This is a genomic window from Methylophilus flavus (assembly GCF_042678905.1).
GTDB classification, from domain to species: Bacteria; Pseudomonadota; Gammaproteobacteria; order Burkholderiales; family Methylophilaceae; genus Methylophilus; species Methylophilus flavus.
The window spans coordinates 1-57671 of record NZ_JBHTLN010000007.1; the positions used below are offsets into that span (position 1 = coordinate 1).

Sequence of the window (57671 nt, forward strand, 5' to 3'; positions counted from 1 at the left end):
TAAAACATTTAATAGACTGCCATGAAATCTGTATTGGGGAACTGCTTGCTACCAATGATTCACGCCGCTGGGTCAGTATTGGTCTGCGTTGTACGGCTGTTGTTTGAGTCTTCTCCCTCGTTTACAAGCATCATATAAAAACTAACCACAACTGTCATTGGCCCAAGTGGGCTAATCAGAGGACAAGTAGCTAAGCGTGGCATGTTAAAATGGATGGATGGCTAAATATCATGTCTTAATTCCCAGTGCTGGGCATGGCGCTCGCATGCAATCAGAAACTCCCAAGCAGTATTTAACGCTTAATGGCAAACCATTATTGCGGCACGCAGTTGATGTTTTTGAGGACATGCCTGAAATCGCCAGTATCACCATTGTGATTGCGGATAAAGATGCATATTGGAAACCAGCACTGCTGAACGATTGTCATAAAACACGCGTAATGTCAGTGGGTGGTGAAACGCGTGCCGCCAGTGTACTTAATGGTTTGAAGGCGATAGCGGCTTCGATAGAGGCTGACGATTGGATACTGGTACATGATGCGGCTAGACCAGGTATTGATCAGGTATTGATCAATCGCCTGATTAATGCGATATCAGATAAGGAAGTTGGTGCCATTCTCGCGTTACCGCTAGCTGATACTCTGAAGCGCTCAGATGCTGATGCTTTGATCAGTGAAACGATACCTCGCGAAAAATTATGGCAGGCACAAACTCCGCAAATGTTCCGTCATGGTCAGTTAAAACAGGCCTTAACCACCTACTTGCAGCGGCATCCGACAGATGAAGCACAAGCGATGGAGTGGATGGGGCATCAGCCTAAATTGGTTCTGGGCGATTTAAAAAATATGAAAATCACCTACCCACAAGATTTAACCGTTGTTACTGCATTAATCCAGGCTGCACAGATCGAAACAGCAACTTTAAGTTTGAGTGATACAGGAAATTTATGACGCCTTTTAGAATTGGCCACGGCTTTGATGTGCATGCGCTGGTCAGTGGTCGCGATTGCATCATTGGTGGCGTCAATATTCCTCACCCACTGGGTTTGGACGGGCATTCGGACGCCGATGTACTCCTGCATGCTATTTGCGATGCTTTATTAGGGGCAGCGGCGCTGGGTGATATAGGTAAGCATTTTCCCCCTTCGGATATGCGTTATAAAGGGATAGATTCACGTGAGCTATTAAAGCACGTAGTTGCGCTGCTGACTGACAAAGGGTTTCATATCGGCAATGTAGATGCCACTGTGATCTGTGAAGCGCCAAGACTAGGGCCTTATATCAATAGCATCAGAGAGAATATTGCCAGCGACTGTCAGGTCGATACCGATTTTATTAACGTTAAAGCTACAACTACCGAAAAATTGGGCTTTACCGGTCGTGGTGAGGGCATTGCTGCCGAAGCCGTTGTTCTGATCTACACACACCTTTAATCATGCGATTGTTTTCCAAATTTGAGGGATTGATTTCTCCTTTCCCGCGCGACATTATTCAAAAGCTGCCCACTCGATTTTGGCCATTTATGTGGGCCTGCTCATATGGCATGCGTAAGTACATCTTATTCATGACCATACTGACGGCCTGTATTGGCGCATTTGAGGCATTACTCTTCGCATTGATGGGCAAGGTGGTGGATAAGCTGACTGCGATTGCTCCACAACAATTGTGGGATACACACCAGCAAACGTTGACCTGGGTGGTCGCTATACTCGTCGGTAGTACGGTCATTATTTTGCTGCAAACGCTGATCAAACATCAAACGTTGGCCGGCAACTTCCCTATGCGCATGCGCTGGCAATTTCATCAGCATATGTTGAATCAAAGCATGTCCTTCTATCAGGACGAGTTTGCCGGAAGGGTTTCTGCCAAGGTCATGCAAACTGCACTGGCAGTCAGAGACGTTTGGTTTATTCTGGCTGACATCATGGTGTACGTGCTGATCTATTTCACCACCATCGTGACAGTTGTAGGTAATTTTCATCCATGGATGGTGCTGCCATTTCTAGGTTGGCTGGTTTTATATGGCTGTGCCCTTTTTTACTTTATTCCACGGTTGGCCAAAGTTTCAATTAAACAAGCTGATGCCCGTGCACTGATGGCTGGCCGTATTACTGACGCCTACACCAATATCCCTACGGTCAAATTATTCTCGCATGCAGGAAGAGAAGCGGGTTATGCACAATCTGCCATGCAGGAGTTTTTGGAGACTGTGCATGGCCAGATGCGCATGGTCAGTTGCGTAGAGAGTATCAATCACTTTCTGAATATGTGCCTGATCATTGCCAGTGGCGGCATGGTGCTATGGCTCTGGTCGCAAGGATTAGTGGCGGCGGGTGCCGTGGCTGCTGTGATGGCGATGAGCCTGAGACTCAATGGGATTTCTCATTGGGTGATGTGGGAACTCACTTCACTGTACGAGCAAATTGGCACGGTGCAGGATGGTGTAAATACTTTATCCGTGATTAATGACGTTGTTGATCAGCCTGATGCACCGGCACTTTCAGTACCTAAAGGCGAAGTGAGGTTTGATCAGGTAGATTTTGCCTATGCTCAACAATTACCTTTGTTGCAAAGTTTTGATTTGAATATACGACCAGGTGAACGTGTAGGTTTAGTAGGGCGTTCTGGTGCCGGGAAATCAACCATTGTTAATCTGTTAATGCGCTTTTATGATATTCAGTCTGGCCAAATACGCATTGATGGCCAGTCGATAGCTGGCGTTAAACAGAATTCTTTACGGCAGCAGATTGGTATGGTGACGCAGGATACCTCCTTGTTGCACCGCTCAGTTCGCGAGAACATTCTATATGGACGTCCTGACGCGACTGAGGAAGATATGGTGGCCGCTGCCAGGCAGGCAGAAGCGCACGACTTTATCCAGACACTGCGAGATGCCAAGGGCCGTACTGGCTATGATGCCCATGTGGGTGAACGTGGTGTGAAACTATCCGGTGGTCAGCGCCAGCGTATCGCCATTGCGCGCGTCATGCTCAAGAATGCGCCTATCCTGGTGCTGGACGAAGCCACCAGCGCGCTGGACTCAGAAGTTGAACAAGCCATTCAGCACCATCTTTCCCAGCTGATGGAAGGCAAAACCGTGATTGCGATTGCGCACCGGCTTTCAACAATTGCAGCCATGGATAAACTGGTGGTGCTGGATAAAGGGCGCATCGTCGAAACTGGCACTCATCATGAACTGCTGAAGGAGAATGGCATTTATGCCAAGCTCTGGGCGCACCAGAGTGGTGGTTTTCTGGGTGAATAGTGTGCATCTAAACATCTTGTTGTTGCAACCTAGCTAGCCAACTTTAAAGTTAGCAACTCTTCAAATTACGCATCGCCATCATTGTTAATATAAATTTACAATTGTGGCGATTTGTCACATTGCTGCCACTTTTCTGCAATCTGAACTGCTTAGTATTGTCATCAAATTTTCATGGAGAAATATTGGATGACGCAGCGTTCGGTCAGAAGCAGTGCCGGTTTTACCTTACTAGAGTTATTAGTGGTGATGGTGATTATCGGCTTACTGGCAGGCTATGTCGGTCCCAAGTATTTCCAGCAGATTGGCAAGTCTGAAGTGAAGACGACTAAAGCGCAAATTGCTGCGCTTGAGCAGTCATTGGACCAGTTCCGCCTGGATGTCGGCCATTACCCATCTACCGAGCAAGGCCTGAATGCGCTGATGGCCAACACCGACAATGACACCCGCTGGAGCGGACCTTACCTGAAGAAGGGAGTGCCGAATGACCCGTGGGGTAAGCCTTACCAGTATCGTTTCCCGGGCCAGCATGGCGAGTATGATTTATTCAGCTATGGCAAAGATGGCCAGGTGGGCGGCACTGATGAGTCGCAGGATATTACCAGCTGGTAATTGACATGCGCTATCAAGCCAAAGTCTTAAACGGCTCTTTACTGACCATGGTCGAGTTACAGGCCAACGATGAGCAGGATGCCTATGCGCAGTTAAAGTCTAAAGGCTTGCTGCCGGTTTCCCTGCAACTGGATAAATCCGGCAAAAAACGTTTAAAAAAAGAGGCCTTCCCGCTTGCTTTGTTCAGCCAGGAGTTACTGGCTTTATTGCAGTCAGGATTGAATCTGGTCGAAGCGATTGAAGCACTTTCCTTACGCCAGGACCATACCCGTACCGTATTGCAAGGCATCTTGCAGTCTTTGCAACAAGGCAAGTCCTTCTCTGCCGCGCTTGAGCGCCAGCCGGAAGTATTTCCTCCGCTTTATTTCGCCACCGTTAAAGCGGCTGAGCGTACCGGTGATTTGGGTAATGCCTTATCCCGCTACATCGCTTACGACAACCAGGTATCGCTGTTAAAGAAAAAGATCATCAGCGCATCGATTTATCCCATGCTGCTGATTATCGTCGGTGGCCTGGTGATCGCATTCCTGATGGGCTTTGTGGTGCCCAAATTTAGCAGCGTGTATGAAGGTACAGGCGCAGATTTGCCTTGGATGTCGCAAATGATGTTGCAGTGGGGCACCCTGATTTCACAACATGGTGAAACCATGCTCGCCATATTGGTCGGCAGCATCATCGGGCTGATCCTGGTATTTAAAACACCCAGCATGCGGCAAGCCATGGTTAGGGCTATCTGGCGTATTCCGGCTGTGGGAGCCAAATTACAGCTATATCAACTGGCACGGTTTTACCGCACCTTGGGTATGTTGCTGGCGGGCGGTACGCCCATCATGACAGCGATTGATTCGCTGGGCGGCTTGCTGGACAGCAGCATGGCACTCAGCCTGCAACAGGCGCAAACCATGATCAGCCAGGGGCAACCATTGTCGCATGCATTCAAGACGGCTGGCATGACCACTCCGATTGGCGAACGCATGCTGCTGGTAGGCGAACGTGGCGGCAACGTGGCGCAGATGATGGATAGTATTGCCGGTTTTTATGACGAAGAGCTGGCGCGCTGGATAGACTGGTTTACCAAGTTATTTGAGCCCCTGCTGATGCTGTTTATTGGCCTGGTGATTGGTGTCGTCGTACTTCTACTGTATATGCCTATCTTTGAACTGGCAGGGCAGATCCAATGAACCAGCCTTTACCAACCACGCTACAAGCGGATGTGTTTGCGCAGGCACAAACGCTGGCGCAACAGCAACAACGGCGTGTCATCGAAGTGCTGGAAGAGTTACTGTCTTTAGATAGCGAGGCACTGGTCAATCAGCTGGCTAGCCTGCTGCATTACCAGGTAGCCAGCATGCGTGAAATGCGCGAATGGCAGGTCGCATTCGATGTGATCAGTTATAACCAGGCGCAACAAAAAGAATGCCTGGCTTTTTATGATGAAAATCAGGCATTGATACTGATATTTGCTGACCCGTTCGACAAGCAATTACCTTTATGGGCACAGCATGCGGTGCAGCAGTCCTTTACATGGCGATTGGCACACCGGCTGGATATCAGCGCTTACCTGGCCGGTGAAGAAGAAACCATGCGTGCCATGGATGGCATGGGGCTGCACGAAGACCAGACAAAGGAGGGCGAAGAGGAGGTTGTGATGCAACTTTCGCTCAAGTCCATCCATGAAGATGCCAACCCCATCATCAAGCTGATCAACTCTACTTTATATGACGCCTTGAAAACCGGTGCCAGCGATATCCACCTGGAATCGCATCCTGGCGGCCTGGCCGTGAAATACCGTATTGATGGCGTGATGGCCAGTATTGCCAATAGCCCGGGTCTGGATAGCGCCGAGCAGGCGATTTCACGGATCAAGGTGATGGCGCAACTGGATATTGCCGAGCGACGGATTCCGCAAGATGGACGTTTCAAGGTCCATGCGATGAATCGCCTGATCGATTTTCGTGTGTCCATTATGCCGAGTGCGTTTGGCGAAGATGCGGTATTAAGGGTACTGGACCGTAAAGCCCTGACCGAGCAGGCGCAGGGATTGAGCCTGAAAGCGCTGGGTTTTGATGACGATGTGATTGCCAGGTTCAGGAAGCTGGCCAGTGAACCTTACGGCATGGTACTGGTGACCGGCCCGACTGGTAGCGGTAAAACCACCTCTTTGTATGCAGCGATCTCGGAAGTGAATACCGGTTTTGACAAGATAGTCACCATTGAAGACCCGGTGGAATATCAATTACCAGGCGTATTGCAAATCCCGGTCAACGAAAAAAAAGGCCTGACCTTTGCGCGCGGGCTGCGTTCTATCCTGCGTCACGACCCCGACAAAATCATGGTCGGTGAAATCCGTGATGCGGAAACCGCACAAATTGCGGTACAGGCAGCATTGACTGGTCACCTGGTGTTCTCCACCGTGCACGCCAACAGTGTATTGGATGTGATAGGCCGCTTTATGCATATGGGGGTAGACCCGTATCACTTCGTGTCTGCCGTCAATGGCATTATTGCCCAGCGGCTGGTACGCAGCTTGTGTACCCAATGTGCCGAACCGTTGGTGCCGGATGCCGAGCTACTGGAAGCCTCAGGCCTGACGCCGGAACAGGTCGTGGGAATGACCTTTAAACATGCCAAAGGCTGCGGACATTGTCGCGGTACCGGCTATAAAGGCCGTAAAGCGGTGGCGGAAGTCTTGGTACTGAACGACGAGCTGCGTGAAATGATCATTGCCCGCGAACCTATCCGTCAGCTCAAAGAAGCCGCTGCAAAAAATGGCATGCGTACCATACGCGAAGCGGCAGTCAGCGCTGCGGGTGCGGGCATGACCAGCTTGCAGGAGATCAACCGTGTCACGTTTATTGCCTGATATGCTCAGCCAAATACGATGGTGCGGCCTGACGCGGATGCTGGTGACGGCTGACAACATATTGGCTGAATACTGGGCTGCCGGTTTGCAACCGCGCAGAGTGACCGCACAAGCAACCCTGGAAGGCACTGAGTCTCTGGCGTTACAGGCAGCCATGACTGCCGTCATAGCACAACTGCCAGCGACTAATTGGCAGCGTATCGAAATTTACCTGGCAGACCAGCATGTGCATTTGATGTTATTACCGGCGATTCAACAATCCGGCCAGGCGAGTGCGTTATCAGGCACTGAGCTGCAAGCGTATGCACGCGCCATGCTGCTCAAAACCTATGGTGAGACAGCGGTGCAATGGCCGTTGCGTATGCAGGATGTGCTGCAAAGCCATGCTTCTTTACTCGCCACCACGCCGGTCTTGCAAAATATGGCCGCACAAACCCTGATTGCGCCACGCAAATATCTGCACATGTCAGTGCAACCTTATACCTGCGCACTGTGGGCGCATTCCAGTCTGCCAGCAGATGGTACGGTAGTGAGTGCAGAGCCTCATATGCTGCGATTACTCCATTTGCAACAAGGCGAAGTCACCCATGTTGCCAGCCTGGTCAGTGATCTGGCCGAAGTAGATAGCATGGCGGCATGGCTGCTCCGCGAGCGGACTTTACTGGGTGTGCAGGCCTCTGCCTGCTACTGGTTGAGTGAACCCGGATGCGAGCCTGTGGCTGCGGTTGGGCGCAGGTTGTCGCAACACCTGGCAGGCCGGTTGACCTGGAAAAACCTGTATTCCGCTGAGGCGATCACCTCGCTGTGGCAAGAGGTCGCACATGTGGCCTAACCCGAATTACCATTTTGAATTTGCCCAGCCAGCGTTTGCCTGGCAAAAGGTGCGCTGGCCGGGTGTCTTACTGTTAGTCGTGTGTGCCTTGCTGGTATTGACTGCCTGGCATGCAGATGACGATGTCAGTGCGCAATTGCTGGCAATGGAGCAACGCAAGGCAGAACTGATTCAAGCGAATAACGCAGCCAGTCAGTTACAAAAAACAATCGTCGCACAAGCGCCACCTGAACGAACACCGGAAGAGGCAAAACAGAATGCCCGTGCAACTGCGCAAAAGAAGGCAGCCATCGCACTGACCCAGGCGCAGGAAAAAGAAGCAGAAACCATTACGCAGCAATTGAATATCCGCTGGTTCGATCTACTACAGGCACTGGAATCCAGGCAGATCAAGGACGTTGCCTTGTTACAGTTGTTACCTGATGCCGCGCGTGGGCAATTCACCTTGTCCGGTGAAGCCAAAGATTACAACACCTTGTTGAGATACGTGGGTCATTTGCAGGAAGAAGCAGTGCTGACGCAAGTGCATCTGCAAAAACACCAGGTGATTGAAACGCATCCACAACGCCCGGTGAGCTTTGAGATTCAGGGCGGGTGGCAGCCATGAACCGTTTGCGCCTGCCTTCCATGACAGGGCTGGTCTGGTTAGCCAGACGCAGCGCCTGGTACCTGGGCTGGTTGCCTATGTTAGCCAGCAGCGTGCTCATCGTCGTCTGGCTATATTTGATACAGCAACAACCTGAAAAAACTGCCCGGCTTGCTTCACTGGAGCAGGAAATCGCCCATCTGAAATTGCAGCCCGCCACGTCTGTTGAAACCACGCCGCTTGCTGCAAAAAAGGTAAAGACAGCAGCAACGCCCGAAGAGGCAATTGAGCCTGTCACCCTGTCGGAGTTGTGGCAGCAACTGCCTGCCAGTAGCGAGTTATCACCGCGTATGTTGCAGGTCGCCGCGCTGGCACAGAAGCATCATATACCGTTGAATGTGGGCGATTATCAGTGGCAGGCACATCAGGCCGCTGTCGGCCCGCAGCCAATACAGCAGTTTGATATGCGTTTCACCATCCAGTCGGACTATGTCACTTGTCGCCGTTTTATCAGTGAAGTGCTGCGTCGTTACCCGACCATGGCGCTGACCGGGCTGGAACTGCGCAAGAACGAAACGGTACAGTCGGTGATTGAAACGACGCTGACATTCTCCATGTTTATCCGCGGAGGGCGTGAGCATGCGACTTGAGGCGGCTAATGCACAAACATCCCGGCGGCCGCTGTTATGGATCAGCTTGCTGCTGACAATTGCATTGGTGTACTGGCAATGGTCAGCCGAACAGGAGGCGGCTGATGAGGTCGTCGTTGCAGATAGCACATTGACCACTGCTGCCCCTGTAAAGAGTAGTGCTCTGGTAGCCGCTACGCCAGCAACAGTGACAGTCTCCGAACCACAATTGGATAGCGGTCATGATCAAGCCGCGCAGCCTGTCGCCGTAGAAGCCCTCACTCCTGTTGTACTGCCGCGAAAGTTACCCGCCAAAGTCAGTCATGCATTGTTTACCGCGCACGAGTGGTTGCCACCGCCAGTCAAACCACAACCGCCGCCACCGCCGCAAGCACCGCCCTTACCTTACACCTACGTTGGCAGTATGCAGGATGTACCGGAAGGCAGTACGGTGATCCTGATGCAGCAGAAAAAAGTACTGATGCCCAGGCTGAAAAGCCAGGTGACCCCGCAATGGCGGCTGGATAGTGAAGATGCGCAATCTGTGTATTTCACTTACCTGCCGCTTAGTCAGGCAGTGGTATTGAGCAAGGCCAAAACCGCCGCAGCAGGGCAACGCCAGTCTGTGGCGGATACTGAAGACAATATTCCTTTAGAACAATAATTCATGAGTCATTCTTATATTCAATCTCATCGCTCAACCGCGCTGCCAACCCGTTTACGGAGCACGCTATTCCTGGTGTGTGTCGCCGTTGGTCTGGCTGCCTGCAGTTTGTTCCCGCCTAAACTCACGGCCACCACCCCTGAGGGCAAAGTGCACGAGTTAGCTAAACTGGTGGCTGAAAAACCAGGTGATGTGGAATTACGCAATCGCTGGTACCGCGAACGGGAACAGGCGATTAATGCCCTTTCTTTCGAAGCCGAAGCGGCCAATGCCAAAGGCAATATTGCTGAAGCAAAACAGATCTACACACGGATACTGACGCTGGATGCCAATCATCCCAAGGCCCTGGATTATGAGAGAGCGGGCGAGCGCGAGATTATATTACGCAAGCAACTGGAAGAGGCGAAACAGAAGATAGATCAGCCCAAAGAAGCGCTGAAGCTGGTACGCGATATCCTGCTGGAACAACCGACCAACGAGCAGGCATTAGCATTGGAAAGACAGCTGATTGCGCTGGAAACCCGTTCACGTGCGGCATTGCCGCAGTTGCAAACCAGCTTAAGCAAACCGGTGACGCTGGAACTGCGTGATGCCAATATCAAAGTGGTGTTCGAGGCATTATCCCGTGCCACTGGCGTCAACTTTATCCTGGATAAAGATATCAAGCCGGAAATGAAGGCGTCGGTGTTTCTTAAAAAAATGCCCATTGAAGATGCGATCGATATGGTGCTGACCAGTAACGGCTTGCAGAAAAAAGTGCTGTCACCCAACAGCCTGCTGGTGTATCCCGCCACCCAGCAAAAAAACAAGGATTACCAGGATCTGCTGATCCGTAACTTTTACTTTGCCAATACCAGTGCCAAACAGTGCGCGGACATGTTGCGTACCATCCTTAAAATCCGCGATGTCTATGTCGATGAGCGCCTGAACATGCTGGTATTGCGGGACAGGCCGGAAGTACTGGCCCTGGCAGAGAAAATGATCAAGGCGCAGGACATTGCCGACCCGGAAGTGATGCTGGAAATTGAAGTGATGGAAATCACACGCGGCAAGCTGCAAGACCTGGGGATTATCTATCCTAGCTCACTGACAGTACTGAATAGCCCGCTAACGCTGGAAGCCTTGAAGAACCTTAAGTCATCCAATATCGGTGTCAGCCCTAACCCCAGCATACAATTCAAGACCACTGATACGGATCTGAACCTGCTGTCCAACCCGCGTATCCGTGTTAAAAATAACGAGAAAGCCAAAGTGCTGGTTGGTAACAAAGTGCCGGTGATCACCACCAATACCACCGCTAACGTCGGTACCTCCGAAAGTGTGTCTTATGTAGATGTCGGGTTGAAGCTGGAGGTGGAGCCGCGCATCATGCTCGACGATTTCGTCAGTATCAAAGTCAACCTGGAGGTCAGCTCATTAGGCGAGGCGGTGACCCTGAGCAATAACTCCAGGGTGTTTAACATCGGCACGCGTAATGCCAGCACGATACTGCGGCTGAAACATGGCGAGACGCAAATCCTGGCGGGCCTGATCCAGGATTCCGAGCGCAAGAATGCTGACAAAGTGCCGTTTCTGGGAGAGATTCCGATTTTGGGCAGGCTGTTCTCCCGCCATAATGACGAGAAACAAAAGACCGAGATCGTACTGGCGATCACGCCTAAAGTGATCAGCAATGTCACCTTGCCGGAAGCGACTTTCTCCGAGTACTGGAGTGGTACCGACACCGTGATTTCTGATAAACCATTGTTGAATACCACGCCACTGACGCCGGCGTTGACGCGCGGCCAGCAGATACGTGAGCAACAGTTACAGCGCCAGCGGGAACTGAATGAGCCGATTGACCCGCCTGTGGTTGAGTCACCTGATACACCGGTGCCTCCTGAGGCCAGCATACCATCGCCGGATGCGCTTCCGCCGCCGCCTGAACCTGCCAGCACATTTCCTTCTTCAAACATCACGCCGACGGTGCCGGGCATGTCTAACAACGTGAATGGCGGCAGCGTACAGGAGCAATCACCGACCACCTTGCCATCGCCCAAGGTGATTCCGTAATGTGGCTGGTGTATCCCTACGCAAGTGTGCGTGCTCATGCAAGGCGCTTGAACCGTGGCAGCGGATTTACCCTGATCGAACTGATGGTTTCGCTGACGATAGTTGCGATCATGGCCAGTGTCGCTACGCCTATGGTGCAGCTCACTTTGCAGCGGCAAAAAGAGCAGCAACTACGTGAGCAGTTGCGCGAGATACGCCGCGCGATTGATAGCTATAAAAAAGCGGCGGATGACGGGCGCATCAAGAAAAATGCCGATGCCAGCGGTTACCCGCCGAATTTGCAGATACTGGCTGAGGGTGTGCAGGATATTAAAGACCCCAAACGCAAGGTATTGCGCTTCCTGCGCCGGGTGCCCCAGGACCCCATGCTCAAAGTCCAGCAAACTGCCGGTGTAAGCCCTGCAATAGGCTGGGGCTTGCGCAGTTATGATAGCCCGCCGGAATCGCCTCGCTATGGCCAGGATGTTTATGATGTGTATTCCCTGAGTACGCAAACCGGGATTAACGGAGTACCGTATGCGCAATGGTAGACATCGTATGATCAAGCGTATTGCCGGTTTCACATTGGTAGAGTTGCTGGTGGTGTTGTCGATTCTGGCCTTATTATTGTCGCTGGCAGTGCCACGTTATTTTTCCGGCGTGCAACGTGCCAAGGAGCAGGCGCTCAAGCAACAGCTGGTGACTACCCGCAAGGCGCTGGATGAATTTTTTTCTGATCAGGGCCAGTACCCTGATACCTTGCAGGAGCTGGTAGACAAGCATTACCTGGACAAATTACCCTGGGATGCCATTGTTGAAAATAATGATACCTGGATCGTGACACCACCGGAGTTGCCACTGGTAGGCGGAGTCTATACCTTGCACAGCAGTGCTGCCGGTCAGGCGACAGATGGCAGCCTCTACACGGACTGGTAGCTGTGACAGCTAGACGCCTGGCAGGCTTTTCCTATATTGGTGTCATGGTGACGCTAGTGATCGCTGCAATCGGCATGCAGGGTGCGGCCGTGATGTGGCAACAACAGACACAGCGTGCCAACGAAGCCTTATTACTGGAGGTGGGTGAAGCTTATCGGCTGGCGATCGGGCGTTATTACGAATCCACGCCGCAACCGGTCAAGCAGTTTCCCATGACCTTGAATGAACTTGTCGAAGACAAACGTTTTCCTGTACTCAAAAGGCATCTGCGCAAACTCTATACTGATCCCTTTTTTGCCAGGCAAGGCATGACGCTGATGTTTCGTAACGGACGCATTGTGGGTGTGCACAGCCAGTCATTGCTGCAACCTATCCGTAGTGCGGGTTACCAGGAGTTTGAATCCGGCTTTAATGGCGCCAAGCACTACCGGGAGTGGCAGTTTATCTATGAGCCCAATACACTGGCAGACCTGGAACTGGCGTGGAGTAACCGTTAACTTTTCACTGTTATTCCAAAGGTGATGTTTCGTGCGGCAAGCGGATTTTGAATGCGCGATAGTAACTTAATACTTTAGGCACATACTGCCGCGTTTCAGCAAATGGCGGCAGCGTGTTTTGCCGCATTTTGACGGCGTTCGGCCCGGCATTGTAGGCGGCGAGTGCCAGTGTCACATCCCCGCCGAACAACTCCAGCATGCTCTTAAGATAGCGTGAGCCCCATAAAATCTGCTGGCGTACAGACCATTGCCTGACCGGGATGGCGGACAGGGATTTTGCCGTCGCCGGTAATACCTGCATCAGGCCATAGGCACCTTTTTTCGATTGTGCCTGCGGATTATAGCCAGACTCAGTCGCGATCACCGCGTGTATCAATGCCGGGTCTACTTGCGTTGCCAGTGCGACGGCCTGCACTTCAGCCTGGTAAGGAATGCTTCCGGTTTGCCAGCGTAAATTCTTTGCTTTTAACTGGGAAAGGGTGGTGCCTGACTCAGGCAAGCTTTCATCCTGGTCGGTATTGCTGATGACCAGCTCAGTCTCACTGGAATCATCAAGCAAAATCTGGTTCGCAAGATGCTGTACTTCCAGGGCAGGCTCAGCATGGGTCACACCCGCACTGACTAGCAGCGAGAGCGTAATAAAGTGCCTGAGAAGCGTTGGATTCGTGAATACCATGTGTTGAAAATAATGCCATCTCCATATGACATGGAAAAGACAGTCTGTTTCTCTTAAATACAATCAAGCAGCCGTAGGCGCAACATTTCATCATTATTCCTGCCTGCGAATGCAGGCCTTTTTTTGTCAACAAAACTGTGATTTGCAAGCCTAGTCCCCTGCAGTAATCCACTGTCATGAATTTATCAATCAACTGACACACCGCAATCATTTTTCTGTCACAAATTCTGCGCAAACTATGCTGCATTTATACCAATGTGAACAACACATGAGCACAATAACAGGGACGGATCAGGCCAATGACCAGTGGGGATTGGCGCTGAATGAGGAACAGCGCTCGCTATTTATGGAGGTGATTGAGGAGTCATTGCGTTTGCAGCACAGGTCCCACTTCTTTAACTGGCTGCAACGTGGCTTTCAATGTCTGATGGCACATGAAGTGGTGATCGTCGGTGTACGCGGCACTGAGCGGCCTACTTATGACTACGAATATTTAACCTCCAGCCGCTATTTTGGCGATACACAATTTGATCAGGTATTGCATGAGGCAGATGGCCTGGTCAGCCAGGCATTCGAGCAGTGGAGCAAACTCAGCATGCCGGTGTTTTACCATACCGACATACCGAGCCAGCAAAACAGCCATTTTGCCATTGAGCAGATAGAGGCCGGCAGGATGAGTGCTTCCGAACTCAAACGCTTTGTCGTACATGGCTTTGGTAACGAACACAGCCGCATTGCCACGCTGGTGATGTTTGGCCGCTTGAGCTCACCCGTAAATGCGCAAACTGCGCATCTGCTGGAATTGCTGATGCCTCACCTGCACTGTGCCATCGAAAAAGTCACTGCCAACAAATGTCCCTCGGTGCTCTCCACTACCACCCGCAACAGCCGGGTCAAACCTTTAAGCCGGCGTGAGCTCGAAGTGCTCGAGTGGTTACAGGCGGGCAAAACCAATTGGGAAATCGGCAGCATCATGGAAATCAGTCCACTGACGATCAAAAACCATGTGCAAAACATCCTCAGGAAAATGGATGTCGAAAACCGCAGTCAGGCTGCCAGCAAGGCACTCAAGCTGGGCTTGATTACACGTAAACAGTAATGTTCCCGCTTCTGCTGCAATGTCACCAAAACTTATTCTGCAACAGCCTTCTTTTAGTCCGTTAGGACTAGTCCTGAATTCAAAACTGTCATCTTCGCTTTCTACAATAAACAGGATTTTTATGTGGATGCCAGCAACGATTTGATTAGCCCGATTGGGCTAGTCCAGACGGACTAGATTTTCGAATCCTACCGTCACGCTGGCAATCCATAATTTTTCAGGTCGAGATTTACTGCTTTATTGAAGCAAGTTTGTAGTTTGTTCTTTTTATTATTTTTGTTAGAAATCTGAGGAGAAGTTTATGAAATTCCAAGTGAAGGCTTTAATCGCTGCTTTGGCTTTGACAGCATCTGGCGTAGCTAGCGCTACTAACGTTCCATCTACAGGTAACGGTTCTTTGTTCCTGACTATTTTTGATCGCACATCTAATTCTGCTTTAGTTGTTGATACCGGTTATTTCTACAGCACATTGAACGAAATCGGTACTGATAATGCTGATTCAAATTTTGACAGCTCTAACAGCTCATTCTCATTTGACCTGAGTGCAAACGCAGCATTCCAGTCATTTATCGGTGGTGCAAACTTAAGCACAACTTACTACAACGTATTTGCCGGTGATCAATTAGGTGCAGGTTCTGCTGCAGGTGCACGTGGCATGATCACTTCTTACGATCTGGTTAACTATCCAAATGCACCAGAATCAGTTGCAATTTCCAAAGCGCCGCTGGTAACAGCAGTTGGTGCTTTTAACCAACTGGTATACCAGAACAACGACCCATTCACTTATTTTGCCAATGATAACAATGGTAACCAGGGTCCAACTTCTATCGCCTTGCTGGGTGGTGAAATGAGCCTGTATCAAACCGTGCAAAAGCAATCAAACGGTGCTGGTGATAACTTCTTCTTCAACAACACCAAAGTGACATTCACTAATGCCGGTCTGCTGACTATCTCTTCTGTACAGACAACACTGCCAGTACCAGAGCCAGAAAGCTATGCTTTGTTGGCATTGGGCCTAGGCGTGGTAGCTGCTGCTGCACGTCGCCGCAAATCTGCAAAATAATAAAAAAGGGGCTCTGCAGGAGCCCCTCTGCTCTTTCAAGATTGCTGATTCAAAAAATTTAAGGGAAATATGATGATGAACATCAAAAAAATCGCATTTGCACTGGCAGCTTTGTCTGTAAGTTCATTGGCTGCAGCAGGTGTTACGCCAGCTCAAATCGAAGCTGCACGTGGTGCAGGTACTTTGGATCAAGCCTGGATTGCTGGTGCATCAGCACCAACTAAATCCATCTATGAAGGCTGGGTCAAAGGTTGCCAGGCGGGTACAGGCTCTATTTTCACGGCACAAGCTTCTTCCAGCACAGCTGTAACACCAGGCTCACTGGGTAACTTCTTTGCTTACGCATGTACACGTGGTACACGTATCTCTGTGTTGTACCACACTGTAGATGGCGGTTCACTGAATGCATTCACACCATTTACGAATGGTACAAAACCAGCACGTGTATCTTATGTTGGTAACGCAAGCTGCACAAAACTGGCAACTGGCTACACTGATGCAACCAATGCTGCAAACAATGCTGATGTATACAAAGGTTGTGCACAATCTGGCGCTTCAATCGCTTTGGATGCATCTGGTGTGCAAACTGCTGCAAACAAATCAGCTAACGCTGCAGCACTGGCAGCCAACCCACTGGCCCCACAACAAATCGTTGGTGGTTTCTCTGACGTAGAACCAACATTATTCTCCAATACTATTGGTGGCGGTAATGTATCTAGCTTTGGTGTAGTTAGCAACGCGTTTCTGGGTCAGGCTTTTGGTGTAGCAGTTTCTACTCCGCTGTACCGCAAGCTGCAAGAAGTTCAAGGTATTTCTGAGTCTGGTTCTTCATACTCACCAGCATTGGCTCCTTCATTGACCAAAGGCCAGATCGCTTCTATCCTTCAAGAAGGTGGTGCTGTACAGACTGCTGAATCCTGGTTCCCTATCCTGGGTGAAGATGATGGCGAGAAAGTGATTATCCAGCGCCGTGTAGATACTTCCGGTTCACAAGCATCTTCCAACGCGTTCTTCCTGGGTAACCCATGCCTGGGTGGTAACCTGCTGTTGCCAACGACTTCTACAACTGGTAACTACCAAGTGATCCAGAACTCCGGTTCAGGTAACGTGAAAACTAACATTACCACAGCAAGCAACGCTGCTGCTGGTTCACGTTATGCCATCGGCGTATTGTCACTGGAAAATGACCCAACTGTAGAAAACAATGCTAACAATGGCTATCGTTACATCAAGATCGACGGTTCACATCCAGAAACTGGTGACGTAGTGAATGCACGTGCCGCTGCCGCTGCAGGTACCTATCCTTTCCATATGGAAATGAAGGCATTCGTTGCTAACTCTGCTCCAGCTGGTTTCCAAAGAACGATCGTAACTACTATCGTTAACGCTTTGAAAAACCCAACGGCGGCTGCTTGCGCAACATTGCCGCGTGGTTTGACATTGAACCCAGACGGCGGCAACACAACTTGTGAAGCTGGTGTAGTTAAAGCTAAATTCACAAACTTCGGTAACAACTGCTCACCAGCAGTGTTGTACGAGTAATAAAAAGTTAAAAACCTACTCTTGAACAGAGCAGATACTTGATAGGCGCACCCTTCAAAAGAGGGTGCGTTTTTTCTTTTGATTCATGCGATTTTCGGACTAGTCCGTTTCATGTGCATGACACAAAACTTTAAGAGAATGCTGGTCTGTTGAGTGGCAACATTCTTGAATGTAAGGTGCAAGCTTTGAGTTTGAAATTGAAATTTGTCTGTGCGGGATTGATGACATGTTGCATGTCACACATGGTCTTTGCTGAAGAGCAGACCTACACGGCTGGTCAAGTTTTAGCTCCCACAGAGGAATTGCGATTTAATGTATTTGAATATCAGGTAGATGGTAATTCGGTTTTAAACAGTGGCGAAATCGAAAAAGCTGTTTATCCTTATATGGGCGAAGAAAAAAGTATTGCAGACGTTGAACAGGCACGCGCTGCCCTGGAAAAAACGTATCAGGAAGCCGGCTACCTGACTGTTTCCGTCAGCATTCCCCAGCAGGAAGTGAACCAGGGAACAGTACGTTTGCTGGTCACCGAAGGCAAGGTTGAACGTTTACAGATTGTGGACTCACATTTCCACACCCCCAGCGAGATAAAATCAAGGGCACCGCAGTTTGCTGAAGGCACTGTGCCGCATTTTCCTACTGCGCAAAAAGAGCTGGGCACTTTGAACCGCAACCAGAACCGTCAGGTCACGCCTGTGCTTCGTCCCGGCAAATCACCGGGTACGGTTGAAGTTGATTTGCAGGTGAAGGACAAACTGCCGGTACATGGCAATCTGGAGTTGAATGACCGTTATTCACCGAATACGACCGAGCTACGATTAAATGCGGGCTTGAAATATGAAAATCTGTTCCAGAAAGATCATAGCCTGGGCTTGAATGTCCAGGTTTCACCGGAAGACTTTAACGAAGTAAAAGTGTTTTCTGGTACTTACATCATCCCGCGCATGAATGGCGATTACTTCGCAGCTTATGCCGTTGCCTCAGACAGTAATATTGCCGCCGTCGGCGATATTAACGTACTGGGTAAGGGTTATATCGTTGGTGCGCGTTATATCAAGCCCTTGCCCCTTTCTGACGGTTTTTACCATAGCCTGACCTTTGGTCTGGACTACAAGATTTTTAAAGAAAACCTTTTCTTGCAAGGTGCTGATACCAGCATTGATACGCCAATTTCATACTGGGCGGCTTCTTTTGGTTACGATGCCAATATCCAGTCCGCTTATGGCCAAACCCAGGCTGGCTTTGTGTTGAATATGGCGCCGGCATTATTAGGCAATACGAATAAAGAATTCGCCAGCAAACGCAGTGGGTCTGAAGCCAATTATGCTTATCTGCGTGTCGATGCCAAACATCTCTACACTTTCGATTCCGGCTGGGCCGTGCAAGGCAAACTCGCCTGGCAATTAGCGAGCCAGGCACTTATTTCCACCGAGCAGTTCAGTGTTGGCGGCGTGGAATCCGTGCGGGGATATGTTGAATCCAGCCGTTTGGGTGATGACGGCATTTCCGGTTCTCTTGAAGTTCGCACCCCGCCTTTGGCCAAGTACCTGAAGCAATACCAGTTCGCAGACTATATCAAGGATATGTATGCCTATACATTCATTGATGCTGGCCGGGTGCATATCAGGAATGCCGCAGGCCTGGAGCCGCATTATGAAATATATTCTGCCGGCGTAGGCTTCAAATTGAAAACGACGACAGGTTGGTTCTCTTACCTTGACTATGCGCAGGCAATGAATGATGCGCCTGAAGTCGAAAATGGTGATTACAGGCTGCACTTCCGTGTTGGCTATGAGTGGTAACAGCGTGCGAGCGAATGGAGTAAAGACATGAATCAGGGCATCTATCAACTGGTATTCAGCAAAATTCACCATGCCATGGTGGTGGTGTCTGAAGTCGCTTCGTCTTGCGCTGGTGAAGGGCGTACACGTGCACGTCGCGCTGCAGGCATGTGGCTGGCGTTGAGTATGCTGCCAGGTCCCTGGATGGTGATGTCTGCCTGGGCGGATCTGCCGGCTGGCATCCAGATCCGTGATATTGTCAATGAATCAACCAAGGTGCTCAGCTCCACCACCAATCAGATCACTTTCCAGCAATTAAAACCCCAGGCGATCGTCAACTACGACAAGCTGAACCTGGGTGCAGGGCAGCAGTTCAATGTGAATATGCAGGCAGGCTGGTCTATGCTGAACCGCGTGCATAGTGTAGATCCCAGTGTCATCAATGGCAATGTGAACGCTGCGGGTAATATTTATTTTGTGAATGCCAATGGCGTGATTATTGGCAAAGACGCTGTTTTCAATGTAGGTTCCCTGTTCGCCGGCACCCTCAATATCACCGATGAACTGTTCCAGTCCGGTTTCATTAATGATAGCGGGTATAACAGCGTGTTTGAGCTGGTGGATACGATTAACCTGACACCAGACCAGGCCGCAAAAGTAAACAACGCTGAGGTGCGTGTAGAGTCTGGTGCGCAGATCAATGCAGCCAAAGGCGGAAAGGTGATGTTATTTGCACCTAAAGTTACAGTTGAGAAAGATGCTGTCATCAAGACGCCTGATGGCCAGACTATTCTGGCTGCGGGTAAGAAGATCTATCTGAAAGGCAGCCAGGATCCTGCAGGTATGCTGGTTGAAGTTGCTTCAGGCGGTACTGCCACCAATCTTGGTAAAATCGTAGCCGAACGAGGCAACATCACCATGATGGGACTGGCTGTCAATCAAATGGGTACCGTTTCTGCGACAACGTCTGTCCGTGCCAATGGTTCTATAAGGCTGATTGCGCAGGCGGATGCGAACGTAGTGAATGGGTTGGCTGATGAGCGTCGCGACGGCATCGTGACTTTAGGAAAAGGAAGCGTCACGGAAGTCACCCCTGAAATGAATGATAAAGAAGAAGTGTTGGCGTCTTTAGCGTTCAAGACTTCTGATATCAATATACAGGGCAGCCTGGTGAATATTGATGGCATGGTCAGCGCAAAAGGTGGCAACGTCACAGTGAGCAGCCTATTTGATGCTGCCTCCGTATTGAACAGCACGGTGGCCCGACGTATTCATCTGGGTGAGAACGCCACCATTGATGTATCAGGGGTCGATGCCACCGCATCTATGGACCGTTTTCAACTGACAGTCCAGCTGAACTCCGATGCCCTGAAAGATAACCCTATCCTGCGCGGCTCCAACCTGTTTGGCAAAACCGTTTACGTGGATGCGCGTAAAGGAACAGATTTATTTGACTTGCAGCCCTATATTGATTCGACACGCATGGCCACTGTTGCCGAGAAAATGACCAATGCAGGGACAGTTAAATTAACAACTTCTAATGAAATCATTGCTGAAAAAGGGTCTACCATCAATGTTTCAGGGGGTTCTACTACTTATAAAGCTGGTTCATTAAAAGAGTCGCAACTGGTTTATAACGGTAAACTGGTGCCGATATCGCAAGCCAAGGCCGGAGTGGCTTACAGTGCCATAGGCGACACAAAAAAGGTGATCGACCCTAAATGGGGGACTACGAGCACCTATACATTAGGCAATTTAACCAACAGGGTGGCCAGCTTTTTTGAAGGGGGTAATGCCGGCGAGGTGCGTGCAGTCTCGCCCGATGCCACTGGCTACGTGCAGAAACTGGTACTGGATGGTTCGCTGTTGGGTAATGTCAGAATCAGTCAGCAGCAGTTGCTTTCACAAAATATTCCTTTAGGCGCTTCCCTGATTGCCAGTGCCCGTAATCTTGATATCGAAAAATCAGTACAGAATTTATCGGATAACTTCGCGTTTGGTGAAGAACTGGCTGGTGGAGACGATTTTGTTTCACGCATCAGCAGCAGTTTCCTGCGTCAGGGATTTAACCGCGTCGATTTGCAAAATGTAAAAACCCTTAACGTTAATACTGCACTGACACTGGATCCGATGAGCACCGCTGCATTCAATGCTGCGGCTGCCTTAGGTGATGATACGAACAGGTGGCTCACATTGGGCCGTGCAGGGGATACTGTTGTTAATATTAACCAGGATATTACCGCACATGGGATCGATGTCCGTCTGAATGCAGGCGTGACACGTATCGCAGATAATGTAACCATTTCTACGGCAGGCAATTTCGTCAATAATAAAACCGGGATCAGGGGCGCATTAACTCAGCAAACAGCGGAAAACGCCGGTAGCATTCAGGCCGGTATCGTAGAGTTCGGCCAAAATGTAACCCTTGATACTTCAGCAGGGGCCTACGTAGATAGCGGCGGTACGTTACATAATGGCCAGGCTGACAATATCAGCTTTACTACAAAAAGCCAGTTGCCTTCTAATTTAACGCTACGCGCCTATGGATTTGATAAAGGCGGTGAACTCAGTATCCAGTTTGGTGAAGGAACACAAACCAACCTGCATATAGGTGCCGGCAACATTGCGACTGATGCACTGAATTTTAGCCTCGCTAACAGTTTCTTCAGCCAGGGTGGCTTCTCCAAATATAATCTGGGTGCTTTCAATATCCATGTTGGTTCCGAGAATATGGGTGCCACCAGCATTGTCCATGGCGTTGCACAGAATCTGCAGGTGAAGTCAGGATTCAATAATGCTGCCAGCACTGACAATATCTTTTCTGTAACCCGGCTGGTCACCCGCCCAGATTATTTACGCCAGGCAGTTTCTTTTGATTTTGCAACATACCGTGCGGGCGATGATTTGGGTGTGTTGACCGTACATGAAAATGCACATATCAAGACAGATATCGGTGGCAACGTACAATTGTCAGCGGGCAAGCAGGTCAATGTGCTTGGGGATATCACTGCTAAAGGCGGAGATATCACGCTAAGAATTAACGATGAAGATTCAGCCCTGCCCGAAGATCCAAGCCAGATGGTGTTTGTTGGCAGTAATTCCACGCTGGATGTATCGGGGGCAAGTTTCCGCTTGCCGAATTCACGTAGCGGTCTGGAACAGAATCAAATCGTTAATGCTGGCACCATTACCATCAATAGTGCTGATGGCGAACAAAAAGGGGCTGTGGTCATCAAGCAGGGTGCATTATTAAATGTATCTGCCGCCAATGTTGCCACCCGAACACTGACAAACCGCGGTTATATCACCGAAACACTTTACGGTGATGCAGGCGAAATTAATTTATTTGGTTATGGCAGCTTGCTGGTAGATGGAAAGTTATCAGGCCAGGCGCAAGGAACAGGCAGAGGCGGGAGCCTGAACATGTTCTTTGAAGCGGTCCCTTATCCTGCTGATGATTTCAGTACCATGTATGTAAATGGCAGCGGCCGTTTCCATGTCACCAATGACTTGCAATTATTAGCCACTAATATCCAGGCAGGCGATGCACTCAAGACTAGCGGTCCGGTCACTCCGTCTAGCGGCCAATTACAGCGCGCTCAGATCTCGGCGGCACAAATCGAGTCCGGTGGTTTTGACAATGTGCGCATGGGGAGCTTTGACCAGAATGCCACAAATGAAACCAGCCAGATGCTGCTTGCTAGTAATCTGGATTTGAAGGTGGCCGGCAATCTGCGCCTGGACACTCCGGTACTGCAAGTACTGGATAATGGTCACGCCAAACTCACCGCAGGTCATTTGCAGTTGCATAGCCGTAAAAACGATGTTGACCCGGCAGTACTGACCGGCAGCGGCGAGCTCACAATGAATGCCAACCAGGTTTATATTGATGGCCTGGTAGCAACCAGTGGCGTCAGCCGTACCAACCTGAATGTATTGCGTGATATCCATGGCCAGGGTGAAGCGACTTTTGTGCAGGTAGGGCAGGCGGCCACTCAGTCAGGGCTGACTACGCAAGGTCAGTTGAACCTGACCGCCAGGCAGATTTATCCTGACTCGGGTGCAAAACTGACTTTCACGGCAGAGGGTGCTAACAGCCAGATCAATGTGCGCTCCAGTGGATTGGCACCATCCAATGTATTGTCAGGCGGAGGCATCCTGACCTTGCAGGCCAATAAAATCCACCAGGATGGCGTACTCAAGGCGCCATTCGGGCAAATACACCTGAATGCTTCGGAGAGTGTCACACTGGGTGCAGGCAGTTTAACCACTGTTTCCGGTACCGGACAGAATATCCCTTTCGGCATGACGATGTCGGCTGGTGAAGTATTTAACCCCGGTGACGGCAAAACCCGTAACCTGGTGGAAAAAGAGATTTCGATCAATGCGCCTGATACCAAGCTCGGTGAAGGTGCCACTGTGGATCTTTCCGGGGGAGGCGAGTTGTTTGCCTATGAGTGGATCAGCGGCGGGGTAGGCGGTACCCAGGATATCCTGGCGCAACCGGATACCTATGCGCTGATACCCGCCATGACTTCGGAGTACGCTGCAACAGACCGTTTATATAACAACGGTACTACCGGTATCGGACAAACCATTTACATCACGGGTGTGGCAGGTGTGCCTACCGGCACTTATACTTTGTTGCCTGCACGGTATGCACTTGTGCCTGGTGCCTTTGTCGTGCAGCGTAGCGATGCTTCCTTAGTACGCGGGCAGACATCTGCCCTGCAGGATGGCAGCAAGCTGACCACAGGGTATATGGCCGACCTGAATACTGGTGCCAAAGATGCAAACTGGTCTACTTTCCGCGTGATAGACGGCAGTGTGTTCCGGCCAGCTGAAGGTGCCGTTTCCAAAGCGCCTTCCCAGTACGTCATCACCAACGCCAGCAGTTATTTCAATGATCCATCGAATACTGGTGGTGCCGATGTAAAAAATACGCAGGATGCAGGCAAGCTAACCTTACAGGCGCAGCAGTTAGCCCTGGAAGCCAGTGTCGTTGGCCGCAAGATCACCGGTGCAGATGGCCTGATGGTGGATATCAGCTCCAACAGCATTCGCGTGGTCAATCAAAAAGACAGTACTGACAGCACCAGCCTGCAATTGCAGGTCAGCCAGTTAAATGCACTTAACGCTGACAGCATCCTGCTCGGCGGCACCCGCAGCCAAAGCAATAACACCACCAACATCAATACGGTTGCCAATACGGTCAGCATAGAAAATGATGCGAGTCAGGTGTTGCAGACTGGTGAGCTGATGGCGACTGCGACGGACAGTGTGAACGTGGCTGCCGGTGCACAGATCGATACGGGTGCAAAAACTGCAAACCCTAAAACAGTCAATGTAAACACCAGCGGAGATGGTGCTTTCCTTGGGCTGTCATCCAATAACCAGTTGCAATATACACGTACAGGTTCATCTATCAATGCCCAGAGCGGCAGTTTGAATATCGCTGCCAACTCTCAAATCTCGGCGGGCAACTCGCTGGTCATCGATGGAAGCCAGAATGTAACGTTTGACGGGAATATTTCCTTGGCAGATGGCGCAAGTGCGACACTTGGTTCCAACCGCATCCTGATTGGCGATGTGCCCAGTGGTGTGTCCGGCCTGCATGTGAGTGACCAGACACTGTCGCAACTGGATAATATCGCTAACCTGACCTTGAATAGTTACAGTACCGTGGATACTTTTGGCGATGTCTCTTTCGGCAATGACAAGCTGAACCTGACCGTGAATGCAGCAGGGATTGCCGGTCACCTGGCGAATGGGGAAGTAGCTGCACCTGCCAATCAGACCGTGACAATTAATACCAAGACATTTACCTTGAAGAATACGGTAGATGCCACATATGCAGGGGCGGCCGATCCTTCAGGCAGGACATTGCAGGTGAATGCCGAGTCTGTGCATTTGATCGGTGACCCTGGCGGTGCGCTGGAAAATAACGCTGTGGCCGCGGTGGATAAAAATACCATAGGCGGATTTGACGGTGTGCAGATCAATGCCAAGTCCCTGACTGTGGCAGAACGTGGTGCACTGGATCTGCAAGTGAATCAAACACAGCTAAATGTAGGCAGGATCACTGCTTCAAGTTCAGCGAATTACACAATAGGAACTGCCGGGACATTATCCACTACCCAGGGAATTACGACAGGGTTGGCTGCCAATACCAATATCGGTGGCAAGCTGACGCTGCAGGCAGATCAACTTAACGTCAATAGCCGCATTGAAACGCTGGCCGGGCAAATTAACTTGCAGGCGAATACACACTTAAACCTTGGTAGCCAGGCAGTCGTCACAGCCGCGTCAGCCACTAAAACCTACGCCGAAAAAACCACGCATATTGATGCCGGCAAAGTCCAGTTAAGCAGTGGCGGTGATATTGTCACCGATGCGGGCGCGGTGGTGAATGTCAGCGCGCAGGGCGATGCAGATGCCGGTAAAGTCATTGTTTCAGCCACCTCAGGCAGTCTGCAATTGCAAGGGCAGCTCGATGGCCGGGCACTAGGTACAGATAAAGGCGGTTCACTTGAGGTGGATGTCAAGGCTTTGCCTTCTGTCGTCGCCGTTGACCAGCAGGCGCAAGGCTTTAGCCAAAGCCGCAGTTATCGTGTGCGTACCGGAGATGTGGTTGTCGATGGTACTGGTACGCAATCTTTGACTGCGAAACAGGTGACCGTGACTGCGGATCAGGGTGCCATTAACGTTGTAGGTACCATTAATGCCAATAGTGACAAGCAAGGCTCCATCAGCCTGAATGCAAACGGTGATGTTACCTTGCAGTCCAGTGCGCAACTGACAGCAAACTCCTCCAAGGCTGGTGCTGAAGGTGGCAAGGTCATGCTGGCCACCCAGAATGGTGCACTCAACCTGAACCAGGGCTCTACAATCTCAGTGGCTGGTGGTGCGAATGGGTCTGGCGGTACGGTGCATTTACGTGCACCACGTACCGGTGCAGGCTCTGGCAACGGAGTTGCCGTGAGCGCGCTTGAAACCACTATCAATGGTGCAAAATCCGTGACCCTGGAAGCGTTCCGTGTATATAACAATGTGAATGCCCTAACCGCAGGTAATGGTTCAGGAAGCACACTCGGCTACAACACACTTGCCAGTGATGTGACCAGCTTTATGGGAAATCAGGCCGGTATTTTGGCCTCGTTAGGTAAAACCGGCGACAGTCATTTCCATCTGCGTGCTGGTCAGGAGATACGCTCAAACGGTGATCTGGCAGTGAATGCAGACTGGAATCTTTACAGTGATACACGTGCCGGAAATGAGCCTGGAATCCTGACACTGCGAGCAGCCAATAACCTGAATATCAATGGCTCCATCAGCGACGGTTTTGCCACTGCGGCAACGGGTGCCGCCATTGGTATTGGTGACTCCTGGAGCTACAGACTGGTGGCTGGTGCAGATATGGGTTCGGCGAATGTCATGAGTACATTGCCCTCTACCATCGGTTTTGATGGCAATAGCGAATCAGGTAACCTGACTTTGGGCAGCAATAAACTGATCAGGACAGGCACTGGCAATATAGAAGTCGCGACAGGTGGTGATCTTGTCATGGGCGATGCCAACTCCGTCATTTACACGGCAGGTGTCGAGGCTGCTGAGCTACCAGGTTTTACACCTCCAGTCAGTGCGCAACGTCCCTTATACTTGGACAATGGGGGTGATATTTCTTTAAATGTGCGCGGCAATATCAACGGTTCGGAAAATGACAGCCGTCAGGTAATCAATCAATGGCTGTCGCGTCAGGCTGGTAACAATCAGCTGAAAGATGCTTCTTGGTGGATACGAAATGACCAGTTTAAGCAAAGCCTTGGCGCACTTGGAGGTGGTGATGTCACTATCAATGCTGGCGGCAATATTGCGAATTTTTCAGCCTCTGTACCTACTTCTGCCCGTTATGATAACTTCGGTGCCGGTGCTACAGGTAACGGCGTAGTAAATGGTGGAGGTAACCTGAACATTACCGCCGGCGGCGATTTATACAGTGGTGTCTATTTCATTGGCAAAGGTGAAGGGAATATCAAGGTTGATGGCAGTATCACTGCGCAACCAGATAAACTTTATGGCACTGTACTGGCGATGATGGATGGTCAATTTGATGTGAGCGCAGGTAAGGATATGCTGATTGAAGGCACATTGAATCCTACGCTGGCGCCGCAATCCCTGATCAATGCCTCGATCAGACCAATTAATGACAGCACTATTCATAACAGCTATTTCAATACCTACAGCGAAACAGCCTCAGTAAAGCTGAGCGCGCTTACTGGCGACGTCACTTATGCCACGCAGCTAAGTAGTTTGCTCACTCAATCGACCGGATTACGCGAGAATGTTTATGGAGGGATGAGCCTGAACCCTGGCACACTCTCCATTGCTGCACAAAATGGCAGCATTACCGTGGGTCAGGCTTATTTAGTCCCAAGCAGCAAAGGTGATCTTTCATTACTGGCAGACCAGCATATTTCAATTGGCAAATTATTGATGTCTGATGCCAATGTGACAGATATTCCAGGGATGAACAATCCGGTCAGGTCCGCTTTCTTTAGTGGAGATGAAGAATTACTGGCCGATAACCTGCCGTATTTTAATAACCATGCCACCAGCTTGTTACATGCGAACGATTTCCAGACATCCCTGATTGTGACCAAGTCAGGTGATATTCGTGGCTCTGACAGTGCCGTACCTGGCCTAATCTACTTGCCGAAAGCGACGCAGATTGTAGCTGGCCAGGATGTCACTAACCTGAATATCGGGTTGCAGAATAACCGCAGCAGCGATATCAGTGTGGTTGCCGCTGGCCGCGATGTGAACACCAAGAATATTGTGATTGCCGGGCCAGGAGAGTTACTGGTTCAGGCTGGCAGAAATGTTGACCTGATTTATACGGATGTGACCAGTATTCAGGCGACTGGCAGCACGGGTACGAAACAGGGTGACTTCCAGTTCACGCCTGCTTCGCGGGTCAATACCTTGCTGCCGGCGGCAGCAGGATCTTCCATCAGTATGCTGGCAGGTGTGGGTGCAGGGGCCAAAGTACAGGATTATATTGACCGCTACATTGCGCCAACCGGAGCAGGACCTGACGTACTGGATGGTAATGACAGCGGCCTGAACAGCTATAAAGAAAAAACGGCAGCTTATTTGCTGGCGTTCATGAAAAAACTGACAGGGAATAATACGCTGACAGAAGCGCAGGCGTTTACCCAGTTTAATGCCCAGTCAAATGCGATTAAAACCGTATTCGTGAACCGGCATTTAACAACTGAGTTAATCAGTTCAGCGCAATCATTTGCCAAGGCCGGCAATCATGACCGCGGTAATGATGCCCTGGCGGCGCTTTATCCGACCAAGGCTGCAGGCGATATTCTGCTGTTCAACTCCAAGATATCCACTAACAGTGGCGGCAGCATAGATCTGGTAGCGCCTGGTGGCCTGATCAACGTCGGTGTGCCAGGTCAGGGTGGCGATGACATCGGTATCATCACTGAAAAAGGCGGAGAGATCCGTGCGATTGCCGATGGTGATTTCTCGGTGAACCAGTCCAAGGTGATTACGCAATATGGTAGCGACATCGCCATCTGGTCTACCAATGGGACGATCGACGCCGGCAGGGGTTCTAAAACAGCCACCTCTGTGCCCGAGCGTATTGTACAGACAGATGTTTTCGGTAATACCATTGTTGAGGTCCGTGGCGTAGCTTCCGGAAGTGGTATCCGGGCGCAGACTTACGATCCTGATGGCCCGAACGGACCGCAGAAAGCTCCTACGCAGGGTAACGTATTCCTGACTGCGCCGGTTGTGGATGCCGGTGAAGCGGGTATTCAGGGCATTATCCAGATCGTTGCGCCTGTGGTATTAAATGCGGGAAATATCCAGGCAAGCGCCGGATCCACCGGCGTGCCTACCACGACGACTACCGCAGTAGCAGGCCTAAACACAACCACGAATCCTGATTCCGTGAATGCTGCTGCCCAGGCTGTCGCGCAGAGTGTGGCCAATTCTGCAGTGAATAATGCGTTTACGAAGCCGGTATTGCCTTCTATCATTTCTGTGGATGTGATAGGGATAGGCCGATAGACCAGGGAAACTCATTACAAATTAAAGTCTTGCCAGCGATACTGGAAACGCCCACTGACTGTGGGCGTTTTTTTTATTACACAATATCAAGATTTAGTTTGCTGCAAATGCCTTGCGCAGTTCCCCGATCGCAAACACCTGCGCTTCCCTGGCTTTGGCCACCACATCTGCCATGCCAAAGAACTCATGCACTACGCCAGTGTAGTGGCGGTAAGCAACCGGTACGCCATCACTTTCCAGGCGTTCGGCAAACTCCTTGCCCTCTTCATACAGGGGGTCGATCTCTGCCGTGATCACGGTCGCTGGCGGCAAGTCTTTCAAAGAACTTGCTTTATCAGGCAATGCATAAGAACTGTAAGCATCGATAGGTTCGCTGTAATGTTTGAAAAACCAGTTCATCATGGCAGCGTTTAACGGTTTGGCGTTGGCATTATCGATATAGGATGAATTGAACACATTGTTATTCACCAATGGGTAAATCAACAGCTGGTGTACTGGCAAGGTGACATCTTTGTCACGGGCCATTAATGACACCACTGCTGCCAGGTTGCCGCCGGCACTCTCACCGGCAACGGCGATGCGTTTGCGGTCACCATTCAGTTCCTCAGCGTGAGTGAGCAGCCACTGGTATGCTGCAAACGCTTCATTAGGCTGGGTAGGAAACTGGTGTTCCGGTGCCTGGTGGTAATCCAGTGACACCACGATTGCCTGCGCACCTTGTACCAATGCAGTGATGGAGCCTTCATAGGTTTTGGTATCGGCAATCACAAAGCCACCACCATGGAAATACAGAATGACCGGGAAGGGGCCATCGCCCACTAATGGCGTATAAACCTGAGCGGGCACGCTACCTACTGGCCCGCCGGGGATGCTGATGGTGGTTGAGGTGAATAGTTGTGCGCGTGGCGGATGACCGTTATCGGTCAGTATTTTTTTGACTGCATCTGCCGGTGTCGGCTGTTGGCGCGCTTCTTCTGGTGACAAGGTTTCGATTGGTTTGCCACCCAGCGATACAAGTGTGTCAATGACGACTTGCATATCAGGGTCAGCAGTTGGTGGTTCGCCACCCAATACTTTTTTAATCGCCTCCACCGGAGCAGAGCCTTCAATCGCAGGAATGATCCCCGCAACTTTATTGAGCAAAGTGTCGTTTCTTGGTGTTGTCATGACTATCCTTTCCAAGCTTTATCAAGGTGAAATATTAAAGCTTTACCTTAGCCAGATACCTTATTAGTTCCTATCAGGCATCGCACCAATTTAATGTAGGACAAGCTTTACAGGCATTTCTCACGCAGGTCGTTTTTGCTGGCCGACGTATTTGTTTAGTTTTCTAGATTAAGCCTTGAGAGCGCATTTCTTCCAAATGCCTAGTTCCACAAGCTGGTCACTGACCTAAAAATGTATTAATTCATCTGCATTTATCCCTTTTCCCTAGTCCGACCTACCTAGTTTCGTGGCGGCAAACTTAATAATTTCCCCTCGCTAAATTGCTAAATTAATCAGGCTTTTATTCAAGTCGAAAACTTGCGGAGTCTGAGAAATGAAATTAAAAAAATTACAGTGGTTACTGGCGTTGTCCGGGCTGGTACAAATGAGCCTGACAGCGCAGGCGGGTGTCGTCATCAGCCAGATCTATGGTGGTCAGGGCAATGTCTTTAACCAGGATTATGTGGAGCTGTTCAACAACGGCAACACTGCCGTTGATATCAGTGGCTGGTCTGTGCAGTACAGCAGCGCCACCGGTACCGGCAATTTTTCTGCCAACGGTATTACAACGCTGTCAGGTTTGTTGCAGCCAGGCCAATATTACCTGGCAGGGTTGAGAAGTGCAGCCAATGGTTCAGTATTGCCAACGCCTGATACCAGCAACAACGCCACTGATATGAGCGGCACTAACGGCAAGGTTGTGCTGGTAAATAGCAGCACAGGCCTGGCCTGTAACGGCGGTTCAACCGCTTGTAGCCCGGCACAACTGGCACAGATCGTTGATCTGGTTGGTTATGGTTCAGCTAATTTCTTTGAAGGCTCAGCGGCTTCGGCAATCAGCAGCAGTACCGCATTATTGAGAAAAAACAATGGCTGCCTGGATACCAATCAAAACGGTAGCGATTTCTCTACCGGCACACCTGCACCACGTAACAGCAGCAGTGCGGTGAATGTCTGCGGTGGCGGTATCGGTGGAAACCAGCCTATCGTCACTTCCTGCCCGGCAGTCACCCTGCAAGTAGGTGAAGCCGGTTCAGTGTTACTGCAGGCTTCTGATGTAGACAGCATCGTTAATGCAGCCACGCTTTCAGCTTCTGCACCAGCCGGTGTGGCGCTGAACAATATTGTTGCAGCCGGTAGTGATGGCCAGTCAGCCAGTGCCAGCCTGCAACTGGATGGCAGCCTGCCAGCAGGTAATTACGCAGTTGAAGTGAAGTTTGCCAATAACGAAGCGCAAACTGCGACCTGTAACGTGAACGTGACTGTGCAAAGCAGCAGCATCACCCGTATCTTCCAGATCCAGGGCAGTGGTTTAGGTGTGACTTCAGTCAGCCCGCTCAATGGTCAAACAGTCACTACCGAAGGTGTAGTGACTGCCGTGTTCCCGGGACTGAATGGTTTCTACATACAGGATGAAGCGGGCGACAATAACCCGCTGACTTCTGACGGTATTTTTGTTTACCTGGGCACCGGTGTGACGCCAACGGTCAGCAAAGGCCAGAAAGTCCGCCTGAATGCCAGCGTGACCGAATTCAACACGATCACCGAGCTGATTAACGTCAGTGGCTTGCAAGTGTTGAGCAGCAACAACGTCATCCTGCCGACAGACATCACCTTGCCGGAAGTCACCGAGGGTGACCTGGAAGCTTACGAAGGCATGCTGGTACGCATCACTACGCCAATGACCGCTTCACAGAATTACTTCCAGGGTCGTTATGGCCAGGTGACTTTGTCTGCTGAAGGCCGCATGATCAAGCCGACCAATATCCACCCGGCCAACTCAGCGGCTGCGGCACAAGCGGCTGATGATAATGCCCGCCGCCGCCTGGTACTGGATGACGGCAGCAGTGTGCAAAACCCTAACCCGATTCCCTTTATCGGCGAAGACGATACCCTGCGCGCTGGCGACATTGTGGAAAACCTGACCGGCGTGATTGATCATGGCTTGATCACTGCTTCCAACCCGGGTCCACGTGACTACAAGCTGCATCCAACCGAGCCAGTGCAATTCAGCCGTGAAAATGTGCGTACTGCAACACCCGCCAGCGTAGGTGGTAATGTCAAAGTTGCCAGCTTCAACGTGCTGAACTACTTCACAACCTTTACTAACGGCGCAACCGCCAGCGGCCAGTCCGGCCAGGGTTGCCGCCTGGGTAGCAGCGTGTCTGCCTCTAACTGCCGCGGTGCCAATAACCTGGTGGAATTCAACCGTCAGCGTAACAAGATCGTGCGTGCACTGACAGCGATCAATGCCGATGTGGTTGGCCTGATGGAAATCCAGAACAACGGAGCGACAGCAGCACAAGATCTGGTCAATGGCCTGAATGCAGTATTGGGTGCCAATACCTACGCCGTGATTGCTGACCCTGCCAACGGTACCGGTACTGATGCGATCAAGGTAGCCATGATTTACAAACCGGCTAAATTGACACCAGCCTCTGTGGCCTTGTCTGATAACAACAGCATCAATAACCGCCCAACCCTGGCACAAACGTTCCAGGCTGCCAATGGCGAGAAGTTCTCCGTGCTGGTGAATCACCTGAAATCAAAAAGCTGCTCAGATGCAGGTGGCGCAGATGCGGACCAGGGTGACGGCCAGGGTTGCTACAACTCACAACGTCTCGCACAAGCTAACCAGTTAGTGCAATTCATCCAGACCGTGAAAAATCAGGCTAATAATACGAATGTGATGGTGATTGGTGACCTGAATGCTTACGGCAAGGAAGACCCGGTGCTGGTCCTTGAAAACGCCGGTTTACAGGACCAGATTGCACGCTTCAATGACCAGGCCGGTTACTCCTATGTGTTTGATGGCGAATCCGGTTACCTGGATCACGCATTGGCAAATGCTGATCTGGCCGCGAAAGTAACGGGCACTGTGCACTGGCATATCAACGCCGATGAACCGTTTGTCATCGATTACAACACCGAGTTTAAACCGCAAGACCTTTACACAGAATCACCGTACCGTTCTTCTGACCATGATCCGGTGATCGTTGGCCTGCAACTGGTGAAATCCGTGCAAGGCTCAGCTCAGCGCGACACATTGGTAGGCACTGCGGGTGATGACGTACTGACCGGCGGTATCGGTGCTGACACCCTCACCGGTGGTGCTGGCCGCGACCTGTTCGTCTACCAGAGCCTGCGCGATGCAACTGACACCATTACTGACTTTACGCCAAACGAAGACCAGCTGGACATCCGTGAACTGCTGCAAAGCATAGGCTACCAGGGCGCACAACCGTTCGATGACGGGGTGGCACGCTGGGTCAGCGTTGCCGGCGGTACACAGTTGCAGATTTCAGCCAAGCCGCTGGTGACCTTGAGAGGGGTGACATCGGCCAACCTGAATGCCCAGCGCGACGTACGTTGGTAAGTAGCTCATAAGCCAGCGTGACCCAAGCATCACGCTGGCAAACAACAAACCATGAAATAAGCGGTTATTAAAATTTAATTTGAGAGGATTTATCATGAAAAAAATCAGTTTAATCGCAGCCTTGTTGCTATCTAGCCAAGCCAACGCGGCATTGAATGCCGGTGACATCCTGTTCACTTCATTCAACGCCGATGAAGATGGCCTGTCATTTGTGACTTTTGTTGATATCGCTGCCAACACGACGATCTACTTCAGCGATAACGAGTGGACCGGCAGTGCATTCAACACTGGCGAAAGCTACAACCAGTGGGTTTCCAGCAGTGTTGTGACCGCAGGCACTGTAGTACGTTTTGCCGAATACGACAAAGCCACTTTGTCAGCCTCAACCGGTACATTGTCCCGTGCAACAGTGAGCGGTAACAGCAACTGGGGTCTTTCCAACTCGGGTGAAACGGTCTATGCCTATGTAGGGTCTGGCGCTACCGCACCAACCACATTCCTGTCAGCCATCACTAACGGCACCTTTGCCGCGCATGGTCCGTTGACCAACACTGGCCTGACCAGCGGTGTGAACGCCATTGAACTGACTGCAAAAGCCGGTGCTTCCAGCGAGCCAGACTATGCCGAATACAACGGCGTACGTAGCGGCCTGAACAACTTTTCTGATTACAAGGCGCAAGTGGCTAATGTGAATAACTGGACTGTAGACACTGTAAACAACAGCGTTTCAGCCGGTGTAGTACCTAACACGACTGCATTCACCATTAACGCAGTGACACCAGTCCCGGAAGCTGACAGCGCAGCGATGTTGCTGGCTGGTTTGGGTGTATTGGGCCTGGTTCGCCGTCGTCAATCACGTTAATACTGAAAAAGAGTGCCGTGATTTTCGCGGCACTCCATGGAGAAGAACATGTTTAAACTGAAACAATTAACTGCATGCGTGGCACTGGCATTCACTGCCGGTGCTGCCTGGGCAGAAGGTGTCACTGTATTGCACGTAGGTGACCAGGAAAGCTGGTTGTTATCTGCACAAGGTAACTTGCGCGATGACGCTGGCCAGGCCATCTCGTTTTACGGCGGTGTGGACCGCCTGGCTTCTGTGATCAAAAATGCCGAAACAGCGGCTGTGGCGCAAAACCGCACCGTGTTGAAACTGAATGCGGGTGATGCATTCTTACCTGGCCCTAGGTTCACTGCCAGCCTGAATAATCTGGCTAGCAGCTTCAGCGATGGCGGCCAGGACTATTACGATGCGATTACCTTACGCCAGATTGGTTTTGATGCCATGGTGTTTGGTAACCACGAATTTGATCTGGGCCCGCAAGTAGCTGCCCGTTTTGCCAAAGTGTCAGGCAGTACTTACCTTTCCAGCAACCTGAACTTCAATGCCACTTCTGAATTCAGTGCATTGAAAGCCAGCGGTCAAGTAGCTCCTTCTAAAGTGATCACCACCACTGCCGGTCATAAAATCGGCCTGGTAGGTGCAACAACCCCTTTACTGCCGAATATCTCATCCCCGGGTGCGGTGAATGTGATTGGCTACGATGCCAGCAATACCGAAGCACAAAACCTGCAGGCGCTGATTCCTATTATCCAGGCTGAAGTCACGCGCCTGCGCAGCGAGCAAGGGGTGACTACCGTGATTTTGATGAGCCACCTGCAAAATGCGGCTAACGAGATCAATGTGGTGATTCCGGCGCTGACCGGTGTTGACCTGGTGTTATCCGGTGGCGGCCATGAGTTGATGGTGGACCCTGATGATGCATTGATCAATGGTGGCGTTGCTGCGACTTTCACTTCACACCCTGTCAATGCAGTGGATGCAAATGGCAAAACAGTGCCGGTATTAACCAGCCACTTCGGTAACCGTTATGTGGGTCAGGTCAATTTTACGATTGATGACAGCAACGGTAAATTTGTGGCGATTGAATCCAGCAAAATGATGCGTGTGACCGGTGCCGCTGCCGATGCAGACCGTGTCGCCGGTGATGCAACCATTAAAGCGCAAGTAGTGACACCAGTGCAGAACTATATTTCTGTGTTGAATGCACAGATCATCGGTACCACCGCAGTGAAGTTGAATGGCCCGACACATACGACTTGTGCCGCTTTGCCATGCACATTTGTAGCTGGTGTACGTAACGCTGAAACCGGCCTGGGTGACCTGGTCGCGGATGCGATGCGTTTTGCCGGTAAGACAGAAGTCGCGATCCAGAACAGTGGTGGTATCCGTACCAATATCGCTGCCGCTGGTAATGTATCTGTGGGCGATACGTTCAATATCCTGCCATTCACCAACCTGGTGAAACGCGCACCAGCGGTGAATGCCACGCAACTGAAAGATCTGCTGGAACATGGCTATGGCGACACCAGCCCGACTGGTAGAGCCAATGGCCGTTACCCGCAAGTTTCCGGTATGCAAGTCACTTATAACAGTACCAATGTTGCCAGAACGACTAAAGGTACCGGTAACCGCGTGCAACGCGTGGTGCTGGATGACGGCACTGTATTGATCGATAACGGTGTGGTGGTGAACAACAGCCGCAGCTTCTCTTTCACGACCATTGACTTCACGGCTGCAGGTGGCGACGGTTTCCCTTTCGCTGCTAACAACGTGGTATTCGAAGACAGCCCGTTCACCATTACTTACCAGGAAGCCCTGGCCAATTACATCCAGTCACCAAAAGCTGAAGGTGGCCTGGGTCGTTTGAGCAATGCCGATGGCGATGAAATCACGACCAATCTGTATGGCCTGGAAAATCAGTATGACAAGGGTGGCCGCCTGATTGACCTGGCGATTGCTACAAGTACTCCTGGCGTGACACGCACTGGCACTGCCAGCCGTGATGTGCTGGTGGGTTCTGCCGGTGATGACATCATCAACGGTGGCCTGGGTGTGGATACACTGACTGGCGGCGCAGGTAACGATGTGTTTGTCTACAACAGCATACGTGATGCTGGTGACACCATCACCGACTTTACGCCGTATGCCGACAAATTACAGTTAAGCGCATTGCTGGCTTCGCTGGGTGTTTCAGCCAATGTTGCGATTGCAGACGGCTATATCAAGCTGCTGGATGTGACAGGGGGTGTACAGGTGCTGGTGGATACCGATGGCGCCGCAGGCCCGGCTGCCGCCAAAACACTGGTCATCCTTAAAGGCCTGACCGCCAGGCAAGTGGCACCTGCCAGAGACTTTATTCTTTAATTTTTGCGATTAATTCTTTTAGAGGAACATATGATGAAATCATTGATTAAAAAAGCAGCACTGATCGCGCTTTTGAGCAGCGTGTTACCTGCACAAGCGGCCATTCAGTCCTGGCAAGTATCGGGTGCAGTGGATTCCGGTCATTACAACGGTACCACTTACCAGGGCCAGTTCAGTTTTGATGATGCAGGCCTGCTGTCTTCAGGGACTGAACTGCTCAACCTTAGCAGCCTGCAATTCAACTTTGGCAGCACATTGTTTGATCTGGGTACAGCAGCACTAGCGCCAGCTACTGCAGTATTCCAGGATGGCGTGTTTACCGGTATCGAATGGTCTGTAGATGCGACTAACCCGGCGATCGGTTTCAGCCTGGTGGCTGGTTGGTCAGATAGCAGCGATGCCTTCTTTGCCTACGATACTTCACTGGGTTTGTCCGGTGCTGGCAACCTGACGTATACACTTTCCGCCGTGCCAGAGCCTACACAGTCCGGCATGATCCTGATCGGCCTGGGCCTGATGGGTTACATTGCAGCTCGCCGCCAGCCAAAATAAACGGTTTAACGTACTTTTACCCAGACCTGTTTAACAGGCATAAACGCTCACTCCAGCCCGGTTTTGCCGGGCTGTTTTTTTATGAAAATAAAAAAACTAGTCCGCCTAGTCCTATCTTAATTTCTCTGCCACATTCGCTATATAGACTTGCACCTCGAATTAACTCGACTGTGATGGATATGAAGAAGTCTACCCTTGGTTTGATCGCCAGCCTCTGTTTAATGACCCTTGCTTTACCAGTGCAGGCTGCCTGGAATGCAGACTGGGCCACACAACAAAAAATCACCATAGACACGGCCAATGTGAAAGAGGCAGTAAACCAGGCACCGGTGCTGGTGCGCCTGCATTCCGGTAATTTTGACTTCACCGGCGCCAACGTAGATGGTTCGGACATCCGCTTTATTGCAGCCGATGACAAAACTGAACTCAAATTCTCCCTTGAAAAATATGATGCGGTGAATGAGCTGGGTGTGGCCTGGGTAGTGTTGCCGCAATTGTCATCTGCCAACAAAGACCTGGCGATCAGCTTGTACACCGGCAATGAAGGAGCCAAGACCGCCAGCGATGCACAAGTACTGAATGACCCGGCCCTGGTGGCACGTTTTGCTTTCTCGGAAAATGCTTTGCTGAAAGATAGCGGCCCCAGCCAGCTAACAGCCAGCGGCAATGCGACCCAGCAAAAAGCCGGGCTGATTGCCGAGAGCGCAGTACTTAATAATAGTCCGCTGACGATTACCCTGCCAGCCGCACCGCAGTTAGCAAATGGTGCGACCTGGTCAGTCTGGTTGAAAACGGCTAGCTTGCCACAAACCGCTGAGGTGTTTAAAAGTGGCAATGTCAGCCTGAAGTTGAACGGCAATACCATGGCATTGCAAGCCGGTACAGCTTCTGCGGCTGGCGGTGAGTTGAAGCCTGGCCAATGGCAGCATATCGCACTGGTATTCCAGGGCGGCCAGGCCATTCTTTATATCAATGGGCTATCTGTAGGCCAGGCGGCCGCCAGTGATGCACAAGCTGCCGCTACCTTGACGGTTGGTGCGGCGCTGAATGCCGAGATCGATGAATTACAACTGGCATCTACCGCACGTAGCGCTGCCTGGCTTGGTCTGGTAGCGCAATCGCAAGGCGCGGATGCCAAGCTGGTTGTGGTCACTCCGGCTGGTGAAGGCGAGGCTGAAGAGGGCGGTGAAGCCAATTATATGGGCATCCTGATCGACAGCCTGACGGTCGATGCCAAAGTGGTGATCGGCATTCTGGCCGTGATGTTTGTGATCAGTGTGTGGGTGATGTTCAGCAAGGCCCGTCTGGTGACCATTACAGACAAAGACAATGCGCTGTTCCTCAAGCGCTTCCAGCAGGCTTCTACCCAGGATTTACTGAACCTGGACAAGACTGGCGCTTACAAAAATTCCAACCTGTTTGGCCTGTATAAAGCCGGTCTGCGCGAAATCAAGAAACGTGAGCACGACGGCAAAGTGTCACTGGGTGGTGCTTCTATCGATGCGATTAAAGCCGCAGTGGATGCCGACCTGGTACGTGAAACCCAGCGCATGAACAGCATGATGGTGTTACTGACCATCGCGATTTCCGGTGGCCCTTTCCTCGGCCTGCTGGGTACGGTGGTGGGTGTGATGATCACCTTTGCCGCGATTGCTGCCGCGGGTGACGTGAACGTCAACGCGATTGCGCCGGGTATTGCGGCTGCGTTGTTAGCCACTGTCGCCGGTCTCGGTGTGGCGATCCCCGCGCTGTTTGGCTATAACTACCTGGCCAGCCGTGTGAAAAACATCACCATCGCCATGCAGATTTTCGTCGATGAATTCATTACCCGTACCGCTGAACTGTACGGTAAGGAATAAGGCAGCGCGATGTCAGAAGGCGTCAAGGAAGAGAACCAGCTTTACGATGAAATCAACATTACGCCCATGCTGGACCTGGCGTATGTGTTGCTGGTGATTTTTATCATCATGACCACCGCTTCAGTGCAGGGCGTCAAAGTGGAAATGCCGCATACCGTCAACTCTGCCGCACTGGCCAAACCGCAAATGCGCGCAATTACCGTGACCAGTGATGGCAGTGTCTACCTGGATGCTTTTCCGGTCGATATGGCGCAGCTGGAACAGCGTCTGGCGGAATACAAAGGCAGCAATCCTGAACTGCCCGTCGTCCTCAAAGGCGATGCCGCCGCGCATTATGAAAAAATCTCAGAAGTGCTGGAGATCTGTAAACGCCTGGATATCACTGAAGTAGGCCTGGTCACCAAAAAGGTTGTGGAATAAGCATGCAAGTTCAAAACGACGCACAACCCTACGACACCATCAACATCACGCCTATGCTGGACCTGGCTTATGTGCTGCTGGTGATTTTTATCCTGATGACCACGGCAGGCGTACAGGGGCTGACCATGAATCTGCCCAAGCCTTCCAACAAGCCGAGTACCGAGAAACACGAACTCAAGATCGTGCAGGTACAGCAGGGTGGCACGCTGACCATTAACGGTGTCGGTGTGAATATGGCCGAGCTGGAAACCCAGTTAAACCAGGCCAAAGCCATGGATCCCAAGGTCAACATCATGATCAAGGGCCAGGCACAAGCACCTTACGCAGGTGTGATTTCAGTGATTGACCTGGTCAACCGGCTGCAAATCGAAAATGTCGGCCTGGTCACGGGCAAGATCGGGACTTAAGCGATGGATTTACAAGAAATGGATTCCATGGGCGACCCGGTGCAGGCTTCTGCGGCACGCATATGGATAACGCGCATCGCCATTCTGTTGCTGATCCTGGCCGTACTTGCCGGCATCGGCTATGGCATTAAAAAACTGCTGGGCGGTGGGCCGACCCATAAAAAACAGATCACCACGGTGAAGTTGTTACCGGACACCCCGCCACCTCCGCCACCGCCACCGCCGAAAGAGCCGCCTAAGGAAACGCCAAAAGAGCAGCCGAAGGAGGCGCCAAAGGAACCGGAGCCTAAGCCGGCCGAAACGCCACCTGCCGAGACCCTGAAAATGGAAGGTGCTGCCGGTGACGGGCCTAGTCCGTTCCAGTCCGGGGCCGTCAATAACGAATACAAAGGTGGCGCGGTAGCGACCATAGGCTCCGATGGCGGCGTCAAATACCGCTGGTATGCCGGACTGGTGAAGTCGCAGATCGAGCGTGCGATTGAGCGGGACAAAAAACTGACCCAGGGCCAATACAAGATCGTGGTCAGCGTCTGGTTAAAGCCTAACGGCCAGTTTGAAAGATTGTCCGTTGACCAGTCTGATACCACGCCAGAAATCGAACAAGGGATACGTGAAGCCCTGAATGATTTGCCGGCCATGCAGGACAGCCCGCCTGAAAATATGCCGATGCCTATCCGCCTGCGGATATCGGCAAAGAAAATGGGCTAATTCATGAATACACATTACCAATGTGCCAAACCAAAACACTGTGAGTGAGGATATGCAGACTCTCAATACCCCTTTAAAAAGAACGACCGTTGCCGTTTGGCTGTTTACCCAGTTACTGGCAACAGGGAGTGCGCATGCGGATGAGCGCGAGTCACTGGAACAGCTGCGCGCTACAACGACTAACCTGATCGAATTACTGGTGCAGGAGGGCGTGTTATCCAAACAGAAAGCCGATACCCTGTTACAGAAAGCGGCTGCCGATGCCAAAGCGAGCCAGGAGGCCCATCAAGCCAGCCAGCAAGCCGGATTGAGTGATGACGTGAAAAACGAAGTCAACAAGGCCATGGATGAAAAGACTGTACGTGTGCAGTATATTCCGCAGCATGTGAAGCAAGCCATGCGTGAAGAGATTGAACATAACGTCATGGAAAAGCTGAATTATAAAGCCGGTGAACGCCTGGGCGTACCGGAGTGGATAGACCGGATCAGTTTCCACGGTGACATCCGTTTGCGTGGGCAGGCCGACAGGTTTGCTGACGAAAATGAGGATTTCGTCGAGCTAAACGATGATTTGACGCGCAGCATGAACCTGAATAACTCTAGTGAAGAACGGCGCCGTGCCAGGGTGCGCGCACGCCTGGCTGCTGATGTACATATCAATGACTGGTTGTCCGGCGGGCTGCAGTTTGTGACAGGGTTATTGAATACGCCGGTCACTCCCAACCAGACAGAGGGTATGTCGCAAGGCAAATACCAGTTCGCGCTGGATCGCGCATTCTTGCAAGCCAAGCCTGCTGAATGGGCGACTGTCACGGGTGGTCGTTTTGCCAACCCGTTTATGTATACCGATATGTTGTGGGACCCTGATCTTGCTTTTGACGGGGTGACAGCCACATTCACACCCAAGATCAATGACCGGTTGACTTCATTTACCACAGTGGGGGCATTCCCGCTTGAAGAGGTTGAGTCTTCATCCCTCAATAAAGCAAAAGACAAATGGCTGTATTCCGTGCAAACCGGCCTGAAATGGACTGCCCCTAACAAGTCTTCTGTCAAAATGGCTTTAGCCTATCATGACTTCAAGAATGTGGAAGGGCAGCTTAATACAGTGGGATTGAATGACTTTGACGGGACTGCACCTGCCTGGCGTCAGCGCGGTAACAATACTTTTGATATTAATACCAACAACAGCGGTACTCCTGGTCAGGGCACCATCATCGGCCTGGCCTCCAAGTTCGAGTTGATCAATTTCATGGCACAGGTGGACCTGATGAATTTCGACCCTGTACATGTGACGTTTACTGGTGATTATGTGAAGAATATCGGGTTTAACCAGAACGAAGTTCTGCAGCGTACTGGCAATCTGTACAAAAAAGAAAATGAAGGCTACAACTTCAGGGTTGATGTAGGTAATAGCAGTTTCCTCGGGCCTTATGTACAAAATGTAAACGCACATGAATGGCAAGTATCGTTGGGCTACAAATATCTTGAGGCAGATGCTGTCATGGATGGGTTTACCGATTCCAACTTCAGGCTGGGAGGTACCGATGCCAAAGGCTGGTATGTATACAGTAACTATGCGATTGATAAAAATGCCTGGATCAGCGGGCGTTACATGAGCGCAGATACCATCAGCGGCAAGCCTTTCTCGGTGGATGTGCTGTTGATTGACCTGAATGCAAGATTCTAGGAGAAGCGTATGAAGCGCATTTCATCTATCATCTTAACGATTGTGCTGATTGGGCTGCACGTTTCTGCCATCGCTGCGGAAAAACAAGACAAGGCGGCCAGGCGTGCCAACATCCTGATGCAGAAGATGAAACAGGACATGGAAGCGGAAAAAAGCGCCATGCAAACGCAATTCGAGCAGGAAAAGAAAAGTATCTCTGACGCACTGAACCAGGCACAGAGTACCCAGCGCTCACATTCAGCACAGTTGCAGGGGCAGACTAAACGTAACCAGCAGTTGCAATCAGAGAAACAGGAGCTCGGAGAGGAAAAAGCTGCCCTGGCTGCCCAGTTACAGCAACTACAGTCACAACTGGCTGACCAGGTACAGCGGCTGGAAGCAACCGAGCAGCAACTTAAACTGGCTAAAGCTGATCTGGATGTCAATGATACGCAGCGCAAGAAACTGGTTGCCAATGCCAGTAATTCACATCAGAAACTGGTTTCCTGTGAAGAGAAAAATAGCCGCCTGTTTGCTTATGGCAATGACCTGGTCGGTTTGTATGCCGATGCGAGTACTTACCAGAGAATCATGCGCGCCGAGCCGTTTTTCCAGTTGAAGCGGGTTGAGCTGGAAAATATCCTGCAGGATAAACGCTCGCAGCTGATTGAAAATAAAGTTGATACAATAGCGACGCCCTGATCCTGTTTCCAGGTCGGCGTCCTGGTTATTTTAAGTATTGGCTAAAGTATGTTTCCCCGACTGCTCTCATTTTTTACGCTGCATGAGCGTGCCCGGATTTATCCGTTTATCGGTTTTATCCTGTTGCTCGCCTGCGAACCTTTGCTTGCCTCGGGTCTTACCTGGCTAGGGCTGGGTACACAGCCGACCTACCTGTTACGCACACTGGCAGCTGTCGCCTTCCTTCTTTATTACCATCACCATTATGTTGAGTTTTCGGTGGCGCCAACTTTACAGCAGGTTGTCATCTCCATCCTGAGCGGGCTGCTGGTATTTGCTATATGGATATTGCCTTATCCTGAATGGATGGGCGGCTACATTGCGGGTGATGGTAAAGCCTTGCCTATGGACGATATGGCAGATATCTTCTGGCTGATTTGTCGCTGGAGCGGTTCTGCGCTGGTGGTGCCTGTCATCGAAGAACTGTTCTGGCGCTCGTATCTAATGCGCAGGCTCGAACATCCTGAATTTATGTCAGTCTCACCAGCCCAAGTGGGTACTTATGCAGTGATGGTAAGTAGCGTATTATTTGCCATCGAACATCAGCTCTGGTTTGCAGGGCTAGTGGCCGGACTGGTATATGCCTGGTTATACCGTCGATTCAAGGTGCTCTGGATACCTGTATTCGCGCATATGGTGACCAATGCCGTGCTGGGCGCATGGGTGGTGGCTAGTGGGCAGTGGCAATACTGGTAATTGAGTGTGGTAACATACATTGTGAATAATAGAGCATACCAAAGCTCAGGTGACGCCCAGAAAACATACCTGGCGAGCTATAGCATAAGCACAATTTAGATGAATTTAATTAAAGGGTGATGATGAAAAAAATTGCATTAATCGTACCGGCACTGATGCTGGTCATGGCAGGTTGCAGCAAGCACGAAGAATCCGCCAAAGGCTCCACGCAGGTGGTTGCCAAGGTGAATGGTGATGAAATCACCGTGCATCAGCTGAATTTCGCACTTTCCAAGGCGGGCAAGATCGACCAGGCGCAACTGAAGCCGGCTTCAGAAAAAGTCCTGCAACAAATGGTGGATATCGAACTGCTCAAGCAAAAGGCACTGGATGCCAAGCTTGACCGTGATCCTAATGTGTTGCAGGTGCTGGAAGCCACCAGACAACAGCTGTTAGCGCAAGCCTACATGCAAAAAGTGGCTGCCAAACAAGCCGCGCCATCCACTGATGACATCAAGAAATTCTATGATACGCACCCTGAACTGTTCAGCGAGCGCAATGTGTATGTGATTCAGGAGTTTGTGGTAAAAGACGGCAACCAGCATGCCAGCGAGATTGAAGCGGGTATCAGTGCTGCCAAAACTGCAGATGACCTCGGTAAATGGCTGAAAGACAATAACTATGTCTTTAATGCCAATGCCAGCAGAAAAGCCGCAGAACAATTACCGCTTGATCTGTTGAAGAAACTGAACACGCTCAAAGCGGGTGATACGCTGATCGTCAGAGGCCCTGATGCACTGGTGCTGCTGTTCCTGGCTAAAGTGGACAGGCAACCTGTGGATGTGGAAAAAGCCAAGCCGGTGATCCAGCAATACCTGGTGAATTCCGGTCAGCAGACCCTGATTAAAAATGAAGTGGCCGCTTTACGCAAAGAAGCTAAAGTCGAATTCTTTGGCGATTTCTCGAAATTGACATTGAATAACAGCGAGTCAACAGTACCAGCATCAGCCACACCGGCTGCCGCCAAAACTGAAGCGCCAGCTGTATTGCCCGCCGCGCCAGCAGAGGCAGCGCCTCAGTCTGGTCATGACAGGGCGATTGAAAAAGGCCTTTCCGGTTTGTAATTGTTTATCAGCAATGAACAAAGCCCCGGGGATACCGGGGCTTTTTTTATGTCAGTGATGGTTTGATTAAACCAGATGTGGTCTGAGTAAAGCAAGTGCTTGAACCAGCCTAATGCTGATGTTTCCTGCGCCATCTTAGCCAGCCGGCAAAGGCTAATAAGGCAGGCAAACCAAACTGGAAACTATTGAACAGCACCATCAACCAGGTCTGTTGGGATGGCAGCAGAATGACACTATCGCGTAACGGCGCGACCGGCAAAGTGATACTCGGCTGGTTGTTGACCACCCATTGCAGGGTCTGCATGCTAAACGCCAGATTGCCGCCTCTTTGTTGCTGGACATTGCTGAAAAATCCGCTGCTGCCAATCACCACAATTCTTTGCAGTTCACCAGAAGCCTGTGTTTTCTCCAGCGCCAGCGCAATGGTGGCTGGTCCCTGGCTATCTGTTTGCGCGTTGAAAGCTGGCAGTTTTTCTGGCTGTTCAATGCGGTAGGCGCTACTGGCCCAACCGCGTTCTGCGGCGGCGACCAGTGGCATGGTGCGCCATGGGTCTTCAGGCTGCCGGTAACGTACGATGGCATGTGCCTGGTCAAAAAAAGTGCGCAGGGAGAATTCCTGTGTCGGCCCTTGCCCTGAATAACGTTGTGTACTCAGGGCATGTAATGGGATATCGAACTGATGGTTGGCCGGGTCTATCACCATCCCTTTGCTGATATTCAACCCCAGGGTTTCTGCCAGTCCCTCCAGGTTCTGTCTGGCCGGATTGTCTACCAGCCACACCAGGTTGCCGCCTTTGCTGATATGCGTCTGGATGGCTTGCAGTTGATTCTGTGAGTATGGGTGTGTTGCGCCTGCGAGTACCAGCGTAGGCAGTTTTTTATCAGCCTTGGAATAATGTTCCACATGAGAGTTGCTGACCACCTGTAGCCCGGCAGCCTGCATAGCTTCTGCCAGATGACTGGCACCATTGCCCGCGCTGCTATCCAATGCCGTTTCGCCCAGTCCGGTCGAGAACAGCAAAGGCGCTCGTTCACCATGTTGTAGTTGCAGCAACACGTTGGTAAATGCCTCTTCGGTATAAGGCAGGTACATGCGTTTTTGTTGTCCGCGATAGCGGATGATCATTTCGCCTTCTTTTTTAATGTGCTGTTCGCGCGCCAGCGTGGGTGAAATGGATGGGTCTATAAACTGCAAATGCATCTCGGGGTGCACATGCTGGTAACGTTGCACCAGCGCCAGAATGGATTTCCTGAAGTAGCGGCCTTTAAACGGCGTGTTGCTGCAGAAAGCAGTCACTTCAATTGCTGAGGGTAATGTCCGCAATACCTCAAGGCTGGCGTTGGATAAGGTATTGCGCTGATTGTTGGTGTGGTCAGTGATGATATTGAAGTGCCAGGCCAGCATGCCTAGCGCCAGCGTCACCAGCAACAGCCCCGGTACTACTAACCGGTGTTGCCACAACTCAGCCGCAAGTGACAGCCACTGCCTGGATGATCTGGGAATTTTTGAGTTAGCCATATAGTCGGTCAGCATGTAAACGGCGAATAGACAGCAGCACAAAGAACGCCGAAAACAGCACGAAGAATAAAACGTCGTAACTGTTCAGCATGCCCAGTGCGAACTGGCGGTAGTGCTGCATCAGTGAAAAGTCGTGGAACATGACCTGGTTGTTGTCAGCAAAAAACTTGTCCAGCAACAAGCAGACGGTCAGCGCAGCCAGGCTGCCGAACGCGGCCAGAATCGGGTTGGCGGTCAGGCAGGAGACATACAGGCCTAGCGCACTGCTGGCGGTCACTAATAGCCATAATCCCAGCGCGTGCGTGAGCAGGTAAGGGAGATCGATTTCTGCCCACGGCAACATCATGGCGATCATCACCACCATGGTCCCTATCAACAGGCTGAGGTAACTGACAATACCGAGCAGCTTGCCCAGGATCAGCTCGCTCATAGACAAGGGCGAACTCATGAGCAAGGCCATAGTCTGGTTTTTTCGCTCTTCACTGATCAGTTTCATGCTGACCAGCGGCACTACGAACAGCATGAGCACAGCCGCCACGCCAAACACGCCTTCGGCCATAAACTGCGTGATGCCTATCTTCTGCACCTGCCATTGCGCACTTTGCATGATTTCAAAGTACTGGTTAAAACTTAAACTATAGTAGGTGCCGACGATGGCCTGGAAAATAGCCAGTACCAGCCAGCCCATAGGCGTGGCAAACAGGCTGCGGAGTTCTTTACGGGCAATAATCAGGATCATGCAGGACTTTCCGGAGACTGGCGTTATAGGCCTTTGATAATGCCGAAGCGCACTGCGATGTGCACCAGCTGGCCGGTCGTTTCTACCCCCAGTTTCTGGCGCACACTGGTCTGGATATTGGCCACGGTTTTATAGCCTATGTGCATGCCTTTGGCGATCGCCGCCAATGCCTCGCCCTGGGCAATACGGCGGAACACTTCGAATTCACGCGGCGACAGTTTCTGGATCGGGTTTTCCTGGCTTTCCAGGTGGTACATGGACAGGTTTTGAGCCAGCTCATTGTTGATAAAGCGTCCGCCGCGCAGTATTTTTTGCACGGCTTCCATCACCACTTCCGGCGGTTCGGTTTTGGTCACATAACCGCGGGCACCGGCCTGGATGGCGCGCGTGGCATAGATGCAGTCATCATGCATGCTGAATACGAGTACGCGCATTTGCGGCTTGCGATGCAAAATACGTTTGAGTGTCTCCAGCCCGCCTATGCCCGGCATGTCCAGATCCAGGATCAACAGCTCGGGGTGATGTTTTTCGACCAGTAAACAGGCTTCCTCACCATTCAGGGCGTCGGTGGTCACCTGATGGTTGGCCTGCTCAAGCAATGTGCGTAGACCTTGTCTGAGCATGGCGTGGTCATCAGCAATCATTACTTTTGCCATAAATCCTATCCTTTACTTCTTGTTCGCAAACGTGATGTTCACACATTTGTCATTGGCAAATGTCAGCTCGGCGGTGTTGAAATACTTGTTTGGCGCGTACTGGATTTTGCCGCGGTAATACCACATCTCGACATTGTCGCCATTGCCTGAAACCGCCTGTCCTTTTTCCTGCAGGATCTGGTCGGCATTATGCGGTTTGACGGCGCTTTCCTTTTTCACCGGTTTACCCAGGTTCTCTTCTACATAGTCGCGTGATTTGCCGCTGTAGGCCTCAAGAAAAGGGCGCTCTTCCGTGTTCAGGTCTTTGGCTGGCAGAGTTAGCGGGAAAGCCAATGCGATCAAGGCTAGCCATTTACGATGTTGCATAATCATTTACTCCTGATGCTGAGGGTGAAAGGGATGTCCGGGGCAGCTTTTTTCGCTGCTCCTCCTGTAAGGGGATCAGTCCGGTAATCATGGTGCCCGCTTGCAAACCGCTCATCAGCTTGAAGCTTCCCTGCTGCGACTCTATACGCTCGCGCATGCCTACCAGCCCCACGCCTTCGGTAGATTGCGTGGTATCCATACCCAGGCCATTGTCGCGTATCTCGATTTGCAGCAAGGAGGCACCCTGTCTTGTGACGATATGGATATCCACCCAGATTTCACTGGCTTGTGCGTGGCGCGTGATATTGGTCAGGGCCTCTTGCACGACGCGGAACGCCACGATGTTGATATCTTCATGCAACACCCGGTCACTGGTATCCAATTGCAGATGGCACTCCACTTTGGGATTGAGTTTTTGCCAGTCGTTGACCAGTCTTTCTACCGCGCCTATCAACCCCAGGGAGTCAAGCGCGGGTGGCCGCAGATGTTTGATCAGTACACGTATGGATTGTTGTACATGTTGTGTATTGGAAGCGATCCTGACCGCGATGACATTGGCCTGGGCAGGCGTGCTTTTTTGCAGGGCCAGTGCATCCATTCGGATAGCCGTCAGATACTGGCCGGTTTCATCATGGATTTCGCTGGCGATGTATTTTCGTTCCTGCTCCTGCACCTGCATGGCATGACGCGCCAGTACGCGGTTTTCTTTTAAGGTACGCTCCAGGTCCAGCTCCACCAGGCATTGCTCTGTCATATCCACCAGGTAGCCATGTATCTGGGCGCTGTTGTTTTTTTCTGCCGGTACATAAACAAACCTTGCTCCGACATAGCATGGCAAACTGTCCGGCCTGCAGATGTGCAGCTTGTTGAAATTGATTTCGCGGTGATGTTGCAGTTGTGTCACAAACTCGGGCCAGTCGAAATCAAACAGCTTCCTGGCATTGCGTTCGCTGTTCTGCGGCCGGCAGATACGATCAAAGGCGCGGTTATGCATACCGATATTGCCATTCGTATCCAGCACCACGTTGCCGGTCAGGTCGCCATCAAACAGGGTTTTATAGAGCTGCTGGCTACTCAGTAACTGCGCTTCGGTTAACTGGCGGCGCTCAATTTCGGCATGAATCTCACGGATGCGACGCTGGCTGAACCAGGCGCTGAACAATACAAACACAAACAATGTCAGCGGGACTTCATCCAGCTGTGCATATTCATAAGTCAGTAACCAGGCAGTGACATGCTCGGCCAGGTCGAACTCGGATGAAAGCGCAAACGTAAGCGCCACGCCCGTCATCACAATGAGCGTGTCCTGGCCGGAGCGGCCTAATTTGCCAAATTTTTGAATAACAGCAATCACAGGGTAGACCAGTTAGTAAGGATGCATGAGTGAAGCGATGCTTCAGGAAACTTAAGAAGGACCAGGCATCGCCGACCCGTTTAATTCACCGCGACTTGAATTCCGCAGCACTTTAATTTCGTACCTGCTTAATTAAAGGCGCTTCATTCAGCACGACTTCAATAAGCACTTAATCTGGCGCCTCTCAAATCCAGTGGCACTTAATGAGCGCCACTTTATTCAGCGGCACTTAATGAGCGCCACTATAGACCACATCTCAATCAACTGCCCCGTGAAAAATTCCCGTATATGACCAGTCTTCATCAATGAATTGTTGAAGCAATGATAGGGAATCATTCATCTATTGCCTTTGTTACAAATTATTAATAATTCAGGTCGTGCAGTGCGGCATTCGGGGGGATGTCGCAACACCACGTGAAACTCATTCTTGAGAGATTAGGAGAAAGTATGAAAGTAAAATCATCTAGTGCCATTCTTGGCGCTTTGGTCGGGGGCTTGTTTGCAAGCTTTTCCGGCCTGGCCATGGCAGATGCAGAGCTGGACAAGCAGGTGAATACACCAGGTGCCTGGCCAATCGCAACCGGTGGCTATTATAGCCAGCACAACAGCCCACTGGCGCAAATCAACAAATCCAACGTAAAAAATGTAAAAGCTGCGTGGTCATTCTCCACTGGTGTACTCAATGGTCACGAAGGTGCGCCATTGGTCATTGGTGACATGATGTATATCCACTCTGCTTTCCCAAATAATACATACGCTTTGAATCTTAATGATCCAGGCAAAATTGTCTGGCAACACAAACCTAAGCAAGATGCTTCTACCAAAGCCGTGATGTGCTGTGACGTGGTTGACCGCGGCCTGGCATACGGCGCTGGTCAGATCATCAAGAAGCAGGCGAATGGGCATTTGCTGGCGCTGGATGCAAAAACTGGTAAAACCAACTGGGAAGTGGAAGTCTGTGACCCGAAGGTGGGTTCTACACTGACACAAGCGCCTTTTGTGGCTAAAGACACTATCCTGATGGGTTGTTCAGGTGCCGAGCTGGGTGTGCGTGGCGCGGTTAACGCTTTCGACCTGAAAACAGGTGAACTGAAATGGCGCGCATTTGCGACCGGTTCTGATGACTCTGTACGTCTGGCGAAAGACTTCAACAAAGACAATCCACATTACGGTCAATTCGGACTGGGTACAAAAACTTGGGAAGGCGATGCCTGGAAAATCGGTGGCGGTACAAACTGGGGCTGGTATGCATACGATCCTAAATTGAACCTGTTCTACTACGGTTCAGGCAATCCGGCACCATGGAATGAAACCATGCGTCCTGGCGACAACAAGTGGACCATGACGATCTGGGGTCGTGACCTTGACACCGGTATGGCTAAATGGGGTTACCAGAAAACACCTCATGACGAGTGGGATTTTGCTGGTGTGAACCAGATGGTGCTGACTGACCAGCCGGTCAATGGCAAAGTGACGCCGCTGCTGAGCCACATCGACCGCAACGGTATTCTCTACACATTGAACCGTGAAAACGGCAGCCTGATCGTCGCTGAAAAAGTGGATCCGGCAGTCAACGTGTTCAAGAAAGTGGACCTGAAAACCGGTACACCAGTACGTGATCCTGAGTTTGCAACGCGTATGGACCATAAAGGCACCAACATTTGTCCATCAGCGATGGGCTTCCACAACCAGGGTGTTGACTCTTACGATCCAGAAAGCCGTACCTTGTACGCAGGCCTGAACCACATTTGTATGGACTGGGAGCCGTTCATGCTGCCATACCGTGCAGGTCAGTTCTTCGTTGGTGCAACACTGGCGATGTACCCTGGACCTAACGGCCCGACCAAGAAAGAAATGGGTCAGATCCGTGCGTTTGACTTGACCACTGGTAAAGCAAAATGGACCAAGTGGGAGAAGTTTGCAGCCTGGGGCGGTACTTTGTACACCAAAGGCGGCCTGGTCTGGTACGCAACACTGGACGGTTACCTGAAAGCTTTGGATAACAAAGATGGTAAAGAGCTGTGGAACTTCAAGATGCCATCCGGTGGTATCGGATCTCCTATGACTTACTCCTTCAAGGGTAAACAGTACGTTGGCAGCATGTATGGTGTAGGCGGCTGGCCAGGTGTTGGTCTGGTGTTTGACCTGACAGACCCTAGCGCTGGTTTGGGTGCGGTTGGTGCGTTCAAAGAACTGCAAAACCACACACAAATGGGCGGTGGCCTGATGGTGTTTAGCCTGTAATCAATAACAGTGAACCTGTTGATGTAGTGTGCAGGATGGCCGTCAGACGCAAGGATGGCCGGTCATCCTGTTCTCTCTAATGGAGAAGAGAACAAATGTTTGCTGAAGTTAAAAAGAATAGCCGTACCTGGTTGAGCGTTTGCTTGTCCCTGACCCTGAGTGTATTTGCATTGCCCACACTCGCTACCGAAGCACTGAATGTCTGTGCCGGTAAATCCGAATTACCTTTTTCCAATGACCAGAAACAAGGCTTTGAAAACAAGATCGCCGCTGTCATTGGCAAAACACTGAATACCCCTGTCAATTATTTCTGGTGGACCAACCCGTTAACCCTGCAAAAGGATATGGAAGAAGGGAAATGTGATGTGCTGATAGGCACAGATCCTAACGATCCGCGTGTGCTGGTGACCAAGCCATACTACCGTTCCGGCTACGTATTTGTCACCCGTGTCGACCGCGAAATCGATGTCGCTTCCTGGGACCATCCTTACCTCAAGGAAAAGAATTTCCGTATCGGCGTCATGCCGGACAGCCCGGGTAAAAACATGTTGCTGCAAATTAACCGCTTTGATGACATGTTTGATTACTTCACTGAAATCCAGAATTTCCAGTCCACCCGTAACCGCTACGTGCATGTCGAGCCTTCCCGCCTCGTGAATGATGTCGCCAATAAGCATCTGCATATGGCCATGCTGTGGGCGCCGGAAGCCGCACGTTATGTACGTGCTTCAGAAGTGCCGTTGAACATGGTGATGGTGGAAGACAACGCCAAAAAAACCAATGGTGAAAAAATCCCCATGCATTACGACGTGGTGATGGGCGTCAGCAAAAAACGCCCTGAGCTGGTACAGGCCCTGAATAGCGTGATCGATAAACAGGGCGCTGAAATCACCGCCATCCTCAAAGAGGAAGCTATTCCTCTGCTGAACCTTCAGTAAATCACAATCTTGATTAATTAGTTTTTGGAGTTTGAATTGAAAGCATCTCAACAATCCCAGTCGCAGGCCATGCCTTTGCGTCGTATGAAACAACAGCTGGCGATGGCATTCGGTATTTCCGGCCTGGTCATGGCGACTTTCTTTACCGTGGCTTGCGCCAAGGATGACACTGCTGCGCAAGCCCAGGGTGCCAGTAAAACTGCACCGGCTAAAGTGGCGCTGAAAGATGGCCCTTCGATCGAGTTCCGCGGCACGCTGTCGGGGGATGTGCTGGATATGTCACCGATGGAAGGGGAAACTTTTACCCCGGAGGCAAAGCACTTCCTCGCGACTGGTGAAAACCCGTATCGCGGCAACGACGCTGAGGTGAAAAAGGGTTATACCATTTTCTCCACTGCATGTTCAGGCTGCCATGGTCACCTGGCTGAAGGCAAGTTGGGACCTGCACTGGCTGACGATTACTGGACCTACCCGAAAAATGAAACCGATAAAGGCATTTTCGAAACCATTTATGGTGGTGCCGCCGGCATGATGGGGCCGCAACAGGGTCGCATGACAGTGGATGAGATTCTGCATGTGATCGCCTGGATCCGTCATCAGGCCGAAGAAAACCTTAAAAACGGTGGCGCTGCGCCACACGGTTAAGCCCATTATCGGATTGTTAGGCTGGTGGGCAATCCGTTAATCGAAAACAATACACCAGCTAATTTGTGATTAAGGAGAAAGTGATGAAACACGTATTGGCATTACTGGCGGTAGCCAGTGTGTTTGCAGTGTCAAATCAGGCTCTGGCTTACGACGGTCAAAGTTGTAAAGAGCCAGGAAACTGCTGGGAAGCCAAACCTGGCTATCCGGAAAAAATTGCGGGTTCCAAATATGACCCGAAACATGATCCGGTAGAACTCAACAAGCAAGAGGAATCCATCAAATTGATGGATGCACGCAATGCAAAACGTATTGCCAATGCAAAATCCAACGGCAATTTCGTGTTTGACGTGAAGTAATCTTAACTCCCCCCACAAGAAACTGACATCGTTTCTGATGTCAGTTTCGAACCCCTCATGTATGTAGCAAACCGGTGTCGATTGCGTGCAGTCGGCAGTGGTCTGTTTCATCCTGAATCATGGATAGTGTATGGAAAATAAAATTGAATTACCCGCATGGCGGGAGCGCGCCCTGGCGTTTGAACAAGCCCTCAACACCGTGGTGGTGGGCATGCCGGAGCAAACACGCGCCCTGACCATTGCCATTTTTTCACGCGGCCACGTGCTGCTGGAAGGCGATGTCGGGGTAGGTAAGACCACTCTGTTACGTGCAGCCGCCCAGCTCCTGGGTGGCGGTTATCAGCGGATAGAAGGCGCGATTGACCTGATGCCCAGTGATTTTCTTTACCATGCCTATATCAATGAGCAAGGCCAGGCAGCGGTTAAACCCGGCCCGTTGTTGCAGCACGATGAAGCGCTGGCGGTGTTTTTCTTTAACGAAATCAACCGCGCCCGCCCACAGGCACATGCCCTGTTTTTACGCTTGATGGCCGAACGTTCGGTGAATGCCTTTAACCGCGAATACCGTTTCCCGCACCTGACCGTATTTGCCGACCGCAACCGGCTGGAACGTGAAGAAACCTTTGAAATCCCGGCCGCCGCGCGTGACCGCTTTCTGATGGAGATCGCCGTGCAGGCGCCGGATGCGCGTGAGCTGCAGCGGGCATTGATGTTCGACACCCGTTTTTATGATGTGGATGCACTGATCGCGACATTACCCGCTGGATTAACGCCCTATGACCAGTTAAACCTGGTCGCGGAAACCATACAAAACACAGTCAGGGCCGAAATCGCATTGCAGGAATATGCCGTTGATTTATGGCGGGCATTGAAAGACCCGGTGGGAGCCGGTATCCAGTTGCCCGATGTGGATATGTCGCGTTTGCTGGCTGGCGGCGCCAGCCCGCGCGGAACCGCCATGCTGATGCGCAGTGCGCGAACGCGTGCCTGGATAAAAGGCCGCGATTATTTAACGCCGGACGATATCCGTGCGGTGTGGTCGTTTGTGATGACACATAGGGTCTTTTTCAATGGCGCTTATGCCTTGCAACATGCGCGGCTGGCACCGTTGTTGTTGCAAGCCGTTCTGGACAAGGTGTCTGCCCCCTAGTCTGGCGGCAGTCTGTTTTTACGCTTATGGCTATCCTGTCAGCACCCACGGTGAATGCTTCCGAGATGACACCCTCTTCGCTACACGTACACGCTGGGTTTGAGCCGCGCCAGTTTTTTTACGATATCAACTGGCGTTCCCGCTCTTATCACGCCGGGGCCACCCTGACCACGCACCACGGTAATGGCAGTGACTTTGCCGGGTTTGCCACCTTGCTGGCATGCCCTGACCCGAAACGCATCGATATCCGCGCCAGCGTGCGCACCGTACCCAGGCAATGGCTGGTCAGGACCTACCTGGAACGTGCTGCTGTGCGTGTGTATGCCATTGTCGATGTGTCCAGCTCCATGTTTTTCCAGGGCGAAGCCAATATGCGCCAGCAGGTGACGGAGTTTGTGTCATCCCTGGCCTGGTCTGCCAACCGGCAGGGTGATGCATTTGGCATGCGTGCGGCGGACGATAATGAACAACTGGCCTGGCAAGTGTTACCCAGTTTCCAGCCCGGCACAGCACAGGCGGTGGCACAGCAAATCACCCGCTTCTGGCAACAGGCACAAACATCAGGTCATGACCATGGCCGTAGCGCCAGTGCTATTCCGGATACTCTCATGTCGCTAGGTTCACAACGCGCGCTGGTATTCCTGCTGTCTGACTTTTACTGGCCGGATAACTTGCTGCAACAGACCCTGCAGTCCGGGCAGCACCACGATGTGATTCCGGTTGTGTTACGTGACCGTGCCGCCACTGCGGGCTTACCCGGCTTTGGCTGGGCAAGACTGCGTGATATGGAAACCGGCGAAGAACGCAGCTGGATGCTGAGGCGAGGGTTGCACCAGCAAATCGCGCATCATGCTGAACAGCAAAAACAGTCACTCAATGCACGATTTTTAAAAGCAGGCACACGTTCACTTTTATGGCTAAGCCCAAGCTGGCGTGCCGAGGAAGTCAGTCGTCATTTGATGGAGAGCATGTCATGACTATGGGGTTGCGTGCCATGCATGGCCAAACACAAAAATGGATATTGAAACTGGCCTGTAGCCTGCTGTGGCTGGCTGTGGTGCCATCCTCATATGCGGACGATGTCAATTTCCTGCCACGCGCCGAAAGCCACACCCGTGAAACCGACTACACCCTCGGCAGTATTGCGCGGCAGCATATTACCTTGCATGTGCCGCCCGGCTATGAACTGGACGCTGCCAGTTTGCCAGCGCCTGCACAAAATGAAGCGATAGAGCTCAGGAAAGCCCATTGGACAAACAGTGATAGCAAAAACGAGCGCCTGATTGCGCTTGAGATCGACTGGCAGATATTTGTCGCTGGCGATACGGTGAAAACCATACCCTTAAAAAACCTGCACCTGCAATTCAAACGCGACCAGCAACGCCTGGCGATAGATGTGCCAGCTGACAAGGTCATTGTGTCCAGCCTGCTGCCAGCGCGGATTGATGCCGAGCATGTCAAACTTTACCCGGATGCACCTTTGCCCGAGTGGCCGCTCTCTGATCAGTTACGGCAACTGGCTGGCTGGCTGTTTTTACTCAGTGCAGGCCTGGTTTATATGGGATGGTATCTGGGCTGGATCCAGTTGCCTCAGGAGAATCGCATGCCGTTCAGGCAGGCATGGCATGGTATACGCAGATTCAGGCAAGACCGGAATGAAACCCGCATGCAGGCCATGCGCCTGATCAGCCGCGCAGTCGATCAGTTTGCCGGATACGCCGTCACCGCCGAAAACTTGCCCAGGCTGGTTGCCAGCCAGTCAGCTATCACGCCTTACAACGATGCATTAAAACGGTTTTACCAGGATGTGCAGCAAGCGTTTTTTGCCGGTCAACCGGTTTCTTCCTCTCTGAATGAGTTGAAACAGCTGGCCAGAACCTTAAGCCATGTGGAGATTTCCTGAGCATGTGGCAGGAAGGTGCGCAAACCCTGTTACTGGCGTCCGGCTTTAATGAGCACTGGGGGCTGGCGGATTTCTGGCCATTGCTGTTGTTGCCTTTGGCGGTATTGCCATGGGTATTGCGCGGGCAAATGAATTTTCCGCATCCGGCGTTGCAAGGTTTACCCAGCGACCCGCTCTCCGCATGGCTGGATCGCGTGTGGAAGATTGCATTGAGCTTATTGATACTGGCCCTCAGCCTGGCGCTCACCGGCCCATACCTGAAATCGCAATATGTGGAAAAAGTAGGGCGAGGTGCACATGTCATGATCGTGCTGGATCGCAGTGCCAGTATGAATGAGCCGTTTGCGAAAAAAGGCGTTGATGCTCAGTCACGCGTACCCAAAATGGAAGTAGCCAGGAATGTGCTGAAAACCCTGGTGGCACAAGGGCATGATGATTTGATGGGCATGGTCACTTTCAGTACCTCACCTATCCTGGCGGCGCCGCTGGGTAATGACCGCAGCTTTGTCCAGGCGGCACTGGATGCTACCGAAGCCGGTGGCATGGGCTTTACCGCCGTGGCACGTGGTTTGGGCATGGCGCTGGATTACTTTGCCGACCAGCCGGTTACCGGCGCCCGTGCCATGGTGCTGGTGTCGGACGGCGGCGCGCACCTGGATGGCAAAACCCAGGATATGTTACGCGCCATGTTCA

The 57671-nt window shown here is 51.3% G+C and carries 46 protein-coding genes (1 of these 46 running past the window's edge); 39 read left to right on the plus strand and 7 right to left on the minus strand.

Annotated elements, in window-relative coordinates; genetic code table 11:
* The first annotated feature begins 217 nt into the window (after positions 1 to 217).
* The 14 genes from ispD to ACFQ2T_RS13350 all read left to right on the plus strand — a co-directional run bounded on the left by ispD (position 218) and on the right by ACFQ2T_RS13350 (position 12910).
* The gene (ispD, locus tag ACFQ2T_RS13285) at positions 218 to 949 is read left to right on the plus strand and encodes a 2-C-methyl-D-erythritol 4-phosphate cytidylyltransferase (RefSeq protein WP_379035221.1); all 732 of its coding nucleotides are present in this window, start codon (positions 218 to 220) and stop codon (positions 947 to 949) included.
* Positions 946 to 1431 carry a 2-C-methyl-D-erythritol 2,4-cyclodiphosphate synthase gene (ispF, locus tag ACFQ2T_RS13290; protein WP_379035223.1) on the plus strand — a complete coding sequence of 162 codons (486 nt, stop codon included), beginning with the start codon at positions 946 to 948 and terminating at the stop codon, positions 1429 to 1431. The genes ispD and ispF overlap by 4 nt, the downstream gene beginning before the upstream one ends.
* An 8-nt stretch (positions 1432 to 1439) precedes the next feature.
* Positions 1440 to 3263, plus strand: a complete 1824-nt coding sequence (locus ACFQ2T_RS13295; RefSeq protein ID WP_379035748.1) for an ABC transporter ATP-binding protein — start codon at positions 1440 to 1442, stop codon at positions 3261 to 3263.
* A 186-nt stretch (positions 3264 to 3449) separates the two neighbouring features.
* Positions 3450 to 3872: a type II secretion system major pseudopilin GspG gene (gene gspG, locus ACFQ2T_RS13300; protein WP_379035225.1), complete on the plus strand. Its 423-nt coding sequence runs from the start codon at positions 3450 to 3452 to the stop codon at positions 3870 to 3872.
* 5 nt (positions 3873 to 3877) lie between these two features.
* On the plus strand, positions 3878 to 5053 hold the full coding sequence (locus ACFQ2T_RS13305) for a type II secretion system F family protein (RefSeq protein ID WP_379035227.1): 1176 nt from the start codon (positions 3878 to 3880) through the stop codon (positions 5051 to 5053).
* Positions 5050 to 6735, plus strand: a complete 1686-nt coding sequence (locus ACFQ2T_RS13310; protein ID WP_379035229.1) for a GspE/PulE family protein — start codon at positions 5050 to 5052, stop codon at positions 6733 to 6735. The genes ACFQ2T_RS13305 and ACFQ2T_RS13310 overlap by 4 nt, the downstream gene beginning before the upstream one ends.
* The gene (locus ACFQ2T_RS13315; RefSeq protein ID WP_379035231.1) at positions 6716 to 7567 is read left to right on the plus strand and encodes a hypothetical protein; all 852 of its coding nucleotides are present in this window, start codon (positions 6716 to 6718) and stop codon (positions 7565 to 7567) included. The genes ACFQ2T_RS13310 and ACFQ2T_RS13315 overlap by 20 nt, the downstream gene beginning before the upstream one ends.
* The gene (locus ACFQ2T_RS13320; RefSeq protein ID WP_379035234.1) at positions 7557 to 8174 is read left to right on the plus strand and encodes a hypothetical protein; all 618 of its coding nucleotides are present in this window, start codon (positions 7557 to 7559) and stop codon (positions 8172 to 8174) included. The genes ACFQ2T_RS13315 and ACFQ2T_RS13320 overlap by 11 nt, the downstream gene beginning before the upstream one ends.
* The gene (locus ACFQ2T_RS13325) at positions 8171 to 8803 is read left to right on the plus strand and encodes a hypothetical protein (RefSeq protein WP_379035236.1); all 633 of its coding nucleotides are present in this window, start codon (positions 8171 to 8173) and stop codon (positions 8801 to 8803) included. The genes ACFQ2T_RS13320 and ACFQ2T_RS13325 overlap by 4 nt, the downstream gene beginning before the upstream one ends.
* Complete coding sequence (locus ACFQ2T_RS13330; protein ID WP_379035238.1) at positions 8793 to 9446, plus strand: hypothetical protein; 654 nt, start codon at positions 8793 to 8795, stop codon at positions 9444 to 9446. Before ACFQ2T_RS13325 ends, ACFQ2T_RS13330 begins: the two co-directional genes overlap by 11 nt.
* Before the next feature lie 3 nt (positions 9447 to 9449).
* Positions 9450 to 11498, plus strand: coding sequence for a secretin N-terminal domain-containing protein (locus ACFQ2T_RS13335; protein WP_379035240.1), 2049 nt, complete (start codon positions 9450 to 9452; stop codon positions 11496 to 11498).
* A complete protein-coding gene (locus ACFQ2T_RS13340) occupies positions 11498 to 12028 on the plus strand; it encodes a type II secretion system protein (RefSeq protein ID WP_379035243.1) in 531 nt (176 codons plus the stop codon). Before ACFQ2T_RS13335 ends, ACFQ2T_RS13340 begins: the two co-directional genes overlap by 1 nt.
* Complete coding sequence (locus ACFQ2T_RS13345) at positions 12015 to 12413, plus strand: type IV pilin protein (protein WP_379035245.1); 399 nt, start codon at positions 12015 to 12017, stop codon at positions 12411 to 12413. Before ACFQ2T_RS13340 ends, ACFQ2T_RS13345 begins: the two co-directional genes overlap by 14 nt.
* Before the next feature lie 2 nt (positions 12414 to 12415).
* The gene (locus tag ACFQ2T_RS13350) at positions 12416 to 12910 is read left to right on the plus strand and encodes a type II secretion system protein (RefSeq protein ID WP_379035247.1); all 495 of its coding nucleotides are present in this window, start codon (positions 12416 to 12418) and stop codon (positions 12908 to 12910) included.
* Between the two features lie 10 nt (positions 12911 to 12920).
* Here the strand turns inward: ACFQ2T_RS13350 and ACFQ2T_RS13355 are convergent, their stop codons facing one another.
* A complete protein-coding gene (locus tag ACFQ2T_RS13355; protein WP_379035249.1) occupies positions 12921 to 13586 on the minus strand; it encodes a lytic transglycosylase domain-containing protein in 666 nt (221 codons plus the stop codon).
* A 268-nt stretch (positions 13587 to 13854) separates the two neighbouring features.
* On the opposite strand from ACFQ2T_RS13355, the gene epsA reads away from it, so the two are divergent.
* From epsA to ACFQ2T_RS13380, 5 genes are all read left to right on the plus strand, one after another.
* Positions 13855 to 14685, plus strand: a complete 831-nt coding sequence (epsA, locus tag ACFQ2T_RS13360; protein WP_379035251.1) for an XrtB/PEP-CTERM-associated transcriptional regulator EpsA — start codon at positions 13855 to 13857, stop codon at positions 14683 to 14685.
* Positions 14686 to 14986: 301 nt separating this feature from the next.
* Positions 14987 to 15748: a PEP-CTERM sorting domain-containing protein gene (locus tag ACFQ2T_RS13365; RefSeq protein WP_379035254.1), complete on the plus strand. Its 762-nt coding sequence runs from the start codon at positions 14987 to 14989 to the stop codon at positions 15746 to 15748.
* Positions 15749 to 15820: 72 nt separating this feature from the next.
* Positions 15821 to 17290 (plus strand): hypothetical protein, encoded by a 1470-nt coding sequence (locus tag ACFQ2T_RS13370; protein ID WP_379035256.1) that lies wholly within the window; start codon positions 15821 to 15823, stop codon positions 17288 to 17290.
* Between the two features lie 233 nt (positions 17291 to 17523).
* Positions 17524 to 19092: a ShlB/FhaC/HecB family hemolysin secretion/activation protein gene (locus ACFQ2T_RS13375; RefSeq protein ID WP_379035258.1), complete on the plus strand. Its 1569-nt coding sequence runs from the start codon at positions 17524 to 17526 to the stop codon at positions 19090 to 19092.
* Positions 19093 to 19119: 27 nt separating this feature from the next.
* Positions 19120 to 29160, plus strand: coding sequence for a filamentous haemagglutinin family protein (locus tag ACFQ2T_RS13380; RefSeq protein WP_379035260.1), 10041 nt, complete (start codon positions 19120 to 19122; stop codon positions 29158 to 29160).
* Between the two features lie 93 nt (positions 29161 to 29253).
* On the opposite strand, the gene ACFQ2T_RS13385 is transcribed toward ACFQ2T_RS13380, so the two are convergent.
* The gene (locus ACFQ2T_RS13385) at positions 29254 to 30327 is read right to left on the minus strand and encodes an alpha/beta hydrolase (RefSeq protein ID WP_379035262.1); all 1074 of its coding nucleotides are present in this window, start codon (positions 30325 to 30327) and stop codon (positions 29254 to 29256) included.
* A 373-nt stretch (positions 30328 to 30700) separates the two neighbouring features.
* Between ACFQ2T_RS13385 and ACFQ2T_RS13390 the strand changes: the two genes are divergently transcribed.
* The 12 genes from ACFQ2T_RS13390 (at position 30701) to ACFQ2T_RS13445 (ending at position 45105) form a co-directional block, all read left to right on the plus strand.
* Complete coding sequence (locus ACFQ2T_RS13390; RefSeq protein ID WP_379035265.1) at positions 30701 to 33742, plus strand: ExeM/NucH family extracellular endonuclease; 3042 nt, start codon at positions 30701 to 30703, stop codon at positions 33740 to 33742.
* A 94-nt stretch (positions 33743 to 33836) separates the two neighbouring features.
* On the plus strand, positions 33837 to 34604 hold the full coding sequence (locus ACFQ2T_RS13395) for a PEP-CTERM sorting domain-containing protein (protein ID WP_379035267.1): 768 nt from the start codon (positions 33837 to 33839) through the stop codon (positions 34602 to 34604).
* Positions 34605 to 34652: 48 nt separating this feature from the next.
* Positions 34653 to 36950 carry a 5'-nucleotidase C-terminal domain-containing protein gene (locus tag ACFQ2T_RS13400; RefSeq protein ID WP_379035269.1) on the plus strand — a complete coding sequence of 766 codons (2298 nt, stop codon included), beginning with the start codon at positions 34653 to 34655 and terminating at the stop codon, positions 36948 to 36950.
* Between the two features lie 30 nt (positions 36951 to 36980).
* Positions 36981 to 37502 carry a PEP-CTERM sorting domain-containing protein gene (locus ACFQ2T_RS13405; protein ID WP_379035271.1) on the plus strand — a complete coding sequence of 174 codons (522 nt, stop codon included), beginning with the start codon at positions 36981 to 36983 and terminating at the stop codon, positions 37500 to 37502.
* A gap of 179 nt (positions 37503 to 37681) precedes the next feature.
* Entirely contained in the window at positions 37682 to 39361 is a 1680-nt protein-coding gene (locus ACFQ2T_RS13410; RefSeq protein ID WP_379035274.1) for a DUF2341 domain-containing protein, read from the plus strand.
* A 9-nt stretch (positions 39362 to 39370) separates the two neighbouring features.
* On the plus strand, positions 39371 to 39781 hold the full coding sequence (locus tag ACFQ2T_RS13415) for an ExbD/TolR family protein (protein ID WP_379035276.1): 411 nt from the start codon (positions 39371 to 39373) through the stop codon (positions 39779 to 39781).
* A gap of 2 nt (positions 39782 to 39783) precedes the next feature.
* Entirely contained in the window at positions 39784 to 40188 is a 405-nt protein-coding gene (locus ACFQ2T_RS13420) for an ExbD/TolR family protein (RefSeq protein ID WP_379035278.1), read from the plus strand.
* 3 nt (positions 40189 to 40191) lie between these two features.
* On the plus strand, positions 40192 to 40896 hold the full coding sequence (locus tag ACFQ2T_RS13425) for a TonB C-terminal domain-containing protein (RefSeq protein ID WP_379035280.1): 705 nt from the start codon (positions 40192 to 40194) through the stop codon (positions 40894 to 40896).
* A 52-nt stretch (positions 40897 to 40948) separates the two neighbouring features.
* Entirely contained in the window at positions 40949 to 42586 is a 1638-nt protein-coding gene (locus tag ACFQ2T_RS13430; protein ID WP_379035282.1) for a putative porin, read from the plus strand.
* Between the two features lie 9 nt (positions 42587 to 42595).
* On the plus strand, positions 42596 to 43267 hold the full coding sequence (locus ACFQ2T_RS13435; RefSeq protein WP_379035284.1) for a hypothetical protein: 672 nt from the start codon (positions 42596 to 42598) through the stop codon (positions 43265 to 43267).
* A gap of 48 nt (positions 43268 to 43315) precedes the next feature.
* The gene (locus ACFQ2T_RS13440; protein ID WP_379035286.1) at positions 43316 to 44002 is read left to right on the plus strand and encodes a CAAX prenyl protease-related protein; all 687 of its coding nucleotides are present in this window, start codon (positions 43316 to 43318) and stop codon (positions 44000 to 44002) included.
* Positions 44003 to 44124: 122 nt separating this feature from the next.
* A complete protein-coding gene (locus ACFQ2T_RS13445) occupies positions 44125 to 45105 on the plus strand; it encodes an EpsD family peptidyl-prolyl cis-trans isomerase (protein ID WP_379035288.1) in 981 nt (326 codons plus the stop codon).
* A gap of 109 nt (positions 45106 to 45214) precedes the next feature.
* Here the strand turns inward: ACFQ2T_RS13445 and ACFQ2T_RS13450 are convergent, their stop codons facing one another.
* Genes ACFQ2T_RS13450 through ACFQ2T_RS13470 form a run of 5 tightly spaced genes read right to left on the minus strand, consistent with a single transcriptional unit; the run spans position 45215 to position 49739 of the window.
* On the minus strand, positions 45215 to 46624 hold the full coding sequence (locus tag ACFQ2T_RS13450; RefSeq protein WP_379035290.1) for a DUF4350 domain-containing protein: 1410 nt from the start codon (positions 46622 to 46624) through the stop codon (positions 45215 to 45217).
* Positions 46617 to 47363 carry an ABC transporter permease gene (locus tag ACFQ2T_RS13455; protein ID WP_379035292.1) on the minus strand — a complete coding sequence of 249 codons (747 nt, stop codon included), beginning with the start codon at positions 47361 to 47363 and terminating at the stop codon, positions 46617 to 46619. The genes ACFQ2T_RS13450 and ACFQ2T_RS13455 overlap by 8 nt, the downstream gene beginning before the upstream one ends.
* A gap of 23 nt (positions 47364 to 47386) precedes the next feature.
* Positions 47387 to 48019, minus strand: coding sequence for a response regulator transcription factor (locus tag ACFQ2T_RS13460; protein WP_379035294.1), 633 nt, complete (start codon positions 48017 to 48019; stop codon positions 47387 to 47389).
* A gap of 12 nt (positions 48020 to 48031) precedes the next feature.
* Complete coding sequence (locus ACFQ2T_RS13465; protein ID WP_379035296.1) at positions 48032 to 48385, minus strand: hypothetical protein; 354 nt, start codon at positions 48383 to 48385, stop codon at positions 48032 to 48034.
* Positions 48372 to 49739 carry a histidine kinase gene (locus tag ACFQ2T_RS13470; protein WP_379035298.1) on the minus strand — a complete coding sequence of 456 codons (1368 nt, stop codon included), beginning with the start codon at positions 49737 to 49739 and terminating at the stop codon, positions 48372 to 48374. The genes ACFQ2T_RS13465 and ACFQ2T_RS13470 overlap by 14 nt, the downstream gene beginning before the upstream one ends.
* Positions 49740 to 50186: 447 nt before the next feature.
* Between ACFQ2T_RS13470 and ACFQ2T_RS13475 the strand changes: the two genes are divergently transcribed.
* The 8 genes from ACFQ2T_RS13475 to ACFQ2T_RS13510 form a co-directional block, all read left to right on the plus strand.
* Positions 50187 to 51983, plus strand: coding sequence for a methanol/ethanol family PQQ-dependent dehydrogenase (locus ACFQ2T_RS13475; RefSeq protein ID WP_379035300.1), 1797 nt, complete (start codon positions 50187 to 50189; stop codon positions 51981 to 51983).
* 95 nt (positions 51984 to 52078) lie between these two features.
* The gene (moxJ, locus tag ACFQ2T_RS13480; protein ID WP_379035302.1) at positions 52079 to 52921 is read left to right on the plus strand and encodes a methanol oxidation system protein MoxJ; all 843 of its coding nucleotides are present in this window, start codon (positions 52079 to 52081) and stop codon (positions 52919 to 52921) included.
* A gap of 69 nt (positions 52922 to 52990) precedes the next feature.
* Positions 52991 to 53566 (plus strand): cytochrome c(L), periplasmic, encoded by a 576-nt coding sequence (gene moxG, locus ACFQ2T_RS13485; RefSeq protein WP_379035750.1) that lies wholly within the window; start codon positions 52991 to 52993, stop codon positions 53564 to 53566.
* Positions 53567 to 53649: 83 nt separating this feature from the next.
* Positions 53650 to 53925 carry a methanol dehydrogenase gene (locus ACFQ2T_RS13490; RefSeq protein ID WP_379035304.1) on the plus strand — a complete coding sequence of 92 codons (276 nt, stop codon included), beginning with the start codon at positions 53650 to 53652 and terminating at the stop codon, positions 53923 to 53925.
* A 130-nt stretch (positions 53926 to 54055) separates the two neighbouring features.
* A complete protein-coding gene (locus tag ACFQ2T_RS13495; protein ID WP_379035307.1) occupies positions 54056 to 55075 on the plus strand; it encodes an AAA family ATPase in 1020 nt (339 codons plus the stop codon).
* Positions 55076 to 55101: 26 nt separating this feature from the next.
* Complete coding sequence (locus tag ACFQ2T_RS13500; protein WP_379035309.1) at positions 55102 to 56052, plus strand: DUF58 domain-containing protein; 951 nt, start codon at positions 55102 to 55104, stop codon at positions 56050 to 56052.
* The gene (locus ACFQ2T_RS13505; protein ID WP_379035311.1) at positions 56049 to 56978 is read left to right on the plus strand and encodes a hypothetical protein; all 930 of its coding nucleotides are present in this window, start codon (positions 56049 to 56051) and stop codon (positions 56976 to 56978) included. The genes ACFQ2T_RS13500 and ACFQ2T_RS13505 overlap by 4 nt, the downstream gene beginning before the upstream one ends.
* A gap of 2 nt (positions 56979 to 56980) precedes the next feature.
* A protein-coding gene (locus tag ACFQ2T_RS13510) for a vWA domain-containing protein (RefSeq protein WP_379035313.1) crosses the window boundary here: on the plus strand, positions 56981 to 57671 show its 5' portion. The gene runs 344 nt beyond the window's last position; the window shows 691 of its 1035 coding nt (coding positions 1–691); the start codon lies at positions 56981 to 56983; its stop codon lies off the right edge, out of view.

Coding starts and splice junctions, on each gene's coding strand:
- ispD (WP_379035221.1), top strand. CDS start 218: ATGGCTAAATATCATGTCTTAATTCCCAGTGCTGGGCATGGCGCTCGC.
- ispF (WP_379035223.1), top strand. CDS start 946: ATGACGCCTTTTAGAATTGGCCACGGCTTTGATGTGCATGCGCTGGTC.
- gspG (WP_379035225.1), top strand. CDS start 3,450: ATGACGCAGCGTTCGGTCAGAAGCAGTGCCGGTTTTACCTTACTAGAG.
- ACFQ2T_RS13305 (WP_379035227.1), top strand. CDS start 3,878: ATGCGCTATCAAGCCAAAGTCTTAAACGGCTCTTTACTGACCATGGTC.
- ACFQ2T_RS13310 (WP_379035229.1), top strand. CDS start 5,050: ATGAACCAGCCTTTACCAACCACGCTACAAGCGGATGTGTTTGCGCAG.
- ACFQ2T_RS13320 (WP_379035234.1), top strand. CDS start 7,557: ATGTGGCCTAACCCGAATTACCATTTTGAATTTGCCCAGCCAGCGTTT.
- ACFQ2T_RS13325 (WP_379035236.1), top strand. CDS start 8,171: ATGAACCGTTTGCGCCTGCCTTCCATGACAGGGCTGGTCTGGTTAGCC.
- ACFQ2T_RS13330 (WP_379035238.1), top strand. CDS start 8,793: ATGCGACTTGAGGCGGCTAATGCACAAACATCCCGGCGGCCGCTGTTA.
- ACFQ2T_RS13335 (WP_379035240.1), top strand. CDS start 9,450: ATGAGTCATTCTTATATTCAATCTCATCGCTCAACCGCGCTGCCAACC.
- ACFQ2T_RS13340 (WP_379035243.1), top strand. CDS start 11,498: ATGTGGCTGGTGTATCCCTACGCAAGTGTGCGTGCTCATGCAAGGCGC.
- ACFQ2T_RS13345 (WP_379035245.1), top strand. CDS start 12,015: ATGCGCAATGGTAGACATCGTATGATCAAGCGTATTGCCGGTTTCACA.
- ACFQ2T_RS13355 (WP_379035249.1), bottom strand. CDS start 13,586: ATGGTATTCACGAATCCAACGCTTCTCAGGCACTTTATTACGCTCTCG.
- epsA (WP_379035251.1), top strand. CDS start 13,855: ATGAGCACAATAACAGGGACGGATCAGGCCAATGACCAGTGGGGATTG.
- ACFQ2T_RS13365 (WP_379035254.1), top strand. CDS start 14,987: ATGAAATTCCAAGTGAAGGCTTTAATCGCTGCTTTGGCTTTGACAGCA.
- ACFQ2T_RS13370 (WP_379035256.1), top strand. CDS start 15,821: ATGATGAACATCAAAAAAATCGCATTTGCACTGGCAGCTTTGTCTGTA.
- ACFQ2T_RS13375 (WP_379035258.1), top strand. CDS start 17,524: ATGTCACACATGGTCTTTGCTGAAGAGCAGACCTACACGGCTGGTCAA.
- ACFQ2T_RS13380 (WP_379035260.1), top strand. CDS start 19,120: ATGAATCAGGGCATCTATCAACTGGTATTCAGCAAAATTCACCATGCC.
- ACFQ2T_RS13385 (WP_379035262.1), bottom strand. CDS start 30,327: ATGACAACACCAAGAAACGACACTTTGCTCAATAAAGTTGCGGGGATC.
- ACFQ2T_RS13390 (WP_379035265.1), top strand. CDS start 30,701: ATGAAATTAAAAAAATTACAGTGGTTACTGGCGTTGTCCGGGCTGGTA.
- ACFQ2T_RS13395 (WP_379035267.1), top strand. CDS start 33,837: ATGAAAAAAATCAGTTTAATCGCAGCCTTGTTGCTATCTAGCCAAGCC.
- ACFQ2T_RS13400 (WP_379035269.1), top strand. CDS start 34,653: ATGTTTAAACTGAAACAATTAACTGCATGCGTGGCACTGGCATTCACT.
- ACFQ2T_RS13405 (WP_379035271.1), top strand. CDS start 36,981: ATGATGAAATCATTGATTAAAAAAGCAGCACTGATCGCGCTTTTGAGC.
- ACFQ2T_RS13410 (WP_379035274.1), top strand. CDS start 37,682: ATGAAGAAGTCTACCCTTGGTTTGATCGCCAGCCTCTGTTTAATGACC.
- ACFQ2T_RS13415 (WP_379035276.1), top strand. CDS start 39,371: ATGTCAGAAGGCGTCAAGGAAGAGAACCAGCTTTACGATGAAATCAAC.
- ACFQ2T_RS13420 (WP_379035278.1), top strand. CDS start 39,784: ATGCAAGTTCAAAACGACGCACAACCCTACGACACCATCAACATCACG.
- ACFQ2T_RS13425 (WP_379035280.1), top strand. CDS start 40,192: ATGGATTTACAAGAAATGGATTCCATGGGCGACCCGGTGCAGGCTTCT.
- ACFQ2T_RS13430 (WP_379035282.1), top strand. CDS start 40,949: ATGCAGACTCTCAATACCCCTTTAAAAAGAACGACCGTTGCCGTTTGG.
- ACFQ2T_RS13435 (WP_379035284.1), top strand. CDS start 42,596: ATGAAGCGCATTTCATCTATCATCTTAACGATTGTGCTGATTGGGCTG.
- ACFQ2T_RS13440 (WP_379035286.1), top strand. CDS start 43,316: ATGTTTCCCCGACTGCTCTCATTTTTTACGCTGCATGAGCGTGCCCGG.
- ACFQ2T_RS13445 (WP_379035288.1), top strand. CDS start 44,125: ATGAAAAAAATTGCATTAATCGTACCGGCACTGATGCTGGTCATGGCA.
- ACFQ2T_RS13450 (WP_379035290.1), bottom strand. CDS start 46,624: ATGGCTAACTCAAAAATTCCCAGATCATCCAGGCAGTGGCTGTCACTT.
- ACFQ2T_RS13455 (WP_379035292.1), bottom strand. CDS start 47,363: ATGATCCTGATTATTGCCCGTAAAGAACTCCGCAGCCTGTTTGCCACG.
- ACFQ2T_RS13460 (WP_379035294.1), bottom strand. CDS start 48,019: ATGGCAAAAGTAATGATTGCTGATGACCACGCCATGCTCAGACAAGGT.
- ACFQ2T_RS13465 (WP_379035296.1), bottom strand. CDS start 48,385: ATGCAACATCGTAAATGGCTAGCCTTGATCGCATTGGCTTTCCCGCTA.
- ACFQ2T_RS13475 (WP_379035300.1), top strand. CDS start 50,187: ATGAAAGTAAAATCATCTAGTGCCATTCTTGGCGCTTTGGTCGGGGGC.
- moxJ (WP_379035302.1), top strand. CDS start 52,079: ATGTTTGCTGAAGTTAAAAAGAATAGCCGTACCTGGTTGAGCGTTTGC.
- moxG (WP_379035750.1), top strand. CDS start 52,991: ATGCCTTTGCGTCGTATGAAACAACAGCTGGCGATGGCATTCGGTATT.
- ACFQ2T_RS13490 (WP_379035304.1), top strand. CDS start 53,650: ATGAAACACGTATTGGCATTACTGGCGGTAGCCAGTGTGTTTGCAGTG.
- ACFQ2T_RS13495 (WP_379035307.1), top strand. CDS start 54,056: ATGGAAAATAAAATTGAATTACCCGCATGGCGGGAGCGCGCCCTGGCG.
- ACFQ2T_RS13500 (WP_379035309.1), top strand. CDS start 55,102: ATGGCTATCCTGTCAGCACCCACGGTGAATGCTTCCGAGATGACACCC.
- ACFQ2T_RS13505 (WP_379035311.1), top strand. CDS start 56,049: ATGACTATGGGGTTGCGTGCCATGCATGGCCAAACACAAAAATGGATA.